Annotated in this window: 55 protein-coding genes and 7 tRNA genes (2 of these 62 only partly in view); 43 read left to right on the plus strand and 19 right to left on the minus strand. The window is 70.5% G+C overall.

Annotation, left to right across the window (positions count from 1 at the left end):
- Positions 1–292, plus strand: the final stretch of a protein-coding gene (cobA, locus tag OG584_RS29325) for a uroporphyrinogen-III C-methyltransferase (RefSeq protein ID WP_405782333.1). It extends 941 nt beyond the left edge of the window; 292 of the gene's 1,233 nt are visible here — the last part of the coding sequence; its start codon lies beyond the left edge, outside the window; the stop codon is at positions 290–292.
- A 54-nt stretch (positions 293–346) separates the two neighbouring features.
- Positions 347–1,165, plus strand: a complete 819-nt coding sequence (locus tag OG584_RS29330; protein WP_405782335.1) for a TrmH family RNA methyltransferase — start codon at positions 347–349, stop codon at positions 1,163–1,165.
- Between the two features lie 54 nt (positions 1,166–1,219).
- Here the strand turns inward: OG584_RS29330 and OG584_RS29335 are convergent, their stop codons facing one another.
- On the minus strand, positions 1,220–2,428 hold the full coding sequence (locus OG584_RS29335; RefSeq protein ID WP_405784337.1) for a serine/threonine-protein kinase: 1,209 nt from the start codon (positions 2,426–2,428) through the stop codon (positions 1,220–1,222).
- A gap of 675 nt (positions 2,429–3,103) precedes the next feature.
- On the opposite strand from OG584_RS29335, the gene OG584_RS29340 reads away from it, so the two are divergent.
- The 3 genes from OG584_RS29340 to OG584_RS29350 all read left to right on the plus strand — a co-directional run bounded on the left by OG584_RS29340 (position 3,104) and on the right by OG584_RS29350 (position 4,823).
- Positions 3,104–3,310 carry a hypothetical protein gene (locus OG584_RS29340; RefSeq protein WP_405782337.1) on the plus strand — a complete coding sequence of 69 codons (207 nt, stop codon included), beginning with the start codon at positions 3,104–3,106 and terminating at the stop codon, positions 3,308–3,310.
- Between the two features lie 221 nt (positions 3,311–3,531).
- Positions 3,532–4,485 carry a phosphotransferase family protein gene (locus OG584_RS29345; protein ID WP_405784339.1) on the plus strand — a complete coding sequence of 318 codons (954 nt, stop codon included), beginning with the start codon at positions 3,532–3,534 and terminating at the stop codon, positions 4,483–4,485.
- A 41-nt stretch (positions 4,486–4,526) separates the two neighbouring features.
- Positions 4,527–4,823 carry a zf-TFIIB domain-containing protein gene (locus OG584_RS29350; RefSeq protein ID WP_405782338.1) on the plus strand — a complete coding sequence of 99 codons (297 nt, stop codon included), beginning with the start codon at positions 4,527–4,529 and terminating at the stop codon, positions 4,821–4,823.
- Positions 4,824–4,895: 72 nt separating this feature from the next.
- Here the strand turns inward: OG584_RS29350 and OG584_RS29355 are convergent.
- The 5 genes from OG584_RS29355 to OG584_RS29375 all read right to left on the minus strand — a co-directional run bounded on the left by OG584_RS29355 (position 4,896) and on the right by OG584_RS29375 (position 5,410).
- A tRNA-Val gene (locus OG584_RS29355) sits at positions 4,896–4,967 on the minus strand.
- A gap of 77 nt (positions 4,968–5,044) precedes the next feature.
- A tRNA-Val gene (locus OG584_RS29360) sits at positions 5,045–5,116 on the minus strand.
- 33 nt (positions 5,117–5,149) lie between these two features.
- Positions 5,150–5,221: transfer RNA gene (locus OG584_RS29365), tRNA-Val, on the minus strand.
- A 1-nt stretch (position 5,222) separates the two neighbouring features.
- Positions 5,223–5,296, minus strand: a tRNA-Cys gene (locus OG584_RS29370).
- A gap of 41 nt (positions 5,297–5,337) precedes the next feature.
- Positions 5,338–5,410, minus strand: a tRNA-Gly gene (locus OG584_RS29375).
- A gap of 146 nt (positions 5,411–5,556) precedes the next feature.
- On the opposite strand from OG584_RS29375, the gene OG584_RS29380 reads away from it, so the two are divergent.
- From OG584_RS29380 to OG584_RS29390, 3 genes are read left to right on the plus strand one after another with little or no spacing between them, the layout of a single operon-like run.
- Positions 5,557–6,615: a chorismate-binding protein gene (locus OG584_RS29380; protein ID WP_405782340.1), complete on the plus strand. Its 1,059-nt coding sequence runs from the start codon at positions 5,557–5,559 to the stop codon at positions 6,613–6,615.
- Entirely contained in the window at positions 6,612–7,433 is an 822-nt protein-coding gene (locus OG584_RS29385) for an aminotransferase class IV (RefSeq protein ID WP_405782341.1), read from the plus strand. The genes OG584_RS29380 and OG584_RS29385 overlap by 4 nt, the downstream gene beginning before the upstream one ends.
- Before the next feature lie 58 nt (positions 7,434–7,491).
- Positions 7,492–8,331: a GNAT family N-acetyltransferase gene (locus OG584_RS29390; protein WP_405782343.1), complete on the plus strand. Its 840-nt coding sequence runs from the start codon at positions 7,492–7,494 to the stop codon at positions 8,329–8,331.
- 39 nt (positions 8,332–8,370) lie between these two features.
- Here the strand turns inward: OG584_RS29390 and OG584_RS29395 are convergent, their stop codons facing one another.
- A complete protein-coding gene (locus OG584_RS29395; RefSeq protein ID WP_405782345.1) occupies positions 8,371–8,886 on the minus strand; it encodes a DsbA family protein in 516 nt (171 codons plus the stop codon).
- Positions 8,887–9,041: 155 nt separating this feature from the next.
- Between OG584_RS29395 and OG584_RS29400 the strand changes: the two genes are divergently transcribed.
- Positions 9,042–9,530 (plus strand): hypothetical protein, encoded by a 489-nt coding sequence (locus OG584_RS29400; RefSeq protein WP_405782346.1) that lies wholly within the window; start codon positions 9,042–9,044, stop codon positions 9,528–9,530.
- 28 nt (positions 9,531–9,558) lie between these two features.
- On the opposite strand, the gene rhaI is transcribed toward OG584_RS29400, so the two are convergent.
- Complete coding sequence (rhaI, locus tag OG584_RS29405; RefSeq protein ID WP_405782348.1) at positions 9,559–10,725, minus strand: L-rhamnose isomerase; 1,167 nt, start codon at positions 10,723–10,725, stop codon at positions 9,559–9,561.
- A 296-nt stretch (positions 10,726–11,021) separates the two neighbouring features.
- Here rhaI and OG584_RS29410 point away from each other — a divergent pair, with 296 nt between their 5' ends.
- Entirely contained in the window at positions 11,022–12,035 is a 1,014-nt protein-coding gene (locus OG584_RS29410; RefSeq protein WP_405782350.1) for a LacI family DNA-binding transcriptional regulator, read from the plus strand.
- Between the two features lie 126 nt (positions 12,036–12,161).
- Positions 12,162–12,320, plus strand: a complete 159-nt coding sequence (locus OG584_RS29415; RefSeq protein ID WP_405782352.1) for a hypothetical protein — start codon at positions 12,162–12,164, stop codon at positions 12,318–12,320.
- Between the two features lie 9 nt (positions 12,321–12,329).
- On the opposite strand, the gene OG584_RS29420 is transcribed toward OG584_RS29415, so the two are convergent.
- Positions 12,330–12,887 carry a CGNR zinc finger domain-containing protein gene (locus OG584_RS29420; protein WP_405782353.1) on the minus strand — a complete coding sequence of 186 codons (558 nt, stop codon included), beginning with the start codon at positions 12,885–12,887 and terminating at the stop codon, positions 12,330–12,332.
- A gap of 194 nt (positions 12,888–13,081) precedes the next feature.
- Entirely contained in the window at positions 13,082–13,495 is a 414-nt protein-coding gene (locus OG584_RS29425) for an SsgA family sporulation/cell division regulator (RefSeq protein ID WP_003959770.1), read from the minus strand.
- Positions 13,496–14,070: 575 nt separating this feature from the next.
- On the opposite strand from OG584_RS29425, the gene OG584_RS29430 reads away from it, so the two are divergent.
- Both OG584_RS29430 and OG584_RS29435 read left to right on the plus strand, forming a co-directional pair.
- Positions 14,071–14,142 (plus strand) — tRNA-Val (locus tag OG584_RS29430).
- Positions 14,143–14,310: 168 nt separating this feature from the next.
- A tRNA-Val gene (locus OG584_RS29435) sits at positions 14,311–14,382 on the plus strand.
- A gap of 51 nt (positions 14,383–14,433) precedes the next feature.
- On the opposite strand, the gene OG584_RS29440 is transcribed toward OG584_RS29435, so the two are convergent.
- Positions 14,434–15,159 (minus strand): 3'-5' exonuclease, encoded by a 726-nt coding sequence (locus tag OG584_RS29440; protein WP_405782355.1) that lies wholly within the window; start codon positions 15,157–15,159, stop codon positions 14,434–14,436.
- Between the two features lie 182 nt (positions 15,160–15,341).
- Here OG584_RS29440 and OG584_RS29445 point away from each other — a divergent pair, with 182 nt between their 5' ends.
- From OG584_RS29445 to thrS, 3 genes are all read left to right on the plus strand, one after another.
- Positions 15,342–15,908: a DUF4365 domain-containing protein gene (locus OG584_RS29445; RefSeq protein ID WP_405782356.1), complete on the plus strand. Its 567-nt coding sequence runs from the start codon at positions 15,342–15,344 to the stop codon at positions 15,906–15,908.
- Positions 15,908–17,179 (plus strand): hypothetical protein, encoded by a 1,272-nt coding sequence (locus OG584_RS29450; RefSeq protein WP_405782358.1) that lies wholly within the window; start codon positions 15,908–15,910, stop codon positions 17,177–17,179. The genes OG584_RS29445 and OG584_RS29450 overlap by 1 nt, the downstream gene beginning before the upstream one ends.
- Before the next feature lie 83 nt (positions 17,180–17,262).
- Positions 17,263–19,239, plus strand: coding sequence for a threonine--tRNA ligase (gene thrS / locus OG584_RS29455; RefSeq protein WP_405782360.1), 1,977 nt, complete (start codon positions 17,263–17,265; stop codon positions 19,237–19,239).
- A 39-nt stretch (positions 19,240–19,278) separates the two neighbouring features.
- Here thrS and OG584_RS29460 read toward each other — a convergent pair whose 3' ends face one another.
- Positions 19,279–19,944 (minus strand): potassium channel family protein, encoded by a 666-nt coding sequence (locus OG584_RS29460; protein WP_405782362.1) that lies wholly within the window; start codon positions 19,942–19,944, stop codon positions 19,279–19,281.
- 67 nt (positions 19,945–20,011) lie between these two features.
- On the opposite strand from OG584_RS29460, the gene OG584_RS29465 reads away from it, so the two are divergent.
- A complete protein-coding gene (locus tag OG584_RS29465; RefSeq protein WP_405782364.1) occupies positions 20,012–20,569 on the plus strand; it encodes an HIT family protein in 558 nt (185 codons plus the stop codon).
- Positions 20,570–20,648: 79 nt separating this feature from the next.
- Here OG584_RS29465 and OG584_RS29470 read toward each other — a convergent pair whose 3' ends face one another.
- Together OG584_RS29470 and OG584_RS29475 are read right to left on the minus strand one after the other, a co-directional pair.
- Positions 20,649–22,304 (minus strand): hypothetical protein, encoded by a 1,656-nt coding sequence (locus tag OG584_RS29470; RefSeq protein WP_405782366.1) that lies wholly within the window; start codon positions 22,302–22,304, stop codon positions 20,649–20,651.
- Positions 22,305–22,673: 369 nt separating this feature from the next.
- Entirely contained in the window at positions 22,674–22,844 is a 171-nt protein-coding gene (locus OG584_RS29475; RefSeq protein ID WP_405782367.1) for a hypothetical protein, read from the minus strand.
- A gap of 249 nt (positions 22,845–23,093) precedes the next feature.
- Here OG584_RS29475 and pgsA point away from each other — a divergent pair, with 249 nt between their 5' ends.
- The 15 genes from pgsA (at position 23,094) to OG584_RS29550 (ending at position 38,362) form a co-directional block, all read left to right on the plus strand.
- Complete coding sequence (pgsA, locus tag OG584_RS29480; RefSeq protein WP_405782369.1) at positions 23,094–23,768, plus strand: phosphatidylinositol phosphate synthase; 675 nt, start codon at positions 23,094–23,096, stop codon at positions 23,766–23,768.
- Positions 23,765–24,667 (plus strand): phosphatidylinositol mannoside acyltransferase, encoded by a 903-nt coding sequence (locus tag OG584_RS29485; protein ID WP_405782370.1) that lies wholly within the window; start codon positions 23,765–23,767, stop codon positions 24,665–24,667. Before pgsA ends, OG584_RS29485 begins: the two co-directional genes overlap by 4 nt.
- On the plus strand, positions 24,664–25,824 hold the full coding sequence (locus OG584_RS29490) for a glycosyltransferase family 4 protein (protein ID WP_405782371.1): 1,161 nt from the start codon (positions 24,664–24,666) through the stop codon (positions 25,822–25,824). Before OG584_RS29485 ends, OG584_RS29490 begins: the two co-directional genes overlap by 4 nt.
- Positions 25,825–26,014: 190 nt before the next feature.
- Positions 26,015–26,563, plus strand: a complete 549-nt coding sequence (locus OG584_RS29495; protein WP_405782373.1) for a hypothetical protein — start codon at positions 26,015–26,017, stop codon at positions 26,561–26,563.
- A gap of 129 nt (positions 26,564–26,692) precedes the next feature.
- On the plus strand, positions 26,693–27,619 hold the full coding sequence (gene pdxS, locus OG584_RS29500) for a pyridoxal 5'-phosphate synthase lyase subunit PdxS (RefSeq protein ID WP_405782375.1): 927 nt from the start codon (positions 26,693–26,695) through the stop codon (positions 27,617–27,619).
- On the plus strand, positions 27,619–28,209 hold the full coding sequence (gene pdxT, locus OG584_RS29505) for a pyridoxal 5'-phosphate synthase glutaminase subunit PdxT (protein ID WP_405782377.1): 591 nt from the start codon (positions 27,619–27,621) through the stop codon (positions 28,207–28,209). Before pdxS ends, pdxT begins: the two co-directional genes overlap by 1 nt.
- 62 nt (positions 28,210–28,271) lie before the next feature.
- Positions 28,272–29,024, plus strand: a complete 753-nt coding sequence (locus tag OG584_RS29510) for a YebC/PmpR family DNA-binding transcriptional regulator (RefSeq protein WP_405782378.1) — start codon at positions 28,272–28,274, stop codon at positions 29,022–29,024.
- Positions 29,025–29,181: 157 nt separating this feature from the next.
- A complete protein-coding gene (ruvC, locus tag OG584_RS29515; protein ID WP_328316472.1) occupies positions 29,182–29,715 on the plus strand; it encodes a crossover junction endodeoxyribonuclease RuvC in 534 nt (177 codons plus the stop codon).
- Positions 29,712–30,332 (plus strand): Holliday junction branch migration protein RuvA, encoded by a 621-nt coding sequence (gene ruvA, locus OG584_RS29520; protein WP_405782380.1) that lies wholly within the window; start codon positions 29,712–29,714, stop codon positions 30,330–30,332. The genes ruvC and ruvA overlap by 4 nt, the downstream gene beginning before the upstream one ends.
- A gap of 14 nt (positions 30,333–30,346) precedes the next feature.
- On the plus strand, positions 30,347–31,429 hold the full coding sequence (ruvB, locus tag OG584_RS29525) for a Holliday junction branch migration DNA helicase RuvB (RefSeq protein WP_405782382.1): 1,083 nt from the start codon (positions 30,347–30,349) through the stop codon (positions 31,427–31,429).
- 167 nt (positions 31,430–31,596) lie between these two features.
- Positions 31,597–32,073, plus strand: a complete 477-nt coding sequence (gene yajC / locus OG584_RS29530; protein WP_405782383.1) for a preprotein translocase subunit YajC — start codon at positions 31,597–31,599, stop codon at positions 32,071–32,073.
- Positions 32,074–32,223: 150 nt separating this feature from the next.
- A complete protein-coding gene (gene secD / locus OG584_RS29535) occupies positions 32,224–33,969 on the plus strand; it encodes a protein translocase subunit SecD (protein WP_405782384.1) in 1,746 nt (581 codons plus the stop codon).
- Position 33,970: 1 nt separating this feature from the next.
- Positions 33,971–35,080 (plus strand): protein translocase subunit SecF, encoded by a 1,110-nt coding sequence (gene secF / locus OG584_RS29540; protein WP_405782386.1) that lies wholly within the window; start codon positions 33,971–33,973, stop codon positions 35,078–35,080.
- Positions 35,077–35,625 carry an adenine phosphoribosyltransferase gene (locus OG584_RS29545; RefSeq protein ID WP_405782387.1) on the plus strand — a complete coding sequence of 183 codons (549 nt, stop codon included), beginning with the start codon at positions 35,077–35,079 and terminating at the stop codon, positions 35,623–35,625. Before secF ends, OG584_RS29545 begins: the two co-directional genes overlap by 4 nt.
- A 184-nt stretch (positions 35,626–35,809) precedes the next feature.
- On the plus strand, positions 35,810–38,362 hold the full coding sequence (locus tag OG584_RS29550; RefSeq protein ID WP_405782389.1) for a RelA/SpoT family protein: 2,553 nt from the start codon (positions 35,810–35,812) through the stop codon (positions 38,360–38,362).
- A gap of 86 nt (positions 38,363–38,448) precedes the next feature.
- Here the strand turns inward: OG584_RS29550 and OG584_RS29555 are convergent, their stop codons facing one another.
- Positions 38,449–39,678, minus strand: coding sequence for a DUF349 domain-containing protein (locus OG584_RS29555; protein WP_405782390.1), 1,230 nt, complete (start codon positions 39,676–39,678; stop codon positions 38,449–38,451).
- A 174-nt stretch (positions 39,679–39,852) separates the two neighbouring features.
- Complete coding sequence (locus OG584_RS29560; RefSeq protein WP_405782392.1) at positions 39,853–40,635, minus strand: peptidylprolyl isomerase; 783 nt, start codon at positions 40,633–40,635, stop codon at positions 39,853–39,855.
- A 157-nt stretch (positions 40,636–40,792) separates the two neighbouring features.
- Between OG584_RS29560 and OG584_RS29565 the strand changes: the two genes are divergently transcribed.
- From OG584_RS29565 to OG584_RS29580, 4 genes are all read left to right on the plus strand, one after another.
- Entirely contained in the window at positions 40,793–41,479 is a 687-nt protein-coding gene (locus OG584_RS29565; protein WP_405782394.1) for an MBL fold metallo-hydrolase, read from the plus strand.
- Positions 41,480–41,489: 10 nt separating this feature from the next.
- Positions 41,490–42,752, plus strand: a complete 1,263-nt coding sequence (hisS, locus tag OG584_RS29570) for a histidine--tRNA ligase (RefSeq protein WP_405782396.1) — start codon at positions 41,490–41,492, stop codon at positions 42,750–42,752.
- A 520-nt stretch (positions 42,753–43,272) separates the two neighbouring features.
- Positions 43,273–43,899: a vitamin K epoxide reductase family protein gene (locus OG584_RS29575; RefSeq protein WP_405784340.1), complete on the plus strand. Its 627-nt coding sequence runs from the start codon at positions 43,273–43,275 to the stop codon at positions 43,897–43,899.
- 86 nt (positions 43,900–43,985) lie between these two features.
- Positions 43,986–45,353 (plus strand): replication-associated recombination protein A, encoded by a 1,368-nt coding sequence (locus OG584_RS29580; RefSeq protein WP_405782397.1) that lies wholly within the window; start codon positions 43,986–43,988, stop codon positions 45,351–45,353.
- 115 nt (positions 45,354–45,468) lie between these two features.
- Here OG584_RS29580 and OG584_RS29585 read toward each other — a convergent pair whose 3' ends face one another.
- Positions 45,469–46,149 (minus strand): DUF2470 domain-containing protein, encoded by a 681-nt coding sequence (locus OG584_RS29585; RefSeq protein WP_405784342.1) that lies wholly within the window; start codon positions 46,147–46,149, stop codon positions 45,469–45,471.
- A gap of 186 nt (positions 46,150–46,335) precedes the next feature.
- On the opposite strand from OG584_RS29585, the gene rpsD reads away from it, so the two are divergent.
- Positions 46,336–46,950 (plus strand): 30S ribosomal protein S4, encoded by a 615-nt coding sequence (gene rpsD / locus OG584_RS29590; RefSeq protein WP_328321682.1) that lies wholly within the window; start codon positions 46,336–46,338, stop codon positions 46,948–46,950.
- On the opposite strand, the gene OG584_RS29595 is transcribed toward rpsD, so the two are convergent.
- Positions 46,938–49,097 (minus strand): ATP-binding protein, encoded by a 2,160-nt coding sequence (locus OG584_RS29595; RefSeq protein ID WP_405782398.1) that lies wholly within the window; start codon positions 49,095–49,097, stop codon positions 46,938–46,940. The two genes, rpsD and OG584_RS29595, sit on opposite strands and share 13 nt — an antisense overlap.
- A gap of 169 nt (positions 49,098–49,266) precedes the next feature.
- Between OG584_RS29595 and OG584_RS29600 the strand changes: the two genes are divergently transcribed.
- The 6 genes from OG584_RS29600 to OG584_RS29625 all read left to right on the plus strand — a co-directional run bounded on the left by OG584_RS29600 (position 49,267) and on the right by OG584_RS29625 (position 55,955).
- Positions 49,267–49,695 (plus strand): DUF948 domain-containing protein, encoded by a 429-nt coding sequence (locus OG584_RS29600; RefSeq protein ID WP_405782399.1) that lies wholly within the window; start codon positions 49,267–49,269, stop codon positions 49,693–49,695.
- Between the two features lie 7 nt (positions 49,696–49,702).
- Positions 49,703–50,017, plus strand: a complete 315-nt coding sequence (locus tag OG584_RS29605; protein ID WP_405782400.1) for a DUF6167 family protein — start codon at positions 49,703–49,705, stop codon at positions 50,015–50,017.
- Positions 50,017–52,686, plus strand: coding sequence for an alanine--tRNA ligase (gene alaS, locus OG584_RS29610; RefSeq protein WP_405782402.1), 2,670 nt, complete (start codon positions 50,017–50,019; stop codon positions 52,684–52,686). The genes OG584_RS29605 and alaS overlap by 1 nt, the downstream gene beginning before the upstream one ends.
- Positions 52,686–53,150: a Holliday junction resolvase RuvX gene (ruvX, locus tag OG584_RS29615; RefSeq protein ID WP_405782403.1), complete on the plus strand. Its 465-nt coding sequence runs from the start codon at positions 52,686–52,688 to the stop codon at positions 53,148–53,150. Before alaS ends, ruvX begins: the two co-directional genes overlap by 1 nt.
- 101 nt (positions 53,151–53,251) lie before the next feature.
- Positions 53,252–55,135, plus strand: coding sequence for an endolytic transglycosylase MltG (mltG, locus tag OG584_RS29620; protein ID WP_405782405.1), 1,884 nt, complete (start codon positions 53,252–53,254; stop codon positions 55,133–55,135).
- Positions 55,113–55,955: a shikimate dehydrogenase gene (locus OG584_RS29625; protein WP_405782407.1), complete on the plus strand. Its 843-nt coding sequence runs from the start codon at positions 55,113–55,115 to the stop codon at positions 55,953–55,955. Before mltG ends, OG584_RS29625 begins: the two co-directional genes overlap by 23 nt.
- Before the next feature lie 47 nt (positions 55,956–56,002).
- On the opposite strand, the gene OG584_RS29630 is transcribed toward OG584_RS29625, so the two are convergent.
- Positions 56,003–56,348 carry the 3' portion of a hypothetical protein gene (locus OG584_RS29630; RefSeq protein ID WP_405782409.1) on the minus strand. 23 nt of this gene lie beyond the right edge of the window, so 346 of the gene's 369 nt are visible here — the last part of the coding sequence; its start codon lies off the right edge, out of view; it ends in the stop codon at positions 56,003–56,005.

Below are 56,348 nucleotides of genomic sequence, written 5' to 3' on the forward strand. Positions count from 1 at the left end.
CGACGAGCGTTCGCTGGTCGACTGGGCCGCCCTCGCCGCGCTGCGCGGCACGCTCGTCGTACTGATGGGTGTCGACAAGATCGGTGCCATCGCCGCAGCGCTGATCGCGCACGGAAAGAGCCAGGAAACGCCCGTGGCGCTCGTCCAGGAAGGCACCACGGCCGCCCAGCGCCGGGTCGACGCGACACTCGCGACCGTCGGCGAGAAGGCCAGGTCCGAAGGGGTGCGCCCGCCCGCTGTCATCGTCATCGGCCCCGTCGTACGGGTCGGCCCGCCGCACGGCCGCCCGTGACCGGTTCCGTGTCCAGCCGTTGGCACCTCATCAAGGACAAGGCAGTATCACCCTGTGGCTGATCTCATCACCGTCGTCGATCCCGACGACCCGCGTCTGCGCGACTACACGGGCCTGACCGATGTGGAGCTCCGGCGCAAGCGCGAGCCCGTGGAGGGCCTGTTCATCGCCGAGGGCGAGAAGGTCATCCGCCGGGCCAGGCTCGCCGGGTACGAGATGCGGTCGATGCTCCTGTCGGCCAAGTGGGTCGACGTCATGCGCGATGTCATCGACGAGGTGCCGGCCCCGGTGTACGCCGTCAGTCCCGAGCTCGCCGAGCAGGTGACCGGCTACCACGTGCACCGCGGCGCCCTCGCCTCCATGCAGCGCAAACCGCTGCCGACCTCCGACGACCTGCTCGGCACGGCCCGCAGGATCGTCGTCATGGAGTCGGTCAACGACCACACCAACATCGGCGCGATCTTCCGCAGCGCCGCGGCGCTCGGGATGGACGCGGTCCTGCTCTCGCCGGACTGCGCCGACCCGCTCTACCGGCGTTCGGTCAAGGTCTCCATGGGTGCGGTGTTCGCCGTGCCCTACGCCCGTCTCGAATCCTGGCCCAAGGGGCTGGAGACCGTACGCGAAGCGGGCTTCAAGCTGCTCGCTCTCACCCCCGACGCGAAGGCCTCCTCCATCGAGGAGGCCGCACCGCACCGTCTCGACCGGGTCGCGCTCATGCTCGGCGCGGAGGGCGAGGGGCTCTCGACGCAGGCCCTCGTCGCCGCCGACGAATGGGTGCGGATCCCGATGGCGCACGGCGTGGACTCGCTGAACGTGGGCGCGGCGGCGGCAGTCGCCTTCTACGCCGTGGCGACAGGCCGCCCGCAGAGCTGACCGGAGCCGCCGCCGGACGGCCGGAGGACAGCCGGTGGCCCGTGCGGCGCCGGATCAGAACTGCTGAGCCGCGGCGATCCCGAGCAGGACGATCAGCGTCACCACGACGAAGACGATCAGACGCTGCCGCATCATCCGCGGACTGGGGCCGGACCGCCGTCCTGACCCGGTGGGGCGCCCGGTGCCCGATCGGGCCCCCGGACGGCCGTTCGTGCGCCCCTGCGAGCGCGTGGTGTCGCGCGCGGGACCCGGCCGGGACCCTCCGTGCGGCGCCGACGGACGAGAGGCCTGCGGCCGGGACGTCTTCGGCCGGGGCGTCTGCGCGCCGTCCGCGCGGCGCGGCGGGGCGTGCCGCTCCGTCTGCGGCGCGGCGAGCCGCCCGGTCGGCCTGTCCGCCTCCTGCTCACGGCGCTGTGCGGGCGTCCGGCCCTCGGAGAGCCCCTGGGCCTCCCGGGCGGCGATCTCCTTGAGCCGCATGGACAGTTGGAGGGTGGAAGGACGGTCCTCGGGGTCCTTCGCGAGGCAGGCCCGCACCAGTGGTGCGAGAGCGTCGTGCACCTCGTAGAGATGGGGCTCCTCGTGCACGACCCGGTAGAGCATCACCTCGGAACTTCCGTGCCCGAAAGGCGAGTCGGCCGTCGCGGCGTACGCGAGCGTGGCCCCCAGCGCGAACACGTCCGTCGCCGGGGTGACCGCCGCGCCGCGCACCTGCTCGGGGGCGAGGAAGCCCGGTGAACCGACCGCCGTACCGACATGGGTGAGGGTGCTCGCACCGGTCGCCCACGCGATACCGAAGTCGATGATCCTGGGGCCTTTCGGCGAAAGCAGGATGTTCGACGGCTTCAGGTCGCGGTGGACGACACCCGCCTCGTGGACCGCGACGAGTCCCTCGGAGAGCGCGGCCCCGATGGAGGCGACCTCGGCGGCCGACAGCGGCCCTTCGTCGGCCACCTTGTCGTGCAGCGAGGGGCCGGGCACGTACTGGGTCGCGAACCACGGGCGGTCCGCCTCCAGGTCGGCCGCGACCAGCCGGGCCGTGCACCCGCCCCTGATGCGCCGTGCAGCCGACACCTCACGGGCGAACCGCGACCGGAACTCCTGGTCCTCGGCCAGATCCGGCCGGATCACCTTGAGTGCCACCCGCTGCCCGCGCCGGTCGGACCCGAGGTAGACGACACCCATACCGCCCGCGCCGAGCCGCCGGTGAAGCCTGAACGAGCCGACGACACGCGGATCCTCGCGCCGGAGCCGCATCATCGTCATGTCCATCCCCGCTGCCCGGTCCGTCTGACGAGGCACAGCTTACGTACCCGCGGGCCGGTGTGCTCATAGGCCGCGCCCTCACGCTCCGATCGATTGCCGGGCCCGGCCGGTCGTGGTGAAGCGCGGTCAGGTCCGTTCGTATCCGGCCGTCTTGGGGCGGGACGGATCTCAAAGGTCCTTCACAGGAAGGGGATTGAGCCCCTGGCAGCCGGTCGGCCGGTACGGGGCACGGGTACGCCCGACACCGTCCGTACGCGTGGTGCGACGGGTGCCGGGGGAGGGCAGGGGGGCGTCAGGGCGTCCCGCGAAGGGGCCCCGGAAGTGAGTGAAGTCACCTGCTCAGGTCGCCGGGGAGCCCGGGGAGAGCGAAATCGACGTCTCCGGACCGCTTTGGCCCCCACGCCGGACCGGTCCGGTGCGCGCAGCCGGGGGCCGGACGGCCACGGCACCCGGGGGGCTCGGGTCAGGGGCGACCCGCAGGCACGGGGGTGGGGTTCTCCACCCAGGGGAGTATGCCGACACGCGGAGGCTCATCCTCCTGGAGGCCCGGGATTAGGTACGCGGGCATGACGACCGGCCCCGTTCCCGCCCCTAGATTTGAGATCAAGCGGCGAGTGAACACTCGTCCCCCGAGTTCGGACACTCGCCGCTTTCCGAACCGACAGGAGAGGGGCCATGGCCGACACCGCAGCGCGGACGATTCTCCGCACGCAGGGACGCAGGGCGCACACCACGCTCGGCGTCCGCAGCTCCGGTACCCGCCACCCGCTGGTGGCGACCGCGATGGTCCTTCCTCTTGCCGCACTGCTGATGTTCGTCTTCGGAGGCTGGCAGGCAGTAGTCACACAGGCGTCGTCCGTGGGCGTGATGCTGGGGCGCTGAGCGGCGCCCCTGGGTCCGGGAGAGCGGTCCGGGCCAGGGACATCCGGCCAACAACCCCGTGGGGACGGGGGTGCGGCGGACGGCAGCGTTTGTCCGGTCAGCTGGGGAGCTGGCCGGACATCGCGCTGTCCGGGGGCGGCACGGACGACGACCGGGAGCACACGGAGGCTCCCGTCCGCAGACACACCCCGACGGAGGAGACCGTGACCGTGTCCGCCCGGCTGCGCGCACTCGGCGCCGCCGCCGAACGCGCCGCCCACCCCAGGAACGGCGCGCTCCCACACGTTCCGTGCGCCGACTGCGGGCGCGACGCCACCGTCCTCACCGACCGCCCGGACGGCGCGGTCGTACGGCACGGCAGCGCCGTGGCCAAGGCGCACGCCGCCGACACGGACACGGCCGCCCTCGCGGTACGGGTGGCGGTCGCCGCGCACCCGCTCCTGGCCGGCATCCTGCTGCCGCCGATCACGCTCCCCGCGGCCGGCGCCGCCGGAGCTGTCACCACGTGGCCCTGCGGTACGCCTGTCGACCCGGAGGCCCCCGCCGCGGCGCCCTGGGAGGAAGCAGCGGCCCTGCTCGCCGGGTTGCACTCGGTCCGGCCCGACGCCCTGCCGGGTCCGCTGCCGCCGATGCGGGGCCCGGCCAAGGCGGCCCTCGCCCTGGCCCGGATGCGGGAAGCACTTCCCGGCCGCGCGGGGGAGCCGGTGCTCGATGCCTGGCGCAGTCTCCCCGGCTGGGCGCGCGCCGAGGCGCCCCCGCCCCGCGCCTCCTTCCTCTGCCACGGCGATCTGCACCTCGGGCAGCTCGTCAGGCACCCCGCGGACGACGGCCCCTGGCAGCTGATCGACGTGGACGACCTCGGACGCGGCGACCCCGCCTGGGACCTGGCCCGCCCCGCCGCCTGGTACGCGGCGGGGCTGCTGGCGCCCGACACCTGGGCCCGGTTCCTGGGTGCCTACCGGGCGGCGGGCGGCCCGGCCGTGTGCCGGGAGGGCGACCCATGGCCCGAACTGGACGTGCCGGCACGGGCGCTGACCGTCCAGACCGCTGCTCTCGCGCTGGTGAAGTCGGCCGCCGGACACAGGCCTCTCGACGAGGCCGAGCAGGTCATGCTCGATTCCTGTGCCCGAATCGCGGATCTCCCTGCGGAGTTGGCGCACGGGGCGTCATCGTAAGGTGAGCCGACCTGATCCAACGGCGAGGAGTTGAACCGAGCATGCAGTGTCCCAAGTGCCATGCCCCGATGCACACCTACAACCGCAACGGTGTCCAGATCGAACAGTGCAGTGGCTGCCGGGGGATATTCCTCGACTACGGGGAGCTCGAGTCGCTGACCCAGCTCGAATCCCAGTGGGGCCAGCAGCCCCCGCCGCAGGCCTACCCGGCCCCGCAGGCGCCGGTGTGGGGCGCCCCGCAGCACTACGGCGGTGGTGGCGGCCACCACGGAGGTCATCACGGCGGCCACCACGGTCATCACAACAGGGGCTTCGGCCACATGCTCTTCTCCTCCTGAACGGAGGGGGAGGAGAAGACCGCAGACGGAAGAACCCCCGGCCGTGAAAACGGCCGGGGGTTCCTGTTCCGGTGCGCGATACTGGGATTGAACCAGTGACCTCTTCCGTGTCAGGGAAGCGCTCTCCCGCTGAGCTAATCGCGCGGGGCTGACGGTGCTGCTCGTACGAATACTGCTGCTCGTACGGCGAATGATCTCGCGTACGTTCCGAGATTACTGCGTGCGCGATACTGGGATTGAACCAGTGACCTCTTCCGTGTCAGGGAAGCGCTCTCCCGCTGAGCTAATCGCGCGGGACGGAAACCCTGCCGGAGCGGGGAATCCAGTGGACGATACTGGGATTGAACCAGTGACCTCTTCCGTGTCAGGGAAGCGCTCTCCCGCTGAGCTAATCGTCCTTGGAGGTGGAGACGGGATTTGAACCCGTGTAGACGGCTTTGCAGGCCGTTGCCTCGCCTCTCGGCCACTCCACCAGGAGTGCGGGGGTTCTTCGGGAAGATCCCCCGGTCCTGCGAGCGGACGACCAGGTTCGAACTGGCGACCTCAACCTTGGCAAGGTTGCGCTCTACCAACTGAGCTACGTCCGCTTGTCATTCCCGCAGCGCTTGCGCGCCCCGGCGACATGTTGAACTCTAGCGGATTCCCGGTCCAGCACAAAAACGCGTTTCCGCAGCGTGCTGCGGTGCGTTCGCTCCGGAGCGGCTTTCCGGCGGCCGGTCCTAGACTCGCCGGTGTGCACCGCCTTCCTCCCCTCGCCCGCTTCGGCGGCCGTGTCGCCTGTGACCTGCGCGATGTCACCAGTGACCCCTCCGCCCTGGACTCCAGCGGCTTCTGGGCCGTGGCCGCGGATTTCGAGGGCGGGCTCGTCTGCGCCCGCTTCGGGGACGTGCGTACGGAGCCGGTGCCCGCGGTGGTCCCCGGGCAGTGGCGTGGACCTTCGCCCGGTGACTGGACGTCCTCGCTCGACCACGACGCGTACACCGCGGGGGTCCGGCGCATCCGCGCGGAGATCGCCGCCGGTGAGGTGTACCAGGCCAACCTCTGCCGGGTGCTCACCGCGCGCCTGCCCGCTCCCGGCACCGCGGACATCGACGCGCTGACCGCTCTGCTCGCCCTGGGCAACCCCGCGCCGTACGCCGGGACGATCCGGCTCCCCGCCCACGGAGTGGAGATAGCGACCGCTTCCCCCGAGCTCTATCTGAGCCGCTCGGGACGGACCGTCGAGTCCGGCCCGATCAAGGGGACCGGGCGCACCGCCGCTGACCTGCTGGAGAAGGACCACGCGGAGAACGTGATGATCGTGGACCTCGTCCGCAACGATCTCGGACGGGTCTGTGCCACCGGCTCCGTCGGTGTGCCACGCCTCTGCGAGGTGGAGCCGCATCCCGGTCTGGTCCATCTCGTCTCCACGGTCCGGGGCGAACTCGCCGAGGGAGTCGGCTGGGGCGGGCTGCTGGCGGACACCTTCCCGCCCGGATCGGTGACCGGCGCGCCCAAGTCGAGCGCGCTGCGCATCATCCAGGCGCTGGAGACCGCGCCCCGCGGGCCGTACTGCGGAGCCGTCGGCTGGGTCGACGCCGACCGGGGGACGGCCGCGCTGGCCGTCGGTATCCGGACGTTCTGGATCGACCGAACCGGTGACAGCGGCCCGGTCCTGCGCTTCGGCACGGGCGCCGGCATCACCTGGGGCTCGGATCCGGAGCGCGAGTGGGACGAGACCGAACTCAAAGCGGGCCGGCTGCTCGCGATAGCGTCCGGTACGGACGCGACGACCGGAAGGACCACTCCATGAAGATCTGGGTCAACGGCGGGCTGCGGGACGCGGATACCGCCCTGGTATCGGTCCTCGACCACGGCCTGACCGTGGGTGACGGCATCTTCGAGACGGTCAAGGCGACCGGGGGGCGTACGTTCGCGCTCACCCGGCACCTCGGCCGGCTGACCCGCTCGGCCCGTGGGCTCGGTCTGCCCGACCCCGATCTCGACGAGGTGCGCCGCGCCTGTACGGCGGTGCTGGACGCCAACCCCATGGAGCTGGGCCGGCTGAGGATCACGTACACCGGCGGGCTCTCCCCGCTCGGCTCCGACCGCGGAGATGCGGGCCCCACTCTGGTCGTCGCGCTCGGCGAGACGGCCCGCCGCCCCGACACCACCGCGGCGGTCACCGTCCCCTGGACGCGCAACGAGCGAAGCGCGGTGGCCGGGCTGAAGACCACCTCCTACGCGGAGAACGTCGTGGCGCTCGCACGGGCCCACGAACAGGGCGCCACCGAGGCGCTGTTCGCCAACACCACGGGAGCTCTGTGCGAGGGCACAGGATCCAACGTCTTTGTCGTGGTCGACGGCGAACTGCACACCCCGCCGCTCTCCTCCGGCTGTCTGGCGGGCATCACGCGGGCGCTGGCGGTCGAATGGACCGGGGCCCGGGAGAGCGAGCTGCCGCTGGACGTCCTGGAGCGGGCCGACGAGATCTTCCTGACCTCGACGCTCCGCGATGTCCAGGCCGTCCACCGGATCGACGGCCGCCAACTGGCCGACGCACCAGGCCCGGTGACCGCGAAGGCCATGCGGATCTGGGACGAGCGTGCTGGCGAGCGGCTCGATCCCTGAGCCGCGGATTGGCCCGCGCGGATGACGTGAGGGCCGCAGGACGGGTACAACTCCCCTGATGACCACCACACTGCGGCCGACGGCGCCGCTTCAGCAGGGCGCCGACGGCGCCAGGGCACGCTCCTACCAGGTCTGCGTGAACAGCCGGCCGGTGGGCGAGGTCGATCTCCGCACGAGCGAGGACTTCGGGCCCTCCTGCGGGGTGATCCGCGGACTGCGGATCGACGAGCCCGACCGGGGGCGCGGCCGGGCCACCGTCGCCGCCCTCGCTGCCGAGGAAGTGCTGCGCGGCTGGGGCTGTGACCAGGCGCGGATCGCCATACCCGCCGATGCGGCCGCCGCGCTGCGGATGGCCGACGGGCTGGGGTACGCCCTGATCAGCAGCCATATGCTGAAGGAACTGCCCGCTCAGCCGCCGGCGCTCCCCTCCGGTGTCGAGGCGCGCCGCATGGGCGAGGACGAGTTCCGGGCGTGGCAGGCGGGGGCCGTCGACGCCTACGCCCAGGCCTGGATCGACAGGGGCGTACCCGAGGCGCAGGCCCGGACGAGGGCCGACGCCGACCACCACGCGCATCTCCCCGACGGCCTCGCGACCCCCGGTACTGTCATCGGCGTACTGGTCGACGGAGGCGACGTGGTGGGTCACGTCTGGATCGCGGAACGCGAGACGGCTCCCGGCCGGACCGGCGCCTACGTCTTCGACATCGAGGTCGGCGAGAGGTACCGGGGCCGGGGCCACGGCCGTTCGCTGATGCTGCTCGCCGAGCGCGAGGGGATCGCCGCCGGGCTGCGGCTCATCAAGCTGCACGTGTTCAGCGACAACACACCGGCGGTCCGGCTCTACGAATCACTCGGCTACCGCACGACCGAGCGCCATTACGCCAAGCAGCTGCTCTGAAGGCCCCTCCTCGGCCGGGGCCCCGGCCGAGAGGGCTCTTCAGGCGCCGGTGGCGAGCAGCCGGTCGGCGATCTCCTCGATCCGCTCGCGCAGCCCTTCCTGGCTCTTGCCACCGTCCAGCAGTTCTCCGCCGATGACATAGCTGGGGGTGCCGGTGACACCGATGGCCTTGCCCTCCGCCTGGTCGGCGTCGACGGTCAGCATGTGGCGGCCGTCGATCAGTACGGTGTCGAACTCGTCGGTGTCCAGGCCCAGTCCACCGGCCGTCTCCAGCAGGAACGGCTCCCCGCGGGACGCCAGCTCCTCGGTACCGGCGAGTACGGCCTCCGTGTACGGCCAGCCCTGCCCCTGCTCGAAGGCCTCCTCGGCCGCCTGGGCCGCCGCATAGGCGTGCCGGTGCTTCTCCAGCGGGAAGTGGCGCAGCCGCAGGTCGAGACGGTCGCCGTAGCGGGCGCGCAGCGCGTGTACGTCTTCCAGGGCGCTGCGGCAGTCGGGGCACTGGAGCTCGCACCAGACGTCGAGGACGACGGGGCGGGGGGTGGAGGAGTCACTCATGCTGGCCAGTCTCCCAGCCGTACGCGGCACGTCCGAACCGGGACCTGAGGAGGACCCGCCCCGGATATGACCCTGAGGTCGGTGCCGGGCGTGGCCTGCGCACCCCACTCCGGTGCAGGATGGAGGGAAACGAACCCATGGCTGGAGGAGACCGGATGATTGCCGAGACCGTCTGTTCCGCGGTGTCCGCGGCAGGGCTGGGCATCGCCGCGATCACGGCGTACCGCAAGCGCTTCCTGTCGGCGACCCGCATTTTCGCCTACTCGCTGGTCCCGGTGGGACTGGTACTGACCGGTGTCGTGGGCTGGGTGTCCGACATGGTGTTCAAGCCGTCGGTCTGGCTGGGCTTCGGGATGCTCGCGGTCGCCTGGCTGCTCTTCATCACCACCAGGGCGGTCGAGCGCCGCTCCGGTGGCACCCGCAAGGAGCGGAAGGCGGCCGCCAGGGCCGCAGGGGCCGAGGCGGTCGATCCCGCGGCGCCGGCTCCCTCGCTGCCGGGCCGCACCGGTGCGCAGCCGCAGGCCACCACGGAGCCCCGGCCCCAGGCGTCCGCGCCCGCCCCCGGGGCCGCGGCTCCCAGGGCCTCCGTACCCAAGGAGGACTTCTCCGACATCGAGGAGATCCTCAAGAAGCACGGCATCTGACGAGCGCGGGGGCGGGGAGCGGGAAGGGTCAGGCCCCCCAACCGGCCTGGGTGCCGCCCACACGCTCCGCGGCGACGCGCTCCTGCCTGCCGGACGCCAGGTAGCCGGCGACCGGGTCGGGGTGCAGCCCGCCCTCCTCACGGATCGCGGCGAGCAGCGGCCGGACGTCCGTGTTGTACGCGTCCATCAGCACGGCGTTCGCACCGAGCACATCCCCCGAGCGCTGCGCCGCGCCGAGCGCGTCCGCGTCGACGCTGAGCGCCTTGGCCGTGGCCTCCTGGACATTCATCACCGACCGGATGACGGCCGGGACCTTGGCCTCGATGTTGTGGCACTGGTCCAGCATGAAGTTGACCTGGGCGTCCGGCTCCAGGCCGCCGTTGCGCACCACCTCGTGCATGATCCGGAACAGCTGGAAGGGGTCCGCTGCTCCCGCCATCAGGTCGTCGTCGGCGTAGAAGCGGGAATTGAAGTCGAAGGCCCCCAGCTTCCGTTCACGCAGCAGCACGGCGACGATGAACTCGATGTTGGTGCCGGGCGCGTGGTGGCCGGTGTCGACGACGACCTTGGCCTTGGTGCCGAGCTTCAGGCAGTGGGCGTACGCCGTCCCCCAGTCGGGGACGTCCGTGGCGTAGAAGGCGGGCTCGAAGAGCTTGTACTCCAGGAGCATCCGCTGCTCGTCGCCGAGCCGTTCGTACACCGTCGCCAGCGCCTCGGCGAGCCGGTCCTGGCGGGCCACGACGTCGTCCTGTCCCGGGTAGTTGGTGCCGTCGGAGAACCACAGCTTGAGGTCCGACGAGCCCGTCGCGTCCATGATGTCGACGCACTCCAGCAGATGCGCCACCGCCTTGCGCCGGACCGCGGCATCGGGGTGGGTGACGGACCCCAGCTTGAAATCGTCGTCCTGGAAGACATTGGAGTTGACCGCGCCGAGTGCCAGCCCGCGCTCCTTCGCGTACGCGGCAAGCGCCGCGTAGTCCTCGACCCGGTCCCAGGGGATGTGCAGGGACACGCGGGGCGCCACCCCGGTGAAGGCATGAACCTGTGCGGCGTCGTCCAGCTTCTCGAACGGGTCGCGGGGTACACCCGGCTGCGCGAAGACCTTGAACCGGGTGCCGGAGTTCCCGTAGCCCCAGGACGGGGTCTCGATTGCCTGCGACACCAGCGCGGCCTTCACGGCCGAGAGTTCAGACATGCCCAACCCCTTTAATGAATCGATTCATTGTGCGGTGAAGCTAGTAGGGGTGCACAGTCGCGTCAACCCTTGACGCAACACGGGGTGACAGCTAGTTTCCAGCTGGTTTGAATCAATTCACCGATCCGGTCGAACCAGCTCCCGGAAGCAGGCGCGGGCGGGCCCGTGCGACCTCCTGGGCTCCGCCGGTCCCGGCCGGCCGGGGCGCGACCGTACGATGAGTTCACTCCATGCGGGCAGCCGGACATCACCCGGGTTCAGCCCCGGCACAGTCAGGTACAGCAGGCGGGACAGACGTGGCAGGCATCAAGGACGTGGCCAGGCGCGCGGGCGTTTCGGTCGGCACTGTGTCCAACGTCATCAACAGGCCGGCCTCCGTCTCACCGGAGACCCGTTCCCGTGTGCAGGCGGCCATCGACGAACTCGGCTATGTGCGCAGTGAGTCGGCCCGGCAGCTGAGGGCCGGCAGCAGCAGGATCGTGGCGCTGCTCGTGCTCGACATGGGCAACCCCTTCTTCGTCGACATCGCCCGCGGAGCCGAACGTGCCGCCCGCAGGGCCGGGCTCGGCGTCATGGTCTGCAACAGCGACCAGAGCGCGGCGGAGGAAGCCGCCTATCTCTCGCTCTTCGCCGAACAGCGCGTCCTGGGGGTACTGGTCACCCCCGCCGACCCCACCGGGAAGAGCCTGGAGGACTTCGGCCGGCACGGCATCCCCTCCGTGCTCGTCGACCGGGTGGCCTCCGGTGCCACCTCCTGCGCGGTCTCGGTCGACGACGTGCACGGCGGCACGCTGGCCGTACGCCACCTCGTCGCGGCGGGGCACCGCTCGATCGCCTTCGTCACAGGGCCGCCCGAGCTGCGTCAGATCCAGGACCGCAGAAAGGGTGCGCTGGCCGCGCTCCACGAGGCGGGGCTGCCGCCCGAGGCGCTGGTCGAGATCTCCACGGGCCGGCTCGATGTGGCGGCGGGCCGGGACGCGGGCGCCCGGCTGGTCGGCCTGGTGCCGCGCCCGACGGCCGTCTTCTGTGTGAACGACCTGCTGGCGCTCGGTGTGCTCCAGTCGCTGTACGCGGCGGGCGTCAAGGTCCCGCAGGACATGGCGATCGTCGGCTACGACGACATCGAGTTCGCGGCCGCGGCCGCGGTACCGCTGACGTCGGTGCGCCAGCCCGCGGTGCTGATGGGGCGGATGGCTGCCGAACTGCTGCTGGAGGAGGCCGGATACGGCGGCGAGGGCGAGCATCTGCACCGCGGTGTCATGCTCCAGCCCGAGCTCGTCGTCCGGGCATCCAGCATCCTGCCGCACTGAATCCCGCCGCACTGGTGTCCGGTTGGGGAACGTGTGGCCGCGCAGTCACGAATTCCGGCGAACTGCCCATCGACATATGCGTGTTGGCCAGCGAATACGGCTTCGCTGCGTCATCATCGGCCCGAGATGCTGGATACCTCCCGGGACGATGTCGCTGTCCCCACCCCTGCCCCCGAGGCGCGTGGCTGTCTGTTCGCGCTCTCCCAGCCGCCCCTGATCATCTTCCTCGGGGTGATCGGCTCCCTGCTGCTCATGGCGGCCGTGCACGATCTGTTCCTGCTGTGAGGGCGGACGTCAGCCCGCGGCCGCCTTCCGCCGGGCGCGGTAGGCGGCGACGTGCAGCCGGTTGCCGCAGGTGCGGCTGTCGCAGTACCTGCGGGAGCGGTTGCGGGAGAGATCGACGAAGGCGTGTCCGCAGTCCGGCGCCTCGCAGCGGCGGAGCCGTTCGTGTTCGCCCGCGACCACGATGAAGGCGAGCGCCATGCCGCCGTCGGCCGCCAGGTGATCGGCGACCGATGCGCCCGGGGCGAAGTAGTGCACATGCCAGTCGTAACCGTCGTGGTCGGTGAGCTGGGGAGTGGTGCCCGCGGATGCGACGAGCCGGTTGACGAGTGCCGCCGCAGCTCGGGGCCCGGGGGCGGCGAACACCTCGGCGAACTGCCGGCGTACACCGATCACGGCCGTCCGGTCGTCCTCGCTGAGCTGCCCCACGCCGCTCACGTCGTAGTCCTGTACGAACGTGTACAGCCCGGCGATGCCGGAGAGCGGGTCGGAGCCCGCGCCCTCGGGCGTGGTGTTCACGAGACCGACCACCAGGTCGAGGGCGATCCGGGTGTCGTGGGGGATCAGCACGATGCACTCCCTGGCCTGCGGCGGGCCGGCGCCCGTCGATGCTGGCCGACTCTAGCCGCTCGGGCCTGGAGCGCACCGGGGCGCCGTGCACGCGGTGGATTCCGCGAACACGGCGCCCGGCTTCTGCCGTATGACGTTGTCTGCGCGGTGCCGTCGCCCCGAGTCGGACGGCACCGGGCTTCTCGCAGCCTGGCTCAGCTTTCGGCCAGAATGTGCGAGAGCTCAGTGTCGAGGTCGAAGTGGCGGTGTTCCGTACCGGGTGGCACGGCGGCGTCGGTCCGCTTGAGGAACGACTCCAGGGCCCTCGCGGGGGCTTCGAGCAGGGCTTCTCCTTCCGGGGAGCTCAGGGCGATACAAACCACGCCCTGACCGTGACTGCGCGACGGCCATACTCGGACGTCGCCGGTGCCAGTGGGCCTGTGGAGACCCTCTGCGAGGAGATCGCGGGCGAAGACCCACTCCACGGTCTCTTCGGCTCCGGTATGGAAGGTGGCATGCACGGCATACGGATCGGCCGTGTCATACCGCAGGCCCGCGGGTACAGGCAGTGATGACTCGCTCGACACAACGAGGCGCAGGTGCAGCTCGCAGCTGACCGTGGTGTTCATAAGCGCCAGGGCCTTTCGCTCAGTGTGCGCTCGGGGATTCGCACGTCGGCGAAATCGACATGCCACCTACGGTGCCGTTGTAAACCCCTCTGACCGATTTGTGGCTCTTAAGGTCGCCTGTACGGCGGAGTGTGGGTTTGTCCGATTACGGCAAACGGGTGACGGCTCGCATGACGCCTCCGGCTCCGCCCGGTTACGCGGGGGAAGCCTTTTGAGTGCGGAGAGTGACGATCTCGACCGCTGTGCGGCGTTGAGCTCCGGGCTCGACGGTGCCGTCGCGGGTGGCCGCCGGTGGCGCGGCGCCCCGGACGCCCCGCCCCGAGGCTCCGTGGAGGGGCGTCCGGGGCGCGACGGGGTCTCGGGGGCGCCGGTGGGGCCGCGGTGCCCCCCGGGGGCTGTGGTGCCGCCTCCGGGTGTGGCGTGCGGATGTCTGCCCGGCTGGGCCGCCTCTGATCGCCGCGGGCTCGTCGGGCTGCCGCTGCCGAGGGCCGGCCAGGGTGTGGTGGAAGATCCACGAGCGACTCCGGGGTGGTCCGGAACGGTCCGGGCCATGCGGTAATGTTTTCCCTGCACCCGGGCGATTAGCTCAGTGGGAGAGCGCTTCGTTCACACCGAAGAGGTCACTGGTTCGAACCCAGTATCGCCCACCGCCCGGATCCGATGGCCCGGAGGCTTCCCGCCTCCGGGCCATCGGCGTTCGCCGTGGTCCGGAGGGCCGCGTTCCCGAAACGACTGACCTCCGTTCGCCCCCGTGCGGGAACCGCCCAGGAGTTTGAACCGGGACCGGCGGGCCCTGTATGGTTCAGTCCGTTCCCGGGCGATTAGCTCAGTGGGAGAGCGCTTCGTTCACACCGAAGAGGTCACTGGTTCGAACCCAGTATCGCCCACCGGGAAAGGCCGGTCCGTCACCGCGGACCGGCCTTTTGCATGCCGTACGGTCAGGCCACCGCGGAGAGTTCGGGCCGCAGCGGCCATGACGGGTCGACGGCCTCGGGGGTGCCCTGGCGGGTGAACCAGGCCTGCAGCCCGCGCGCCTGCGCCGCGTGCCACGTCGTCTGCAGGGTGTGCAGCTCACCGGGCGTCAGCCGCTCGAGCCGGCCGGCGAACCGGCGTCCTATCGCCCGGATCAGCTCCAGTGAGGCCAGTGCGTCCGCCGCCGCGTCATGGGCGCCCTCCAGCCGTACTTCGTACTGCCCGCAGAGATCCGTCAGGGTGCGGTGGCCCTTGCGGTAGCGGTCCAGATGCTTGTCCAGGACGCGCGGGTCCAGGACGCGCAGCGGCGATTCCCCGAGGTACTGGCCGAGCGACGAGGCGCGGTGACGCCTCAACTCGCGGTCGAGCAGCGTCAGATCGAAGGGCGCGTTCATCACGACCAGCGGCCGGCCGGCCGCACACTGTTCGGCCAGCGCCTTGGCTATCTCCGCGACCACGGGAGCGGGCCAGCGGCCGTTGTGCTGGAGGTGGAGATCGGTCAGACCGTGGATCTCGGTGGCGCCCGCGGGAACCGGGATGCCCGGATTCACCAGCCAGCGGGTGGTGCGCGGCCGCCCTCCGGCGGCGTCCTGCACCACCAGCGCGGCGGAGACGATGCGGTCACCCTCGACGTCCACGCCGGTCGTCTCGGTGTCAAAAGCGGCCAGGGGTCCTTCGAACCAGCACGGCATGTCCCAACTCCTCGCACTCACTTGTCAGATGGCGTGCGACATCTGCCCGATTCGGTGATACCCGACTGTTTGCGACATACGCCGACCGGAGACAACACAGGTGACGGGCGCGGACATTGACGGCCCGCCGCCGGGATCCGACCGGCACGGTGTCGGCACAGTCCGGAAGGCACACCACAGTCATGGCGCTCACGCAGCCCGAACCGGGCCCCCTGATGCCCGAGCGGCTCGCGCTGCTGCGCGGTTCGCTCGCCACCACCGCCTGTATGGAGACCTTTCAGGTGGGATACCTGCACGCGGTGGCCGCAGCTTCCGGATGTTCGCTGTCCCAGCCCTTCCCGGACAACGGCATCGACTGGCATGTCAGCCACGGCGCTCCGGACCACACGGTGGACGACGAAGTGACGATCAAGGTGCAGCTGAAATGCACCTACCAGACAGCCCCGGACCCGCCGGGTGCGTCCTTCTCCTTCACGCTGGACAACGCCCATCTCGTGAAGCTCGCCCGGACACCCGTCTCGGTGCACAGGATCCTCGTCGTGATGCTGGTGCCGCGGACCCAGGACGACTGGCTGCGGGCCGGGCCCGACCGGCTCGACCTGCGGCACTGCTGCTACTGGACGAACCTGGCCGGCCACCCGGTGACGGGCCGGCACAAAACCACCGTGCGGATCCCGACCTCGCGGATATTCGACGACCGGGCACTGTGCGGGATCATGGCCCGTGTCGGGGCCGGAGGGAGACCCTGATGCAGCATCGCCCGCTCGACGAACCCGTACGTCCCCACCCGGTCGATGCCCCGGGGGTCCGGGACGCCGGGGAGGGGCCGGATCCCGCGCGGGTCGACCCCGCGGTGCTCGGCGCGCTTCTCGGGCGGCACGGCTGGCGCCGTCGCGGCGGAGCGGCCGGGCGCTATGCCCGCTGGACGCCTCCCGGGCCCGCCGGGCGTGGCACCAGCCTGCTCGTCCCGGAGAGCCGCGCCTTCCCCGACAGTGAGGACCTGCTGGCCGAGGCGCTCACCGCCCTCGCGCGGTGCGCGGTGCCGTCGGCCCGCGAGGTGCTCGTCGCGCTGGCCGTGCCGAGTGACGAGATCCGCTGGTCACGGGAGACAGCCGGTGACCTCTCGGGTGTCGCGCCCTGGACCGTTCAGGAGCAACTGCGCTCGGCCGCGCGCCAGATGCTCACAGCGGGCGCACTGGCGGCGGCCCGCAGCGCGGGCTACCACGGTGCCCGCCACCGCAGGCAGGCCGGTGCCGCGCTGGACGGGGTACTGGTGGGGCCCGCCCCTGACGGGCATGGGCTCACCGCCTTCGTCCCGGTGGAGCCGGGCAGGTCCGCCGTGGTCCGGCTGCACCACGCGCTCCACGCCACCCGGGAGGCCGTGGACTACCAGCGGGCGACCGGCGGGACGGAGGCCTTCGACGCCGCTGTCCGAGCAGGGGTCAGCCGCGAGCTGACCGAGGCGGTCGTCGCCCTCGTACGGGGGACGGAAGGCGTCTCGGTGACGCTGGCCTGGGCACCGGCGGCCGGGGTGCCAGAGGCATGCACGGCCGTGCCCGAACCGGTCTGCTTCTCACCCGGGGACCTGCCGGCGCTGCGTGCCGCCGGCGCGCGCTATCTGCGGGCGGAGCCCTCCCTGCCGGTCCGGGTGACGGGCGCGGTGGTACGGATGCGCCGCTCGGCACCGGGCGGTTCCGGCACGGTGCGGCTGCGGGTGCTCGCCGGCGCGGAGGTCCCGTACATCCGCATGGTTCTCGACGAGGAGGCGTACCGCATCGCGGGCCACGCGCACCTGGTCGGGCTGCCGGTCAGAGTCGACGGCCGACTGGAGAGCCGCAGCGGGTTCCGCCGGCTGACCGGCGCCGATGGAGTGGTGCCCGTCCAGGTGGACGAGGCGGAGCGGGACCGGCTGATGAAGGCGCTCCAGGAGAACCTCGACTTCTTCGAGGAGGCCTGCGCGGGGGAGCGGGGCGACGGCGGGGAAGGCGCCGGAGCGGCCGCCGGGGGAGCGGGCTCGTAACCGTTTCGCAAACCACACCCCGGTCTCGGTACGATTCAGGCGCGCGGCGCTCCGCCTGCGCACCCCTGAGTCAGGAGAGACCGGTGTCAGACGTCCGTGTGGTCATCCATCGCGATTCCGAGCGGGAAGAGCGCGTGGTGACGACGGGCACTACGGCAGCCGAGCTCTTCCCCGGCGAGCGCACTGTCGTCGCGGCGCGGATCGCGGGTGAGCTGAAGGACCTGGCCCACGCCCTGGCCGACGGCGACGAGGTCGAGCCCGTCGAGATCTCCTCCAAGGACGGCCTCGACATCCTGCGCCACTCCACCGCACACGTGATGGCGCAGGCCGTGCAGGAGCTCTTCCCCGACGCGAAGCTCGGCATCGGCCCGCCGGTCAAGGACGGCTTCTACTACGACTTCGATGTCGAGCGGCCCTTCACCCCGGAGGACCTCAAGGCCATCGAGAAGAAGATGCAGGAGATCCAGAAGCGCGGGCAGCGCTTCTCGCGCCGTGTGGTGACCGACGACGACGCGCGCGCCGAGCTGGCGTCCGAGCCGTACAAGCTGGAGCTCATCGGGATCAAGGGCTCCGCTTCGGCGGACGACGGGGCGGACGTCGAGGTGGGCGGCAGCGAGCTGACCATTTACGACAACCTCGACCCGAAGACCGGTGACCTCTGCTGGAAGGACCTCTGCCGAGGCCCCCACCTGCCCACCACCCGGTTCATCCCCGCCTTCAAGCTGATGCGGAACGCCGCGGCGTACTGGCGCGGCAGCGAGAAGAACCCGATGCTCCAGCGCATCTACGGCACCGCCTGGCCCACCAAGGACGAGCTCAAGGCGCACCTGGAGTTCCTTGAGGAGGCCGCCAAGCGCGACCACCGCAAGCTCGGCAACGAGCTGGACCTCTTCTCCTTCCCGGACGAGATCGGCCCCGGCCTCGCGGTCTTCCACCCCAAGGGCGGCGTCATCCGCCGGGCCATGGAGGACTACTCGCGCAAGCGCCACGAGGAGGAGGGCTACGAGTTCGTCTACTCGCCGCACGCCACCAAGGGCAAGCTCTTCGAGAAGTCCGGCCACCTGGACTGGTACGCGGACGGCATGTACCCGCCCATGCAGCTCGACGACGGGGTGGACTACTACCTCAAGCCGATGAACTGCCCGATGCACAACCTGATCTTCGACGCACGCGGCCGTTCCTACCGTGAACTGCCGCTGCGGCTCTTCGAGTTCGGCACCGTGTACCGGTACGAGAAGTCGGGCGTCGTGCACGGGCTTACCCGCTCGCGCGGCTTCACCCAGGACGACGCGCACATCTACTGCACCAAGGAGCAGATGGCGGACGAGCTGGACCGGACGCTCACCTTCGTCCTGAACCTGCTGCGCGACTACGGCCTGACCGACTTCTACCTGGAGCTGTCCACCAAGGACCCGGAGAAGTTCGTCGGCGCGGACGAAGTCTGGGAAGAGGCCACCGAGACGCTCCGCCAGGTCGCCGAGAAGCAGGGCCTGCCGCTGGTCCCGGACCCGGGCGGCGCCGCGTTCTACGGGCCGAAGATCTCCGTCCAGTGCAAGGACGCCATCGGGCGCACCTGGCAGATGTCGACCGTCCAGCTCGACTTCAACCTGCCGGAGCGCTTCGACCTGGAGTACACCGGCCCGGACGGCTCCAAGCAGCGCCCCGTCATGATCCACCGCGCCCTGTTCGGTTCCATCGAGCGCTTCTTCGCGGTGCTCCTGGAGCACTACGCGGGTGCGTTCCCGGTCTGGCTCGCGCCCGTCCAGGCGGTCGGCATCCCGATCGGTGACGCGCACATCCCGTACCTCCAGGAGTTCGCCGCCACGGCACGCAAGCAGGGGCTGCGCGTCGAGGTGGACGCCTCATCGGACCGTATGCAGAAGAAGATCCGCAACCAGCAGCGCGCCAAGGTGCCCTTCATGATCATCGCGGGCGACGAGGACATGGCCAACGGCGCCGTCTCCTTCCGGTACCGCGACGGTTCCCAGGAGAACGGCATCCCGGTGGCCGACGCCATCGCCAAGATCGCGAAGGCCGTCGCGGACCGCGTACAGGTCTGATCCGCCGCCGTACGACGAGGAGAGGCCCCCGGACAGCAGTCAGCTGTCCGGGGGCCTCTCCTCGTCGTCCCGCCGGAAGGTCTGCAGCAGCCAGGACGAGAAGGATCCCGTCACGGCGCCCAGCAGGGCGATGCCGCACGCCATCATGGCCACCGCGATCACCCGTCCCAGCGGCGTCACGGGGGTCACGTCGCCGTAGCCGACCGTCGAGAGCGTCGCGGCGGCCCACCACACGGCGTCGCCGAAGGTACGGATGGTGGCGCCCGGCGCCGAGCGCTCACAGCTGTAGACGGCGAGCGACCCGGCGAAAGCGAGCAGCACGGCCGAGAGTCCCGCGTACGCGATCACCCGGGCCTGCAGATTCAGCCGCGGCTGCTCCCTCCTCTGCTGCACCGCGTTGTAGAGCGGCACGATCCTCAGCAGCCGCAGCAGCGGCAGGATGACCGCCAGCGTGTCCATCCGGTGCCTGTGCGGGAAGCGCAGCCGCTCGCCGCTGAGGACGAGCCGTACCGCGTAGTCCAGTACGAAGACCAGCCAGACCGCCAGCGCCACGGCGAGTGCGGTGTCCCGCAGCAGGGGATCGGCGCCCTGGGCCAGCACCCGGACCGCATAGCAGGCGAGGAAGAGCAGCGCGGCCGCGAAGAGCGGAATCTCCGTGCGCTCCTCCCAGCGGCGCAGCCGCTCGCCGGGAATCAGGACGTCCATCCGCCCAGCATCCCCGCGACTGCCGTCGCCCGCGCCCCGGCGACACGTCGCGAACGGGGGAAGTCATATGCTGCACAGCATGACGAGTGAGCCGGAGCAGCAGATCGGAGTGGGGACGCAGGACGCGTTCCAGCGCCTGTGGACCCCCCACCGGATGGCGTACATCCAGGGGGAGAACAAGCCCAGCGGGCCGGGCTCGGGGGACGACTGCCCGTTCTGCTCGATCCCGTCGAAGTCCGACCAGGACGGTCTCGTCGTCGCACGCGGCGAGCATGTGTACGCGGTGCTCAACCTGTACCCGTACAACGGCGGTCACCTCATGGTCGTCCCGTTCCGCCACGTCGCCGACTACACGGAGCTGGACGCGGCCGAGACGGCCGAGCTGGCCGAGCTGACCAAGCGGGCGATGACGGCGCTGCGCACGGCGTCCGGCGCGCACGGCTTCAACATCGGGATGAACCAGGGCGCGTCGGCTGGGGCGGGCATCGCCGCGCACCTGCACCAGCACGTGGTGCCGCGCTGGGGCGGCGACACCAACTTCATGCCCGTCGTCGGCCATACCAAGGTGCTTCCGCAGCTGCTGGCCGACACCCGGACGATGCTGGCCGCGGCCTGGCCGGTGTGAGCCCCGGCCGCTCCCGCACGGAGGCGCGGCCGGGACGCGGCGGGAGCACGCCCCGGCCGGCGCCGGGGAACCGCAGGTGTCAGGCGTCGTAGACGTCGGCCTGGCGCGGCGTCGGATCCTGCACCAGTCCGCTGAGGACCATCGAGCGGTTGGTGAAGGAATCGGTGTTGACGCCGTGTTCGTCGAGTACGCGCATGGCCGCCGTGTGGACCGCGCGCAGCACCGGAGTCGCCGCGCGCATGGCGTCGTCCGCCATGAACCGGTGCCGCCAGGGCTTGTCGGCCCAGGCGTGCCGCATCCCGAACGGCTCGGGCAGCGTGATCTTCCCGCCGCAGTAGTCGAGGACGGGCGGGAACCAGGTCAGTGGGGCGCGAGCGGCCAGGCGTACCACCTCCGTTGTCTCCACCAGCGGCAGATTCACCTCCCGCGTCTCCCAGAACTTGACCGCCTTGTTGACTTCCTTCGTCTTGGCCGCGGGCTTGGTGGTGAACAGCGAGTGCACGGGGCCGAGGGCATGTCCGGTGACCTCGATCCGCAGCGTCTCGTGGAGCACCGTCACGGTGATCATCATGGTGATCACCAGCTGGCCGTCCCAGAGGGTGAACTGCACGCCCAGATAGTGGCGGTTGCCGCTGCCGAACTGCTGCTCGTTGCAGATCCGCTGTATCTCGTGGCCCTTGATCTGGAAGGCTTCCACGTCCTCGCCGTCGGGCCGGCTCACTTCGCCCGCGTTCTCGCCGACGGGCGCCACGATCCAGTGTTTGACGGAGGGCGTGGGGAAACCGCCCGTGTGCAGCGGGCCGCGCTCCAGCATCCGCAGCCGGTCGTGGATGGCCCGGATGACGTCCCAGCTGCGGAAGCCGTGGATCTCGGTGCCCGCCTCGCGGGGGACCAGCTCCTCGGCGAGCTGCCAGCTGCCCCAGCGGGTGCCCATGCCGAGTATTCCCTTGGGGCCCGCGTAGAAGACCGAGTTGGACTGCTGTTCGGCGGTGAGCCTGGCCAGCGACTGGCGCAGCTGCTCGGCGGCGGTCTCGGTGGGGTTGCGCGGTACGGCCTCGGGGATCTTCGCCCCGACGGCGGTGCCGGACAGCAGATTCTCCCAGCGGGCCCGCAGGTCCCTGGCCGTCCTCTCGCAGATCTGCTTGGCCCACACCCAGCCGATGACGGGCGCGACCAGCATGACCCGCAGATACATCGCGCCGATACCACCGAACGGCAGCTTGACGAGGAAGAGCACCACGAGACCCCCGACGGCCACGAGGAGCGCCGTACCCAGGGCCCCCGCACTGCGGTTCCGGGCCCCGGCGAGAGTACGCCGCAGCTGGAAGACGCCGAGCCAGAGCAGCAGCCCCGGCAGGAACGCGAGACCGAACACGGCCATCACGAGAGTCAGCCGGGTGTCGCGCTCCTTGCGGATCCGGGTGGCCGCCAGACAGTGTTCGACCACCGTCTGGGGTTCCGTCCCGAACGACTGGATGAGTGCCTTCCGGGTCCCCCCGAGCATCCGGACCTGGACGGCACGGGAGAAGGACTCGCCCAGATTCGGCTCGAAGAGGGAGAACTTGCCCTTCTTCACGACCGTCTTGTGCCAGTCGCTGTTGGCTTTGAGTATCTCCTCGACCGGACTGTCCCGGTAGGCCGCCGATGCGAGGGCGTGAGTCGCGGCGGTCTGACCCGCTGATCCCTGGAGCGGGATCTGTGCCCCGGGAATGAAATCGAACCCGTCGTTCGCCACCGCTGCCCCCATCGACGCACCCAACCGCTGCTGCGGCTGTTCCCAACTACCGCGCCCCGCACACCTGCTGCGCCGGACCCGGGCAACCCTGGCCCTTCGTCCGGCCGGGGCCTCAGCGTATCGGTGGCGCTCCCCGCACGTCACGGAGCGGCGGAATGCCGTACGGCGCAAGGCGCCCGTGCGACTGCCACCGGCAACTACGCGCCATTCCCCGGCTGTTCCGGCTGTGCGCGCACCCGGCCGCGGCTGCCTCGGCTCATGGCGCACACCGGAACGGGTGAAGGGGCCGGTGGCGTGCGGGAGCGGCCGCAGGGCCGACGGCGTACCGGCCGGTCCGGTCTCCGGCGACCCGTCCCGTGACAGGGTGCGTCACGGCTCCATCCGCTCGGCGTCCACCACTCGGCCGCGCCGCCCGCCGACGGTGACGCCGTATCCGGGGTCCACGCAACGGTCACCGCTGTCCCGTGGAGTGAGACGGATGCCGGCGAGCGGGTGCCAGGCGGCGACGCCGCTCTGCCCGGCAGCAGTCGAATCAGCCACCTGGTGAGCAGTCCGCCCGGACCCGTCACGGGGGTGTGCCCGCCGTGTCCGGGTGACCGGTGCGGCGGGTGACGCAGGGGGAGCACCGCCCTGGCGCCGTTGCCGCACGCGCGGCCCACGCGGGCCGTCCCGCCACCGCCCGGCCACACGCGGAGACAGGGCCCGGCGGTGGAGGCCCGCTGTCCTGGCTACGATGGGCCCGCCGGTGGCCAACGGGGCCGCGCGGCCCACCGACCCCTCGGGAAGGCCATGCTGAACAAGTACGCGCGTGCATTCTTTACGCGTGTCCTCACGCCGTTCGCCTCGTTCCTCCTCCGGATCGGGGTCAGCCCCGACGCGGTGACGCTGATCGGTACGGCCGGGGTGATGGCGGGTGCGCTGGTCTTCTTCCCCAGGGGCGAGTTCTTCTGGGGCACGATCGTCATCACGCTCTTCGTCTTCTCCGACCTCATCGACGGCAACATGGCGCGCCAGGCCGGGGTTTCGAGTCGCTGGGGGGCTTTCCTCGACTCGACACTCGACCGGGTGGCGGACGGGGCGATCTTCTCCGGATTCGCCCTCTGGTACGCGGGCACCGGCGACAACAACCTGATGTGCGCGGTCGCGCTCTTCTGCCTCGCGAGCGGCCAGGTGGTCTCGTACACCAAGGCCCGCGGCGAGTCGATCGGGCTCCCGGTCGCGGTGAACGGCCTGATCGAGCGGGCCGAGAGGCTCGTCATCTCGCTCGTCGCCGCCGGACTCGCCGGACTGCACACGTTCGGGGTGCCCGGCATCCAGATCCTGCTGCCGATCGCGCTGTGGATCGTGGCGGTGGGCAGCCTGATCACCCTGGTGCAGCGGGTCGTCACGGTGCGCAGGGAGTCCGCGGAGGCCGACGCCGCCGCGGCCGCCGAAGCCTCCGCCCCCGGGAGCGGGACGGTATGAGGGAGCGCCTGACGGACGCCCTGTACGGACTCGGCTGGGGCGCGGTCAAGAAGCTGCCCGAACCGGTCGCCGCGGGGCTCGGCCGGCGTATCGCGGACACGGTGTGGAAGCGGCGCGGCAAGAGCGTGCTGCGCCTCGAGTCCAACCTGGCGCGGGTCCTGCCCGAAGCGTGCCCCGAGCGGCTCGCCGCGCTCTCCAGGGCCGGTATGCGCTCGTACATGCGGTACTGGATGGAGTCCTTCCGGCTGCCCGCGTGGAGCGCCGACCGGGTCCGCGACGGCTTCGACGTCGACGACCTCCACCATCTGACGGACGGGCTGGCAGCCGGGAAGGGCGTCGTTCTGGCCCTGCCTCACATGGGCAACTACGACCTCGCGGGTGCCTGGGTCACCACGAAACTGGGTGTGCCCTTCACCACGGTTGCCGAGCGGCTCAAGCCCGAGACGCTCTACGACCGGTTCGTCGCCTACCGCGAGGGCCTGGGCATGGAGGTCCTGCCGCACACCGGCGGATCGGCCTTCGGCACGCTGGCCAGGCGGCTGCGCGACGGCGGCCTGGTCTGTCTCGTCGCCGACCGTGATCTCTCCGCTTCGGGCGTCGAGGTCGAGTTCTTCGGCGAGGCGACCCGGATGCCGGCGGGACCGGCGCTGCTCGCCCAGCAGACCGGAGCGCTGCTGCTGCCCGTCACGCTCTGGTACGACGGTTCGCCGGTGATGCGAGGCCGTGTCCATCCGCCCGTGGCCGTACCCGCCGCGGGTACCCGCACCGAGAAGACGTCGGTGATGGCGCAGGCGCTCGCCGACGCCTTCGCCACCGGGATCGCCGAGCACCCGGAGGACTGGCACATGCTCCAGCGCCTCTGGCTCGCCGACCTGGAGAGCCGACAGGAGCCCTCGTGAAGATCGGCATCGTCTGCCCGTACTCCTGGGACGTCCCCGGCGGGGTCCAGTTCCACATCAGGGACCTCGCCGAACACCTGAACGGTCTGGGCCATCAGGTGTCCGTACTCGCCCCGTCCGACGACGAGACGCCGCTGCCGCCGTACGTGGTCTCCGCCGGCCGGGCCGTCCCTGTCCCGTACAACGGCTCCGTCGCCCGGCTGAACTTCGGCTTCCTGTCCGCGGCCCGGGTGCGGCGCTGGCTGCACGACGGCACCTTCGACGTGATCCACATCCACGAGCCCACGTCACCGTCGCTGGGCCTGCTCACCTGCTGGGCCGCGCAGGGGCCGATCGTGGCGACCTTCCACACCTCCAACCCGCGCTCCCGGGCGATGATCGCCGCGTACCCGATCCTGCAGCCCGCCCTGGAGAAGATCTCGGCGCGGATCGCGGTCAGCGAGTACGCGCGCAGGACCCTCGTAGAGCACCTGGGCGGCGACGCGGTCGTCATCCCCAACGGTGTCGACGTCGCCTTCTTCGAACGCGCCGAACCCCGGTCCGAGTGGCAGGGCGGCACCATCGGCTTCATCGGGCGGATCGACGAACCCCGCAAGGGGCTGCCCGTGCTGATGCGGGCGCTGCCGAAGATCCTCGCCGAGTGCCCCGACACACGGCTGCTGGTCGCCGGGCGCGGGGACGAGAAGGAGGCGGTCGCCTCGCTGCCGAAGGAGATGCGGCAGCGGGTCGAGTTCCTCGGCATGGTCACCGACGAGGACAAGGCCCGGCTGCTGCGCAGCGTCGACGTCTACGTCGCGCCGAACACCGGCGGGGAGAGTTTCGGGATCATCCTCGTCGAGGCGATGTCGGCCGGTGCGCCGGTCCTGGCGAGCGACCTCGACGCGTTCGCCCAGGTCCTCGACCAGGGTGCCGCCGGTGAACTCTTCGCCAACGAGGACGCGGAGGCGCTGGCGGCGTCCGCCGTGCGACTGCTGGGCGACAGCGAACGCAGGGACGGGCTGCGCCGCCGGGGCAGCGCGCACGTGCGCCGCTTCGACTGGTCCACGGTCGGTGCGGACATCCTGGCGGTCTACGAGACGGTGGCCGACGGCGCCGCTTCGGTCGACACCGACGAACGGGTCAGCCTGCGGGCGCGGTTCGGCCTGGCCAGGGACTGATACCGCGGGGTGACGGGCCGCGTCGCCGCCGCCCGCGCCGTGCGGCGTCCGCGGCCCGCTCCCGTACCCCGGGCCGACGCCCTTCCGGCAGCCGCGCGGCCGTGCGCCACGGCAGCGCGCCGTGCCGCCCGTCCGCTGCCCCCGCTGTCACGGACGTCCGCCCGCCGCGGAGCCGGTAGCCTTTCGGCCCGTGACCGTATCGCTGATCATCTGGATCGTCCTCGCGTTCGTCGCGGTCGGCCTGTACCTGAGCTGGACGGCAGGGCGGCTCGACCGGCTGCACGCGCGGATCGACGCCGCACGTGCGGCCCTGGACGCCCAGCTGCTGCGGCGTGCGTCGGTCGCCCAGGAGCTGGCCACGTCCGGCGTCCTCGACCCGGCGGCCTCGATCGTCCTCTACGAGGCGGCACACGCGGCCCGGCAGTCCGAGGAGGAGCACCGCGAGGTGGCCGAGAGCGAGCTCAGCCAGGCGCTGCGGGCGGTCTTCGGTGAGACGGCGCAGGTCGGCGCCGTGCGGTCGGCGCCCGGCGGGGAGGAGGCGGCCGACGAGCTGGGAGCGGCCGTACGGCGGGTGCCGATGGCCAGACGCTTCCACAACGACGCCGTCCGGGCCGCCCGCGCCCTGCGCACCCACCGCAAGGTCCGCTGGTTCCGGCTCGCGGGGCACGCGCCGTTCCCGCTGGCGTTCGAGATGGACGACGAACCTCCGATCGCGCTCGCCGACCGGCCCGGGACGTAGGGATTCCGCCCGGATCACCCGGGGCCGGCGGCAGAACGATCCACCGGCTGTTCATTGGCCCTTGCAGTGGACTGGTCCGCAGGGGTTATCTCGTGGGGCAACAACTCTCTTCCCCGAGCGAGGTAGCCCGTGTCCACGAGTACGCACTCCACCACTTCCCCCTCCGCCGAGACCCCGGCGACCGGCACCGCGCGCGTCAAGCGGGGCATGGCCGAGCAGCTCAAGGGCGGCGTGATCATGGATGTGGTCGACGCCGCGCAGGCGAAGATCGCCGAGGACGCCGGCGCGGTCGCCGTCATGGCGCTGGAGCGGGTGCCCGCCGATATCCGCAAGGACGGCGGAGTGGCCCGGATGTCCGACCCGAACATGATCGAAGAGATCATCGCGGCCGTCTCCATCCCCGTCATGGCCAAGTCGCGCATCGGCCACTTCGTCGAGGCCCAGGTGCTGCAGTCGCTCGGCGTCGACTACATCGACGAGTCCGAGGTGCTGACCCCGGCCGACGAGGTCAACCACAGCGACAAGTTCGCCTTCACGACACCGTTCGTCTGCGGCGCCACCAATCTGGGCGAGGCCCTGCGCCGCATCGCCGAGGGCGCGGCCATGATCCGCTCCAAGGGCGAGGCCGGCACCGGCAACGTCGTCGAGGCGGTCCGGCACCTGCGCCAGATCAAGAACGAGATCGCGCGGCTGCGCGGCTACGACAACAACGAGCTGTACGCGGCGGCCAAGGACCTGCGCGCCCCTTACGAGCTCGTCAAGGAGGTCGCCGGGCTCGGCAGGCTGCCCGTCGTCCTCTTCTCGGCAGGCGGCGTCGCCACCCCCGCCGACGCGGCGCTGATGCGCCAGCTCGGTGCCGAGGGCGTCTTCGTCGGCTCCGGCATCTTCAAGTCCGGTGACCCTGCCAAGCGCGCCGCCGCCATCGTCAGGGCCACCACCTTCTTCGACGACCCGAAGGTCATCGCGGACGCCTCCCGCAACCTGGGCGAGGCCATGGTCGGCATCAACTGCGACACCCTCCCCGAGAACGAGCGTTACGCGAACCGGGGCTGGTGATGGACACTCCCGTCATCGGCGTCCTCGCTCTCCAGGGCGATGTACGGGAGCACCTGACCGCGCTGGCCGCCGCGGGCGCGGCGGCCAGGCCGGTCCGGCGTCCCGATGAGCTGGACGAGCTGGACGGCCTGGTCGTACCGGGCGGCGAGTCCACCACCATGTCCAAGCTGGCAGGCCTGTTCGGGATGCTGGAGCCGTTGCGCGAGCGCATCGCATCAGGCCTTCCGGTGTTCGGGACCTGCGCCGGAATGATCATGCTCGCCGACAAGATCCTCGACCCCAGGTCGGGGCAGGAGACCTTCGGCGGGATCGAGATGATCGTCCGGCGCAACGCCTTCGGGCGGCAGAACGAGTCCTTCGAGGCGGCCGTCGAGATCCCCGACATCCCGGGCGGCCCGGTGGAGGGCGTCTTCATCCGGGCGCCCTGGGTCGAGTCGGTGGGCGCCGGTGTCCAGGTCCTCGCGGAGCACGGCGGCCACATCGTCGCGGTGCGCCAGGGCCACCTCCTGGCGACGTCCTTCCACCCCGAGCTGACCGGGGACCACCGTCTGCACCAGTACTTCACGGACATGGTGCGCGACGCCCGGTGACCGCAGCCCGGTAGGATCTCTGGCGTTCGTCCAGGAAATGGTTACGCGAAGGAGACAGGCAGATGTCCGGCCACTCTAAATGGGCTACGACGAAGCACAAGAAGGCCGTGGTTGACGCCAAGCGCGGCAAGCTCTTCGCGAAGATGATCAAGAACATCGAGGTCGCGGCCCGCACGGGCGGCGCCGACGTGTCCGGCAACCCGACTCTCTTCGACGCCATCCAGAAGGCCAAGAAGAGCTCGGTGCCGAACAAGAACATCGACTCCGCGGTCAAGCGCGGTGCCGGTCTCGAAGCCGGTGGCGCCGACTACGAGACGATCATGTACGAGGGCTACGGACCGAACGGTGTCGCGGTGCTCATCGAGTGCCTCACCGACAACCGCAACCGTGCCGCGTCCGACGTGCGCGTCGCGATGACCCGCAACGGCGGCAACATGGCCGACCCGGGCTCCGTGTCGTACCTGTTCAACCGCAAGGGCGTCGTGGTCGTCCCCAAAGCCGGGCTCACCGAGGACGACGTCCTGGGCGCGGTGCTCGACGCCGGCGCCGAAGAGGTCAACGACCTGGGCGAGGCCTTCGAAGTGCTCTCCGAGGCCACAGACATGGTCGCGGTCCGCACCGCGCTCCAGGACGCGGGCATCGACTACGACTCGGCCGAGGCCAACTTCATGCCGACCATGCAGGTCGAGCTGGACGAAGAGGGCGCGCGCAAGATCTTCAAGCTGATCGACGCGCTGGAGGACAGCGACGACGTGCAGAACGTCTTCGCCAACTTCGACGTCTCGGACGAGGTCATGGAGAAGATCGACGCCTGACGGGCGCTCAGCGCCACGCGTACGCAGGTACGGACGGGCCGGCGGGGGACACACCCCGCCGGCCCGTCCGCGTTGTCAGTGCCACCCGATAGCCTGCGACAACGCAGGAACACACGGTCGAACGGCATCAGGACACAGGCATCAGGGAGGGGGCACCGTGCGGGTACTCGGCGTGGACCCGGGGCTGACCCGCTGCGGCGTCGGCGTCGTCGAGGGCGTGGCGGGCCGCCCGCTCGCCATGCTCGGGGTGGGGGTGGTCCGGACACCCGCCGACGCGGAGCTGGGTCTGCGGCTGGTCGCCATCGAGCGTGGCATCGAGGCCTGGCTGGACGAGCACCGGCCCGAAGTCGTCGCCGTGGAGCGGGTGTTCAGCCAGCACAACGTCAGTACGGTGATGGGCACCGCACAGGCGAGCGCGGTCGCGATGCTCTGCGCGTCACGCCGGGGCATCCCCGTCGCCCTGCACACCCCCAGCGAGGTCAAGGCCGCTGTCTCAGGCAGCGGCAGGGCCGACAAGGCCCAGGTCGGGGCGATGGTGACCCGCCTGCTGCGGCTGGACGCACCCCCGAAACCGGCCGACGCCGCCGACGCCCTGGCACTCGCCATCTGCCACATCTGGCGGGCCCCCGCCCAGAACAGGCTCCAGCAGGCTGTCGCCGCCCACCGCACGCTGAAAGGCCGTACCGCATGATCGCCTTCGTTTCCGGACCGGTGGCCGCGCTGGCCCCGGCCACCGCTGTCATCGAGGTCGGCGGGATCGGCATGGCCGTCCAGTGCGCGCCGAACACGCTGTCCACCCTGCGCATCGGCCAGGAGGCGAAGCTCGCCACCTCCCTCGTCGTCCGGGAGGACTCCCTCACGCTCTACGGATTCGCCGACGACGACGAACGCCAGACCTTCGAACTCCTCCAGACCGCGAGCGGCGTCGGCCCCAGGCTCGCCCAGGCCATGCTCGCCGTGCACTCCCCGGACGCGCTGCGCCTCGCCGTCTCCACCGGCGACGAGAAGTCGCTGACCGCCGTCCCCGGCATCGGCAAGAAGGGCGCCCAGAAGCTCCTCCTGGAGCTCAAGGACCGCCTCGGAGCCCCGCTCGGCACCGGCGGAGCCCGTCTCGCCGCTCAGCGCACCGCATCCGGCCCCGCGCCCTGGAGCGAGCAGCTGCACGCCGCGCTGGTCGGGCTGGGTTACGCGCCGCGTGACGCGGAGGAGGCGGTGGCCGCCGTCACCCCGCAGGCCGAGGCCGCCGCCGACCCCCAGGTCGGTGCGCTGCTCAAGGCCGCACTCCAGACCCTCAACCGCGCCCGCTGACCCGGAGACCCGCCATGCTGCCTCCTCAGAACGAGTGGGACGACACCGCCCCCGAAACCGAAGAGCGCCTGGTGGGAGCCGACGCCGACGGCGAGGACCAGGCCGTCGAAGCCGCGCTGCGCCCCAAGGACCTGGATGAGTTCGTGGGGCAGGAGAAGGTCCGGCTCCAGCTCGACCTGGTCCTGCGAGCGGCCAGGCAGCGCGGCGCCACCGCCGACCACGTGCTGCTCTCCGGTGCTCCTGGCCTGGGGAAGACCACCCTTTCGATGATCATCGCGGCCGAGATGGGCGCTCCGATCCGGATCACGTCCGGCCCCGCGATCCAGCACGCCGGCGACCTGGCCGCGATCCTCTCCTCGCTCCAGGACGGTGAGGTTCTCTTCCTCGACGAGATCCACCGGATGTCCAGGCCCGCCGAGGAAATGCTCTACATGGCGATGGAGGACTTCCGGGTCGACGTCATCGTCGGCAAGGGCCCCGGCGCCACCGCCATCCCGCTTGAGCTGCCGCCCTTCACGCTGGTCGGCGCCACCACCAGGGCCGGGCTGCTGCCGCCGCCGCTGCGCGACCGCTTCGGGTTCACCGGCCACATGGAGTTCTACGAACCGGCCGAGCTGGAGCGCGTCATCCACCGCTCGGCGCGGCTGCTGGACGTCGAGATCGGTGATGACGGCGCGGCGGAGATCGCAGGACGCTCCCGCGGCACCCCCCGGATCGCCAACCGGCTGCTGCGCCGGGTCCGTGACTACGCGCAGGTCGAGGCCGACGGGGTGATCACCAGAGAGATCGCGCGTACGGCGCTCGCGGTGTACGAGGTTGACGCCCGCGGACTCGACCGGCTGGACCGCGCGGTCCTCCAGGCCCTGCTCAAGCTGTTCGGCGGCGGGCCGGTCGGACTCTCGACGCTCGCTGTCGCCGTGGGGGAGGAGCGCGAGACGGTCGAGGAGGTCGCCGAGCCGTTCCTGGTGCGCGAGGGGCTGCTGGCGCGCACCCCGCGCGGCCGGGTTGCCACACCGGCCGCCTGGGCACATCTCGGGCTCGTGCCTCCGCAGGGAGGCGCTGCGGGAAAGGGACAAGCGGGTCTGTTCGGGGCGTGAGGGCGCGCGGGGGTGCCCGCTGCGGAACCCCGGTGCCATGCTGGGCGTTGTTCCATTGATGCGGACTCGCCTAGACTCCGCCGGTGCCGCCCTTCCCAGGGCGGCATGCCCCGCCCCCGAAGATCAGGCCGCGATCCAGCGCGGTCGTGCGAAGGAAGTTCCCTCCCGTGAGTCTCGTGACCCTCCTCCCCTTCATCGTGCTCATCGGGGCCATGTTCCTGATGACCCGGTCCGCCAAGCGGAAGCAGCAGGCGGCCGCATCGATGCGCAATGAGATGCAGCCCGGCACCGGCGTCCGGACGATCGGGGGCATGTACGCCACCGTCAAGGAGATCAACGAAGACTCGGTCCTCCTGGAGATCGCGCCCGGCGTCCACGCTGTCTACGGCAAGAACGCGATCGGCGCGGTCCTGGACGACGCGGAGTACAACCGCATCGTCCACGGCGACACCGCCATCGTTCCCGACGACGCCTCCTCGCTGACCGAGCTCGACGAGGAGCCCAAGGTCGACCTGGGCAAGCACGACACCCCGGAGACCGACGCCGACGCCGCTTCCGGCGAGGCCGCGGCCACGTCCGAGGACAAGGCCGACAAGGCTGACAAGGCCGACAAGAAGAACGACGGCGAGGGCGAAGCGAAGTAGCACATCCGGGGACCGCCGGTGCTGCCCGATGGCGGCACCGGCGGTCCCCGAGACCGTGCACTGCTTCAGCGGAGCAGGTCCCCCACATCACTTCGTGGCCGCTCACAGCGCATACCCGGCGCGGGCGGTAGGACAGGGAGAATCGACAAGGTGGCAGCACCGAACAAGGGCCGAAGGCAGACGGGAGCCCAGGGCAAGCCCGGGCGGTCCCTGGCCCTGATCCTGATCGCCATGGTTGCGCTCGTCGGCGGGATGTTCTGGGCGAAGCAGGTCACGCCGCGTCTCGGCATCGACCTCGCGGGCGGTACGAGCATCACGCTCCAGGCGAAGCCCCAGCCGGGCAAGCCCAACGCGATCAACCAGAAGAACATGGACACAGCGGTCAGCATCATCGAGCGCCGTGTCAACGGCCTCGGTGTTTCCGAGGCCGAGGTCCAGACCCAGGGCAAGGACCAGATCCTCGTCAACATCCCCAAGGGGACGAACGAGAAGCAGGCCAGGCAGCAGGTGGGTACCACCGCCCAGCTGTACTTCCGCCCCGTGGTGACGGTCGCGGCCGGGAAGCCGACTCCGGCCGGCAAGCCCTCCGCCCCGCCCTCGCCGAGCGCCTCGTCGAAGGCCAAGGGCAAGTCGTCCTCGTCGGCGTCGCCGAAGAACACCGCTTCGCCCACCTCGTCCCCGCAGGGCCGCGCGGTCACCGACGCGTTGAAGGCAGGCCCCACGCCTTCCCCGTCGGCCCCTTCCCAGTCCACCCCCACCCCGTCGCCCGCCGAGACGGCGGCCGTCGCCAAGCTGCAGAAGAAGTTCGCGGCGCTCGACTGCTCGACCAAGGCCGGACGTGCCAAGGCCGGCGGCGACAACGTCAAGCCCAGCGACCCGACCGTGGCGTGCAGCCAGTCCGGTGACGCGAAGTACATCCTCGACGCCGCCGCCGTCGACGGCACCGACGTCTCCAGTGCCAAGGCCGTCATCGACCAGCAGCAGGGCCAGTGGATCGTCCAGATGGACTTCACGGGCAAGGGCTCGAAGAAGTTCCAGGCGGTCACCGGCAAGCTCTCGAAGCAGCAGTCCCCGCAGAACCAGTTCGCCATCGCGCTGGACGGCGCCGTCGTCTCGGCCCCCAGCGTCAGCCAGACGCTCAGCGGCAGCGCCCAGATCTCCGGCAGCTTCACCCAGCAGTCGGCCGAGGACCTCGGCAACGTGCTGTCGTACGGCGCCCTCCCGCTCTCCTTCAAGGAGGAGACCGTCACCACGGTGACCGCGGCGCTCGGCGGGGAGCAGCTCCAGGCGGGCATCATCGCCGGTGCGATCGGCCTCGCGCTGGTCATCATCTACCTGGTGGCCTACTACCGCGGCCTGTCGTTCATCGCCATCCTGAGCCTTCTGGTCTCCGCGATCCTCACGTACACACTGATGTCGCTGCTGGGCAAGGGCATCGGCTTCGCACTCAACCTGCCCGCGGTGTGTGGTGCGATCGTTGCGATCGGTATCACCGCGGACTCGTTCATCGTCTACTTCGAACGCATCCGTGACGAGATCCGTGAGGGCCGCACGCTGCGGCCCGCCGTCGAGCGCGCCTGGCCGCGTGCCCGGCGCACCATCCTGGTCTCGGACTTCGTGTCCTTCCTCGCCGCGGCCGTGCTGTACATCGTGACGGTCGGCAAGGTGCAGGGCTTCGCGTTCACGCTGGGCCTGACCACGCTGCTGGACGTCGTCGTGGTCTTCCTCTTCACCAAGCCGGTGATGACCTTGCTGGCCCGCAAGAAGTTCTTCTACAGCGGGCACCCGTGGTCCGGCCTCGACCCGAAGCGGCTCGGTGCCAAACCCCCGCTCCGCCGCTCGCGCGGTGGCGCCACCGCCGCCTCCTCCGTCCCCACCGACCCGAAGGAGGCGTGAGATGTCGCGACTCGGCAGCATGGGCGCCCGGCTGTACCGCGGCGAGGTCGGCTACGACTTCGTGGCCAAGCGCAAGATCTGGTACGGCATCTCGATCCTGATCACCATCACGGCCATCGTCGGCCTGGCGGTGCGCGGTCTGAACCTGGGCATCGAGTTCCAGGGCGGTGCGGTCTTCACCACCACCAAGAGCAGCAGCGTCTCCGTGACGCACGCCCAGGACGTGGCGCAGCGGCTCTCCGGGCATGACGCGTCCGTCCAGAAGCTGGGCAACGGCGGCATGCGGATCCAGGTCTCCGGGATCGACACCGATACGGCCGACAAGATCCACGGCTCGCTCGCCAAGGACCTGAACCTCCCGGTCGACAAGATCGCCGCCGACGTGGTCGGTCCCAGCTGGGGAGAGACGATCGCCAACAAGGCCTGGGAGGGCCTGGCGATCTTCATGATCCTGGTGGTGGTCTATCTGGGCATCGCCTTCGAGTGGCGAATGGCCCTCGCCGCTCTGGTGGCCCTGATCCACGACCTCACGATCACGGTCGGGATCTACGCGCTCGTCGGGTTCGAGGTCACCGAGGGCACTGTGATCGGTCTGCTGACCATCCTCGGTTACTCCCTCTACGACACCGTGGTCGTCTTCGACGGCCTCAAGGAAGCGTCGAAGGACCTCAAGAAGCAGACCCGCTTCACCTACAGCGAGATCGCCAACCGCAGCCTCAACGGAACCCTGGTCCGTTCCATCAACACCACGGTCGTCGCTCTGCTTCCGGTGGCCGGCCTGCTCTTCATCGGCGGCGGCTTCCTCGGCGCCGGCATGCTGAACGACATCTCGCTCGCGCTGTTCGTCGGTCTCGCGGCCGGTGCGTACTCCTCGATCTTCATCGCCACCCCGCTCGTCGCCGACCTCAAGGAACGCGACCCCGCGATGAAGGCCCTCAAGAAGCGGGTGCTCGCCAAGCGGGCAGCCGCCGCGGCCAAGGGCGAGTCGGCCGACGACTATGTGGAGCCGCAGGACGAGGTCTCCGGGGCGACGGCGGCGGCCGGCGCCGCGGCAGGCCGGCGCGCGCCCGCCCCGCGGGGCCGCGGACGCACCCAGGGGAAGCGCCGATGACCAGCACCAGGAGCACACAGGACCTGCTGCTCAGCAGGATCCGGGATGTGCCGGACTATCCGGTGCCGGGCGTGGTGTTCAAGGACATCACCCCGCTGCTCGCAGACCCGGAAGCCTTCACGGCGCTGACCGACGCTCTCGTGGAGCTGTGCGTGCGGAACGGTGCCACGAAGATCGTCGGTCTGGAGGCGCGCGGCTTCATCCTGGCCGCACCGGTCGCGGTGCGCGCCGGAATCGGCTTCATCCCGGTCCGCAAGGCCGGGAAGCTGCCGGGCGCGACGCTCTCCCAGACGTACGACCTGGAGTACGGCAGTGCCGAGATCGAGGTGCACGCCGAGGACCTGTGCGCCGACGACCGCGTCATCGTCATCGACGACGTGCTCGCCACCGGCGGGACCGCCGGAGCGTCCCTGGAGCTGATCCGGCGGGCCGGTGCGCGGGTCGTCGGGGTGGCCGTCCTGATGGAGCTGGGCTTCCTGGACGGGCGTGCCCGGCTGGAGCCCGCGCTGCACGGCGCCCCGCTCGACGCGCTGATCACGGTCTGACCCGACGCCGTACCGCTGAGGCGGGCCCCCGGAACTCCGGGCGGCCCGCCTCTCGCGTACGGTGCCGGCACCGGCCCGGGGCGAGCCGATCGCCGTGGATCGTTACCATGGGCTTCCGGACCTGACACGGGGACCCGGACCCTCCCCCCAGGCTCCGTCCGGGGGGACCCCCAGAGGAGTGCCCTTGCCAGACGAGGACCGGCCCGCAGCCGCCGCAGAGCCCGAGAAGCAGGACCAGAAGGCCGCGGCGGCCCCAGCGACGCCCGAGAAGCCGCCCGCCGGGCAGCAGCCGAAGCCCTCGGCTCCCGTGGTGCGCCCCGGCGGCGCAGCCCCCCTCTCGGCGCCCAAGCCCGCCGCACAGGCACCGGCTTCCGAACCGGCCGGGCAGGGTGCCACCACCCGTCCGGCCGCCCAGAGCCCCGCGGTGCGCTCCGGCGGATCGTCGAACCGGGTCAGGGCCAGGCTCGCCCGGCTCGGCGTGCAGCGTTCCTCGCCGTACAACCCGGTGCTCGAACCGCTGCTGCGGGCCGTGCGCGGCAACGACCCGAAGATCGAGTCCGCGACCCTTCGGCAGATCGAGCGCGCGTACCAGGTGGCCGAGCGCTGGCACCGTGGGCAGAAGCGCAAGAGCGGCGACCCGTACATCACGCACCCGCTCGCCGTCACCACGATCCTCGCCGAGCTGGGCATGGACCCGGCCACCCTGATGGCGGGCCTGCTGCACGACACCGTCGAGGACACCGAGTACGGCCTGGACACCCTGCGCCGTGACTTCGGCGACCAGGTGGCCCTCCTCGTCGACGGTGTCACCAAGCTCGACAAGGTCAAGTTCGGCGAGGCCGCGCAGGCCGAGACCGTACGCAAGATGGTCGTCGCCATGGCCAAGGACCCGCGGGTCCTGGTCATCAAGCTCGCCGACCGGCTGCACAACATGCGCACCATGCGGTACCTCAAGCGGGAGAAGCAGGAGAAGAAGGCCCGCGAGACGCTGGAGATCTACGCCCCGCTCGCCCACCGCCTGGGCATGAACACCATCAAGTGGGAGCTGGAGGACCTCGCCTTCGCGATCCTCTACCCCAAGATGTACGACGAGATCGTGCGGCTGGTCGCCGAGCGTGCGCCCAAGCGCGACGAGTACCTCGCCATAGTGACCGACGAGGTCCAGTCCGACCTGCGTGCCGCCCGCATCAAGGCCACGGTCACCGGGCGCCCCAAGCACTACTACAGCGTCTACCAGAAGATGATCGTGCGCGGCCGCGACTTCGCGGAGATCTACGACCTGGTGGGCATCCGAATCCTCGTCGACACCGTCCGCGACTGCTATGCGGCGCTCGGCACCGTCCACGCCCGGTGGAATCCGGTCCCCGGGCGGTTCAAGGACTACATCGCGATGCCCAAGTTCAACATGTACCAGTCGCTGCACACCACGGTGATCGGTCCGAGCGGCAAGCCCGTCGAGCTCCAGATCCGTACGTTCGACATGCACCGCCGCGCCGAGTACGGCATCGCCGCCCACTGGAAGTACAAGCAGGAGGCGATGGCCGGCGCCTCCAAGGTGCGCACCGACGCGCCGAAGAGTCCCGGCAGAGGCTCCCGCCAGGACACCGTCAACGACATGGCCTGGCTGCGGCAGCTGCTCGACTGGCAGAAGGAGACCGAGGACCCCAGCGAGTTCCTGGAGTCGCTGCGCTTCGACCTGTCGCGCAACGAGGTCTTCGTGTTCACGCCCAAGGGCGACGTCATCGCGCTGCCCGCCGGCGCCACCCCGGTCGACTTCGCCTACGCGGTGCACACCGAGGTCGGCCACCGGACGATAGGAGCACGGGTCAACGGGCGGCTGGTCCCGCTCGAATCCACCCTCGACAACGGTGACCTGGTGGAGGTCTTCACCTCCAAGGCCTCGGGTGCCGGGCCGTCGAGGGACTGGCTGGGCTTCGTCAAGTCGCCGCGGGCGCGCAACAAGATCCGGGCCTGGTTCTCCAAGGAGCGCCGGGACGAGGCGATCGAGCAGGGCAAGGACTCCATCGCGCGGGCCATGCGCAAGCAGAACCTGCCGATCCAGCGCATCCTCACCGGCGACTCCCTGGTCACGCTGGCGCACGAGATGCGCTACCCGGACATCTCCTCGCTGTACGCGGCGATCGGTGAGGGCCATGTGGCCGCCCAGGGCGTCGTGCAGAAGCTGGTGCAGGCGCTCGGTGGCGAGGAGGCCGCCAACGAGGACATCGCAGAGAGCACACCGCCGTCGCACGGCCGCAGCAAGCGGCGCGCCAACGCGGACCCCGGTGTGGTCGTCAAGGGTGTCGACGACGTCTGGGTGAAGCTTGCCCGGTGCTGCACGCCCGTCCCCGGCGACCCCATCATCGGGTTCGTCACACGGGGGAGCGGGGTCTCCGTGCACCGGGCGGACTGCGTCAACGTGGACTCGCTGTCGCAGCAGCCCGAACGGATCCTCGAAGTCGAGTGGGCCCCCACTCAGTCCTCGGTCTTCCTCGTCGCCATCCAGGTCGAGGCACTGGACCGTTCCCGGCTGCTGTCGGACGTCACCCGTGTCCTCTCCGACCAGCACGTCAACATCCTGTCGGCGGCCGTCCAGACCTCCCGCGACCGGGTGGCCACCTCACGCTTCACCTTCGAGATGGGCGATCCGAAGCACCTCGGCCACGTCCTGAAGGCGGTACGCGGGGTCGAGGGTGTCTACGACGTCTACCGGGTGACATCGGCGCGCAGGCCCTGACACCTGACAGCCGGACATGACGAGGGGAGGGGCCCTCCGCCTGAGCGGAGGGCCCCTCCCCATGTCCTTGACGGCTGATTCAGGCTTCAGCCGCCGAACTCCTCCAGGCCCTTCAGCGCCTGGTCGAGCAGCGCCTGCCTGCCTTCGAGCTCACGGGCGAGCTTGTCGGCCTTGGAGTTGTTGCCCGTCGCACGGGCCGTGTCGATCTGCTTGCGCAGCTTGTCGACCGCGTCCTGCAGCTGGCCCGTCAGCCCCGCGGCACGCGCACGCGCCTCCGGGTTGGTACGCCGCCACTCGGTCTCCTCGGCCTCCTGGAGGGCGCGCTCCACAGTCTGCATCCTGCCCTCGACCTTCGGACGGGCGTCACGCGGTACGTGGCCGATGGCCTCCCAGCGCTCGTTCAGCGCCCGGAAAGCGGCCCTGGCCGGCTTGAGGTCCCGTACCGGAAGCAGCTTCTCGGCCTCGACCGCGAGCTCCTCCTTCAGCTTGAGGTTCTCGGACTGCTCCGCGTCACGCTCGGCGAAGACCTCGCCGCGGGCGGCGAAGAAAACGTCCTGGGCGCCGCGGAAGCGGTTCCACAGGTCGTCCTCGGACTCGCGCTGGGCGCGGCCCGCCGCCTTCCACTCGGTCATCAGATCGCGGTAACGGGCCGCCGTGGCACCCCAGTCGGTCGAGCCGGAGAGCGACTCCGCCTCTGTGACCAGCTTCTCCTTGGCCTTGCGGGCGTCCTCGCGCTGGGCGTCCAGCGACGCGAAGTGCGCCTTGCGGCGCTTCGAGAACGCCGACCTGGCGTGCGAGAAGCGGTGCCACAGCTCGTCGTCGGACTTCCGGTCGAGCCGGGGAAGACCCTTCCAGGTGTCCACCAGCGCCCGCAGCCGCTCACCGGCCGAACGCCACTGGTCGCTCTGTGCGAGCTCCTCGGCCTCGACGACCAGGGCCTCCTTGGCGTGCTTCGCCTCGTCGGTCTGCCTGGCCTTCTGGACCTTGCGCTCCTCGCGGCGCGCCTCGACCGTCGAGATCAGCCCGTCCAGGCGCACCCGCAGGGCGTCGAGGTCGCCGACCGCGTTGTGCTCATCGACCTGCCCGCGCAGATGGTCGATGGCGGCCTGCGCGTCCTTGGCCGACAAATCGGTGGTTTTCACTCGGCGTTCGAGGAGGCCGATCTCCACGACCAGGCCCTCGTACTTGCGCTCGAAGTAGGCCAGGGCCTCCTCGGGAGAGCCTGCCTGCCAGGAGCCGACGACCTTCTCGCCATCGGCCGTACGCACGTATACGGTTCCGGTCTCGTCGACACGGCCCCACGGGTCGCTGCTCACAGCGCCTCCATCCACATGATGCCTGCGGAGACTTGTGGGCCCCCGGACATCGTCCACAGTTTCTTCGGCCGGGCTGCTCGCGCCCCGCACACCGCCAACATAGGCGAACGGCGGGGCGGCTGTCCGCATCCGGCCCATCCGAATATCCCTGGCCCCCGGTAACTCGCCGGAGGGTCAGTCCTTGGTGACGGTCGCCTTCGAGACGGTCACGGCCTTCTTGGGCGCACCGTCCTTGCTTCCGCCGGTCACTCCCGCCTTGGCCACACCCTTCACCGTCTTCAGGCCGGCGGCGTCCATCGTCCCGAACGGCGTGTACGTCGGGGGGAGTTTGCTGTCCTTGTACACGAGGAAGAACTGGCTGCCGCCGGTGTGCGGCTGGCCGGTGTTGGCCATCGCCACCGTGCCCGCCGGGTAGGTCACCGTGCCGTCGCTGCCCGCCTTGCCGAGCGCGGTCAGGTTCTCGTCCGGGATCGTGTAGCCGGGGCCGCCCGAGCCGTCACCCTTGGGGTCGCCGCACTGGAGGACGTAGATACCGCTGGTGGTGAGGCGGTGGCACTTCGTCTTGTCGAAGAAGCCCTTGTCCGCGAGCGACTTGAATGAGTTCACGGTGTGCGGGGTCTTCGCGGCGTCCATGACGAGGGAGACGGCGCCCTGGTTCGTCTTGAGCGCGAAGGTGTATTTCGCCTTCTTGTCGATCTTCATCGCTGGCTCGGGGGGAGCGGTGCTGCTCGCCGAGGGCGAGGCGGCCGGGGCCTTGGCCGCACCGGACTTGCCGTCGTCCCCCTTGAACGCTCCGGCGCCCCAGGCGATACCGCCCGCGACGACCACCACGGCGACCGCCGACGCGATCACCGTGTTGCGGCGGCGGGCGTTGCGCCGGGCCGTGATGCGGCGCTGCTGCTGCCGCTCGAACTTTTCCCTGGCGAGCTGCCGCCGCCGCTGATCGCTGTTGACCACCGGGTGTTCTCCCTCGTCCGTATGCGTGCGTGATTCGCGCGTGTCGTATACCTGTCCGGGCTAGGCCGTACCGTATATGGGTTCGCTGTGGGATGAGCGTCGCCGGTAGGCTCTGAACTGCTGCATTCTCCCGCTGGACCGACATTTAAGGACGATCGTGCTCATTGCCGGGTTCCCCGCCGGGGCCTGGGGGACCAACTGTTATCTGGTCGCCCCCGCCGCCGGTGAGGAGTGCGTGATCATCGACCCGGGCCACCAGGCTGCCCAGGGCGTCGAGGACGCGCTCAGGAAGCATCGGCTCAAGCCCGTGGCGGTTGTTCTCACTCATGGCCACATCGACCATGTGGCATCGGTCGTCCCGGTGTGCGGAGCGCACGACGTCCCGGCGTGGATCCACCCCGCCGACCGCTTCATGATGAGCGATCCGGAGAAGGGGATCGGGCGTTCCATCGGTATGCCGCTGATGGGCGAACTGACCATCGGGGAACCGGACGACGTCAAGGAGCTGGCGGACGGGAGCGAGCTGACCCTCGCCGGCCTGGATTTCGCCGTTTCGCATGCCCCCGGCCATACCAAGGGGTCGGTGACGTTCAGGATGCCCGAGGCCGCGGACATTCCGCAGATCCTCTTCTCGGGCGACCTGCTCTTCGCCGGCTCCATCGGCCGGACCGACATGCCCGGCGGCGACCACACCGAGATCCTGGAGTCGCTGGCCCGAGTGTGCCTGCCGCTCGACGACTCGACCGTGGTGCTGCCCGGTCACAACGAGCAGACGACCATCGGCCGCGAGCGCGCCACCAACCCGTATCTGCGGGACCTGGCCGCTCCCCGACGAGGAATGTGACGACTTTTCCGTGAGTACTTTCCAGGCCCCCAAGGGCACGTACGACCTGCTGCCGCCTTCATCCGCGAAGTTCCTCGCGGTGCGCGCGGCCCTCGCGGCCCCGCTGCGCGACTCCGGTTACGAGTACATCGAGACCCCCGGCTTCGAGAACGTCGAGCTCTTCTCCCGCGGGGTCGGCGAATCCACCGACATCGTCTCCAAGGAGATGTACGTCTTCGAGACCCGCGGCGGCGACAAGCTCGCCCTGCGCCCCGAGGGCACCGCGTCCGTGCTGCGCGCCGCGCTGGAGGCCAACCTCCACAAGGCCGGCAATCTGCCGGTCAAACTCTGGTACTCCGGCTCGTACTACCGCTACGAGCGTCCGCAGAAGGGCCGCTACCGCCACTTCTCACAGGTCGGCGCCGAGGCGATCGGCACCGAGGACCCGGCCCTCGACGCCGAGATGATCATCCTCGCCGACCAGGCCTACCGCGCGCTCGGACTCCGGCAGTTCCGCATCCTGCTGAACTCGCTCGGTGACAGGGAGTGCCGTCCTGTGTACCGCGACGCCCTCCAGGGCTTCCTTCGCGGTCTCGACCTGGACGAGGAGACCCGGCGGCGGGCCGAGATCAACCCGCTGCGGGTGCTCGACGACAAGCGGGCCGACGTGCAGAAGCAGCTGACCGGCGCGCCGGTGCTGCGGGACTTCCTGTGCGAGGCGTGCAAGGCGTACCACGAGGAGGTCCGCGCCCTGCTGAGCGCCGCGGGCGTCGCGTACGAGGACGATGTGAAGCTGGTCCGCGGCCTCGACTACTACACCCGCACCACCTTCGAGTTCGTCCACGACGGACTGGGCTCGCAGTCCGCGGTGGGCGGCGGCGGCCGCTACGACGGTCTGTCCGAGATGATCGGCGGCCCGGCGCTCCCCTCGGTGGGCTGGGCGCTCGGCGTGGACCGCACGGTGCTGGCACTGGAGGCGGAGGGCGTCGAGCTCGAACTGCCCGCCACGACCAGTGTGTTCGCGGTGCCGCTCGGCGAGGAGGCCCGGCGGGTGCTCTTCGGTGTGGTCACCGAGCTGCGCAGGGCGGGCGTCGCGACCGACTTCGCGTTCGGCGGGCGCGGTCTCAAGGGCGCGATGAAGAGCGCCAACCGCAGCGGGGCCCGGTTCACCGTCGTCGCGGGTGAGCGGGATCTCACCGAGGGCGTCGTCCAGCTCAAGGACATGGAGTCCGGCGAGCAGAGCGCCGTACCGCTGGACGGCCTCGTCGACGAGGTCCGTACACGGCTCGGCTGAACCCGGCGCATCCGACGGACCCGGTGCACCGGGCGGCCCGGACGGGGAATCCGTCCGGGCCGCCCGCGCAGGACGTGAGCCGGTGGCCGGACAGACCGTGACCGTCAACCCGGCGGGTGGCGTTTCGCCCCGCCGGGCAATTGCGACACATGATCGCCGGGTACGGTTCCCGGTGGCCGCAAGGGCCCCGGAGGAGGGCTCCGCCCGTTTCCCGGGACCGGCGCCCCCTTGGGCCTCCACCCGTGGAGGACTGCATCCGGGCCTCTCGTCGCCTCGGATACCGGGGGCGCTCTCCGGAGCGAACGCGCAGGTCGCGGAGGGTCGGCACCGTCGCCTTCGGTATATCTCCGTTGCCTTGTGCGCCCTCACGGCACCTGCCCTGCCGCACCGGGCAGCCGTCCGGCGGACGGGCAGCCGGAGGGCGGTGGGCGTGTTTCCTTATGTTCACCGAACGGTGCGGACCCCGCGAGGTGCGGCACAATGAGCTGCCCACAGGCCACAGGAGCGATGGATCGGCATGATGACGACGACAGTGGTTGACGACGTGTCCGCGCAGCAGGACGGGAAGACCGGCGCGAGCCGTGCCTTCGGCTGGCTTCTGGTGATCACCGGCGCCGCCGGGCTACTCGCGGCGTGGGTCATCACGCTCGACGAGTTCAAGCTCCTGAAGAACCCGAACTTCACCCCCGGCTGCAGTCTCAACCCGGTGGTGTCCTGCGGCAACGTGATGAAGAGCGCGCAGGCCTCGGTCTTCGGCTTCCCCAATCCGATGCTGGGGCTGGCCACTTACGCGGTCGTGATCGGTGTCGGGATGAGTCTGATCGCGGGCGGGCGCTACAGCCGCTGGTACTGGCTCACGTTCAACGCGGGCTGCCTCTTCGGTGTCGGCTTCGTCACCTGGCTCCAGTACCAGTCCCTTTACAACATCAACTCCCTCTGCCTCTGGTGCTGCCTCGCCTGGGTCGGCACGATCACCCTGTTCTGGTACGTCACCTCGCACAACATCCGGCACGGGCTGCTGGCTGCGCCCGGCTGGCTGCGCGGCTTCTTCGGCGAGTTCACCTGGGTCCTGCCCGTCGTGCACATCGGGATCATCGGCATGCTCATCCTCACCCGCTGGTGGGACTTCTGGACCGGAGCGCACTGAGCCCGCGGACCGGGCGGCCGCGCGGCCGGCGGCATCGGCCCGTCCGCGTTGTCAGTGGCGTGACGGGGCTGGCATAGGGTTTGCACGTGGAACCCGATCTGTTCACCGCCGCGGCCGAAGAGCGCCAGGAGAAGGACCCGTCCAGCAGCCCCCTCGCTGTGCGCATGCGTCCGCGCACCCTGGACGAGGTCGTGGGCCAGCAGCATCTGCTGAAGCAGGGCTCCCCGCTGCGCCGCCTCGTCGGCGAGTCCGGCGGCGGACCCGCGGGCCCCTCGTCGGTGCTGCTGTGGGGGCCGCCGGGCACCGGCAAGACGACCCTCGCCTACGTCGTGAGCCAGGCCACCCGGAAGCGGTTCGTCGAGCTCTCCGCCATCACGGCCGGGGTCAAGGAAGTACGCGCCGTGATCGACGGCGCGCGCCGGGCCTCGGGCGGATACGGCAAGGAAACCGTCCTCTTCCTCGACGAGATCCACCGTTTCAGCAAGGCCCAGCAGGACTCGCTGCTCCCCGCGGTGGAGAACCGCTGGGTCACCCTGATCGCGGCGACCACCGAGAATCCCTACTTCTCGATCATCTCGCCGCTGCTCTCCCGGTCCCTGCTGCTCACGCTGGAACCGCTCACCGACGACGACCTGCGGTCGCTGCTGCACCGGGCACTCACGGAGGAGCGCGGGCTCGGCGGCGCAGTCACGCTGCAGCAGGAGGCGCAGACGCATCTGCTGCGGATCGCCGGCGGCGATGCCCGCCGCGCTCTCACCGCGCTGGAAGCGGCGGCCGGCGCCGCCTTGGCCAAGTCCGAGCCGGAGATCACGCTCGGCACGCTGGAGGAGACCGTCGACCGTGCCGCGGTGGCGTACGACCGCGACGGCGACCAGCACTACGACGTGGCGAGCGCCCTCATCAAGTCGATCCGCGGCTCGGACGTTGACGCGGCACTGCACTACCTGGCCCGGATGATCGAGGCGGGCGAGGACCCGAGATTCATCGCGAGGCGGCTGATGATCTCCGCCAGTGAGGACATCGGCCTCGCCGATCCCACCGCACTGCCGACCGCGGTCGCCGCAGCCCAGGCGGTCGCGCTGATCGGCTTCCCCGAGGCCGCGCTCACCCTCAGCCATGCCACGATCGCGCTGGCGCTCGCCCCCAAGTCGAACGCCGCCACGACGGCGATCTCCGCCGCCCGCGCCGATGTGCGGGCCGGGCTGGTCGGGCCGGTACCGGCCCACCTGCGTGACGGGCACTACAAGGGCGCGGCGAAACTCGGCCATGCCCAGGGGTACGTCTATCCGCACGACGTCCCCGGCGCCATCGCCGCCCAGCAGTACGCCCCGGACGCCGTGCAGGGCAAGCGTTACTACGAGCCCACCCGGTACGGCGCCGAGGCGCGCTACGCGGACGTGGTCGAGAAGGTGCGGGAGCGCCTTTCCGGCGAGAGCGCGGACGGCCGCCCGTGACGGGCGGTCCGGTTGCCGGGCCGCGGTTCCGGCTGTGCTTCTGACAGCGCAGCCGGCACCGTCCCGCGGCGGTCCCGCCCCGGCCCGGTGCCGCCGGTTCCGGGCAGCGCCGAGTTCACCCGGCCGTCGCGTCGAACAGCGTGTGCATGGCGTGGCGCAGGCCGGTCACATCGCTCACCGGTTCGGGAAAGTCGAAGCGCGCGTCGAGGCACCGCGCGCCGGTGAACCGCACCCGCAGTCCGAACCGGTCGAGCGCCAGCGGCACGGCCTCGGTCCCGTCCGGGACGTGGTCGCCGAGCAGCGCGGCCAGTCCCCGCACCTGGCTGCCGTGGGCCGAGTGCAGATGCTGGAGCAGCTCGGCCTCATGCGCGACCAGCGGATCGGCCACGGCCTCCGCGAACTCCTCGGGCTCGGCGCTGCCGTGCCCCCAGAGGTCGTCCACGTACACCTCCCCGACCTCCAGGCGCAGCATCATGTGGCCCGGGGCCGCCATGCCGGGCACGGAGGTGAGCCAGCCGGAGACCCAGGCCCGGCCCCGGATCCGGTGGGGCACGGAGACCGGAGCGACATCTGTGATCTCCAGCACCGCGGCCAGCTCGTCGTCCTGCGCGTGCGTCGCAGCCCGGACGGCCGGGGACGCGGCGGGGAAGACCAGGTACAGCTCCCCGTCCGGGCCGGTACTGCGGGAGAGCGGGGCCAGCTGTTCAGTGAGGGCCCGCTCGACCCCGGTCACCAGCAGTACCGCGGAGCAGGTACTCTGTACGAGAGTTCGTGTGCGCTCGGCTGCTGACGGCATCCGGGCGGTTTCAAGTCCGCTGGGACGCGGCTGACCACGATCTGATCGGACCTCCGTCGCGTCGACGCCCAGAGCGTCGGCCTTCTTTGTGCTGTCCGTGATGTGACTGGTGTTCCCCGGACGAGACATGCGATCTCCTTGAGTAAGGTGAGCCTAACCTAACCCAACCATGGAGGTTTGGAGAACGTGCCTAACCAGTCGCGTCCCAAGGTCAAGAAGTCACGCGCGCTCGGTATCGCGCTGACGCCGAAGGCTGTCAAGTACTTCGAGGCCCGTCCGTACCCGCCGGGCGAGCACGGCCGTGGCCGCAAGCAGAACTCGGACTACAAGGTCCGTCTGCTCGAGAAGCAGCGTCTGCGCGCCCAGTACGACATCAGCGAGCGCCAGATGGCCCGCGCCTACGACCGCGCCAAGAAGGCCGAAGGCAAGACGGGCGAGGCGCTCGTCGTCGAGCTCGAGCGCCGTCTCGACGCGCTGGTCCTGCGTTCGGGCATCGCCCGGACCATCTACCAGGCCCGCCAGATGGTCGTCCACGGCCACATCCAGGTCAACGGTGGCAAGGTCGACAAGCCGTCGTTCCGTGTCCGTCCCGACGACGTCGTTTCGGTCCGTGACCGCAGCCGCGACAAGGTCCCCTTCCAGGTCGCCCGTGAGGGTGGCTACGACACGGACGGCGAGACCCCGCGCTACCTCCAGGTGAACCTGAAGGCCCTGGCCTTCCGCCTGGACCGCGACCCGAACCGCAAGGAAATCCCGGTCATCTGCGACGAGCAGCTGGTCGTCGAGTACTACGCCCGCTGATCCGGACGTACCTCGCGCTTCACCGCTTCGGCCCGTCGTCCCCTCGCTCCTCCCGGAGCGGGGGGCGGCGGGTCTTCGCGTGCCGCGGGTCCGCGCAGGGCGCGCGCGACCGCCGCGTCCCGGTCCAGCCGACTGCCGCGGGCCAGGCAGCCCTCATAGGCCTCGGCCCCCAGCTTTTCGCGGGCCCCTTCCGCGCACCGCAGATGCGGCGCGTTGTAGTACGCCGAGCCGAAGAGCGGCAGCCCCACCGATGTCCAGAGCCGCCCGGCCGCGCCCTGCAGCAGCGCGGCCTCCCCTGCCTCGCCCTCCTCCAGGGTGAGCAGCGCCATCATCTCCAGGGCGAGCACCGTGCCCAGCTGGTCGTGGAAGCCGTGGCTGGTGGTGAGGCATTCGGCCAGCAGTTCACGCGCACGCGGGGTCCGGCCGTCGGACCAGGCCTCGAAAGCCAGCACATACAGCGCGTACGCCCGCGCCCAGCGCTCCCCGTGGTCCTCGCAGACCGCCACGACGTCCTGGCAGATCGCGGCCGCCTCGGCGAGCCGGCCGCGGAAGCAGACGGCCATCGCCAGCTCGACCTGCCCCATCAGTACGTTGCTGTTGAGCTCGCCGATCTCGCGGTACTGTCCGATCGCCTCGCGCAGCAGCTCCTCCGCGCGCGGCATGTCGTCGGTGACCAGTGCCAGACACCCCGTCCTGTGCAGCGCGTACGCGGCCGCCACGGTGTCACCGGTGTGCTGCGCCGCCTCGTGGCACTCCTGGAGCGCCGCCACCGCGGCGACCGCGTCCCCCTGCAGCACCGCCACGTACCCCAGCACCCACAGCGCCTTCAGCCGTGCGCTGTCGTGCCCGCTCTCCGCCTCCAGCGCGTGGTCCAGCCAGTGCCGCCCCTCGGCGAGACGGCCGCAGCCCGCCCAGTAGAACCAGAGCGTCCCGGCCAGGTACTGCGCGAGATGCACGTCCTCCGGGTGGGCCATCGAGAACTCCAGGGCGCCCCGCAGATTGGGCAGTTCACTGTCCACCCGCGCCGCGATCCCGGCCTGCCGCGGGCTGAACCAGTCCAGCTCGCACCAGGTGGCGAGTCCCAGGTACCAGTCGCGGTGGCGCCGCCCGAGCCGCTCACTGTCGCCGGTCGCGTCGAGCCACTGCGCCCCGTACTCCCGGATCGTGTCCAGCATCCGGAAGCGGACGCCCGCCGGGGTGTCCTCCCGTACCAGTACCGACTGCGCCAGCAGCTCGTCCAGTACCTCCAGGATGCCGTCGGACGGCAGATCGGGACTGCCGCAGATGTACTCGGCCGCCTCCAGGTCGAACTGCCCCGGGAACACGGAGAGCCGCGCCCAGAGCAACCGCTGTTCCGGGGCGCACAGTTCATGGCTCCAGCCGATCGCCGTGCGCAGCGTCCGGTGGCGCGGCGGCGTGCCCCTGCCGCCACCGGCCAGCAGCCGGAACCGGTCGTCGAGCCTGGCCAGCAACTGCTCGACCGAGAGGGCCCGTGTCCGCCCCGCGGCCAGTTCGAGCGCGAGCGGGATTCCGTCCAGCCGCCGGCACAACTCCGTGACCTGCGCCTCGTCGCCCGGCGCGAGCCGGAACCCGGGCCGGGCCGCTGAAGCACGGTCGGTGAAGAGCCGGACTGCGTCGCGGTCCCGCATCGGGGCGAGCGCCAGAGTCAGCTCACCCTCGATCTCCAGCGGCCGCCTGCCCGCCGCGATCACCCGCAGCCCCGGGGCGCCGCGCAGCAGAGCGAGGAGCAGTCCCGCGCACGCATCGACGAGGAACTCGAAACCGTCGACCACGAGCAGCAGTTCCCGCTCGGCGAGATGCCGGGTGAGCGCCTCGCGCGGCGGCCTGCTGGTGTGGTCCGTCAGTCCCAGCGACTCGACCAGGGCGTGCTCCACCAGCTCCGGATCGCGCAACGCCGACAGGTCGGCCAGCCACACCCCGCCGCAGAACCGTTCCTGCAGTGTTCCGGCAACGTGCGTCGCCAGGCGGGTCTTGCCCACCCCGCCGGGCCCCACCACGGTGACCAGCCTGGACGATCCGAGAAGCCTCTCCAGCTCGGCCCGTTCGGCCTTGCGTCCCACGAACCGGTTGAGTTCCGCGGGGAGGCTGCCGGGGACGGTCCGATGGCCGGTCGAGTCGTGTCGCATAGAACACGGAGAGTACGCGGAGGTGAGCAGTACGTACAATCCGATGCCGGAACTCCCGGCGCGCACAGCGGTTATCCGGTACAGGGGCCGAGTCCCGGCGCGATAGGCTCGGGAACCACAATCGACGTGACCAACGACGTGACTTCCGACGACCAGAGAGCGGTGCAACGTGTCCGGTGGAGAGGTGGCCGGCATCCTGGTGGCGGTCTTCTGGGCGATCCTGGTCTCCTTCCTCGCCGTGGTGCTGGTGAGACTGGCCCAGACGCTCAGGACGACCACCAAGCTCGTGGCGGATGTGACGGACCAGGCCGTGCCACTGCTCGCCGACGCCTCGACGGCCGTCCGGTCGGCGCAGACCCAGCTGGAGCGGGTGGACGCCATCGCGACCGACGTCCAGGAGGTCACCTCCAACGCGTCGGCGCTCTCCACGACTGTCGCATCGACGTTCGGCGGACCGCTGGTGAAGGTCGCGGCCTTCGGCTACGGCGTACGCCAGGCTCTCGGCCGCAAGGCGGACGCCGGGCCGGAGAGCCCGCGCCGCCCGGTGATCGTCGGACGTACGGTGCCTGCCGCACGGCGTAGGAAGCGGAAGGGCTGAGGCTGCAATGTTCCGCCGTACATTCTGGTTCGCCACGGGCGCCGCAGCCGGTGTGTGGGCCACCACCAAGGTCAATCGCAAGATCAAGCAGCTGAGCCCCGAGAGCCTCGCGGCGCAGGCGGCGAACAAGGCCGTCGACGCGGGCCACCGGCTGAAGGACTTCGCAGTCGACGTCCGGGCCGGCATGGTCCAGCGCGAGTCGGAGCTGGGGGAGGCGCTGGGGATCCAGACCGCGCCCGACCCGGCAGGGCTCCCCGCGCGGCGGCGTCCCGCTGCCATCGAATACACCAAGCATTCGCACAACCGGAATGAGGACCACTGATGGAGTCGGCTGAAATTCGCCGCCGCTGGCTGAGCTTCTTCGAGGAGCGCGGGCACACCGTCGTCCCTTCGGCGTCGCTCATCGCGGACGACCCGACTCTGCTGCTTGTGCCCGCGGGCATGGTCCCGTTCAAGCCGTACTTTCTCGGCGAGGCCAAGCCCCCCGCCCCGCGCGCCACCAGCGTGCAGAAGTGCGTGCGCACACCGGACATCGAAGAGGTCGGCAAGACCACCCGGCACGGCACGTTCTTCCAGATGTGCGGGAACTTCTCCTTCGGTGACTACTTCAAGGAAGGCGCCATCATGTACGCCTGGGAGCTGCTCACCAGCTCCGCGGCGGACGGCGGCTACGGCCTGGAGCCCGAGAAGCTCTGGATCACCGTCTACCTCGACGACGACGAGGCCGAGCAGATCTGGCGCGAGAAGGTCGGCGTGCCCGCCGAGCGCATCCAGCGGCTGGGCAAGAAGGACAACTTCTGGTCCATGGGCGTCCCAGGGCCCTGCGGCCCGTGTTCCGAGATCAACTATGACCGGGGTCCCGCCTTCGGCGTCGAAGGCGGCCCCGCCGTCAACGACGAGCGGTACGTGGAGATCTGGAACCTGGTCTTCATGCAGTTCGAGCGTGGCGCCGGAGACGGGAAGGAGGACTTCCCGATCCTCGGCGACCTGCCGTCGAAGAACATCGACACCGGACTCGGCCTGGAGCGCCTGGCGATGATCCTCCAGGACGTGCCGAACCTCTACGAGATCGACACCTCCCAGATCGTCATCGACAAGGCCACCGAGCTGACCGGCGTCAGTTACGGCCGGGCCGAGGGCTCGGACGTCTCGCTGCGGGTCGTCACCGACCACATGCGCACGTCCGTGATGCTCATCGGCGACGGCGTGACCCCGGGCAACGAGGGCCGCGGTTACGTCCTGCGCCGCATCATGCGCCGGGCCATCCGCAACATGCGGCTCCTGGGCGCCACCGGACCGGTCGTCGCCGAGCTGGTGGACGTGGTGATCAACACCATGGGCCGCCAGTACCCGGAGCTCATCACCGACCGCAAGCGCATCGAGACCGTCGCCCTCGCCGAGGAGGCCGCCTTCGTCAAGACGCTGAAGGCCGGTACGAACATCCTCGACACCGCCGTCAGCGAGACGAAGTCCGCCGGCGGCCGGGTCCTCGCCGGCGAGAAGGCCTTCCTGCTCCACGACACGTGGGGCTTCCCGATCGACCTCACCCTGGAGATGGCCGCCGAGCAGGGCGTCTCGGTGGACGAGGACGGCTTCCGGCGGTTGATGAAGGAGCAGCGCGAGCGCGCCAAGGCCGACGCCAGGTCCAAGAAGACCGGGCACGCCGACCTCTCCGCCTACCGGGCGGTCGCCGACGCCTCGGGCGCCACCGAGTTCACCGGATACACCACCACCGAGGGCGAGTCGACCATCGTCGGCCTGCTCGTCGACGGGGTGCCCTCGCCCGCCGCCACCGAGGGGGACGAGGTCGAGATCGTCCTCGACCGGACCCCGTTCTACGCCGAGGGCGGCGGCCAGCTCGCCGACACCGGCCGGATCAGGCTCGCCTCGGGTGCCGTCGTGGAAGTCCGGGACGTCCAGCAGCCGGTCCCCGGTGTCTCCGTGCACAAGGGCTCGGTCCAGGTCGGGGAAGTGACGGTCGGCGCCGCCGCGTACGCCGCCATCGACCAGCGCCGCCGCCGGGCCATCGCCCGCGCCCACAGCGCCACCCACCTGACCCACCAGGCGCTGCGCGACGCTCTCGGCCCGACGGCCGCCCAGGCCGGTTCGGAGAACTCGCCCGGCCGCTTCCGCTTCGACTTCGGTTCGCCCAACGCCGTACCCGGCACGGTCCTCACCGACGTCGAGCAGAAGATCAACGACGTTCTCTCCCATGAACTCGACGTCCACGCCGAGGTCATGTCCATCGACGACGCCAAGAAGCAGGGCGCCATCGCGGAGTTCGGCGAGAAGTACGGCGAGCGCGTCCGTGTCGTCACCATCGGCGACTTCTCCAAGGAGCTGTGCGGCGGAACACATGTCCGCAACACCGCCCAGCTGGGGCTGGTGAAGCTGCTCGGCGAGTCGTCGATCGGCTCCGGTGTGCGCCGGATCGAGGCTCTGGTCGGCGTCGACGCGTACAACTTCCTGGCCAGGGAGCACACGGTCGTCGCCCAGCTCCAGGAGCTGGTCAAGGGCCGCTCCGACGAGCTCCCGGAGAAGATCTCGGGCATGCTCTCCAAGCTCAGGGACGCCGAGAAGGAAATCGACAAGTTCCGCGCGGAGAAGGTTCTCCAGGCCGCCGCCGGCCTCGCCTCCGGGGCCAAGGACGTACGAGGTGTCGCCGTGGTGACCGGCCAGGTTCCCGACGGTACGGGCGCCGACGACCTGCGCAGGCTCGTGCTCGACGTGCGCGGCCGCATCCCGGGTGACCGTCCCGCCGTGGTGGCTCTCTTCACCACGGCCAACGGCCGCCCGCTGACGGTCATCGCCACCAACGAGGCCGCCCGCGGACGCGGGCTCAAGGCCGGCGAGCTGGTCAGGGCCGCGGCCAAGACGCTCGGCGGTGGCGGTGGCGGCAAGCCGGACGTCGCGCAGGGCGGCGGTCAGAACCCGGACGCCATCGGTGACGCCGTGGCCGCTGTCGAGCGCCTGGTGGGAGAGACCGCCTGATGCGACGCGGCCGTCGGCTGGCGATCGATGTCGGGGACGCCCGGATCGGGGTCGCCTCGTGCGACCCCGACGGGGTCCTCGCCACACCGGTGGAGACCGTGCCCGGACGTGATGTCCCGGCCGCCCACCGGAGGTTGGGGCAGTTGGTCGCCGAGTACGAACCGATTGAGGTCGTGGTGGGGCTTCCCCGGTCCCTCAATGGCGGAGAGGGGCCGGCGGCCGTCAAGGTCCGCGGATTCACTCAGGAACTCGCTCGTGGTATCGCACCCATTCCGGTGCGATTGCTCGACGAGAGGATGACCACAGTGACGGCGGGCCAGAGTTTGCGGGCCTCCGGCGTAAAGTCCAAAAAGGGTCGTTCTGTCATCGACCAGGCGGCGGCTGTCGTCATCCTGCAGAATGCACTGGAGTCCGAACGGGCGTCAGGCGTTGCTCCAGGTGAGAGCGTCGAAGTGGTTGTCTGACCGCGATACGGTAGCGTTCCGCGCCATGCGGCGGTTTTCGAACAGCTGCCGCACAGCACAAGAGGCGGACCGTCCGGAGGCCTCGCGGCTCTAGGGGACCGATGACTGAGTATGGCCGGGGCGAGGGCTCCGAACCGTGGCATCCCGAGGACCCGTTGTACGGGGACCAGGGGCGGGGAGGTCAGCAGGACGCCTCCGGTCAGACGCCGTACGACGGCCGGGCGCAGCAGTATGCCGAGGGGCAGCAGTACGACCAGTACGGCAACCCGGTGTACACCCGGCCGCAGGACCCGTACCAGCATCAGTACTCGCAGCAGCAGGGGCAGTACCCCCAGGACCCGCAGCAGTACGGCGGGATCCAGAACCAGGCCGGCCCGCAGCAGGCCCCGTACGGCCAGGGCCAGTACGACCAGCCCCAGTACGACCAGCCCCTGTACGACCAGTACGGCCGTCATCAGCAGCCGTACCAGCAGGACCCGCACCAGCAGCAGTACCCGCAGAACGGGAACGCCCGGTTCGAGCAGGACCAGTACCAGCAGCCCTACGGGCACACCACGTATCCGCAGCAGACCCAGCCGCAGCAGAACACCGGCTGGGAGAGCGGGCCGCAGCCCTCCGTGGCGTACGGGGCGGACCCGCATACGCCGTACGGCGGACAGCCGGTGTCCCCCAACGGGGAGAACCCGGACTTCTACCGGACACCCGACGCCTATCCGCCGCCCCAGCCCCCCGGCAGGCGGGACGACTGGCGTCAGGAGGCGCCCGCGGAGGCCGAGCCCGAACCGGAGACGCATCCTTTCTTCATTGGTGGCGACGGCCCGGCCGGCGGCGACGAGGACGGCTACGACGACGACCCGGGTGAGACGGGCGAGGGTGCGCGCGACCGGCGGGGCAAGTCCAGAAAGCCCAAGCGGCGCAACGGCTGCGCGTGTTTCGCGGTCTCCCTGGTCATGGTCGCGGGCCTTGCCGGTGTGGGCTATGTGGGTTACGGCTTCTACCAGTCCCGTTACGCGCCGCCGCCCGACTTCACGGGGACGGGCACCTCGCCCGTCGAGGTGGAGGTCCCCCAGGGCACCGGGCTCGGAGGGATCGGCCGTCTGCTGAAGGAGAAGGGCGTCGTCAAGAGCGTCCAGGCCTTCGTCACGGCAGCGGGCAAGAACCCGAAGGGCAAGTCGCTCCAGGCCGGGGTCTACAGCCTCAACCAGGAGATGTCCGCGGCGAACGCGGTCACCGCGATGGTGGACCCGAACAGCCTCAACTTCCTCATGGTCCCGCCGGGCTGGCGGAACGCCACCGTGTACACGGCCATCGACAAGCGGCTCGAACTGAAGGCCGGTACGACCGCCGGTATCGCCAAGTCGGAGTCCGGCAAGCTGGGGCTGCCGGACTGGGCCAAGGGGCACAAGAACGTCAAGGACCCGCTGGAGGGCTTCCTGGCCCCGGCGAGCTACCCCATCGCCAAGGGGATGAAGCCGGAGGACCTCCTCAAGAAGATGGTCGGTCAGGCGGACAAGGCGTACGGCGACGAGGATCTCGCCGCGGCGGCGAGGCGCCTGGGGCTCAAGAGTCCTTTCCAGGTGGTCACCGTCGCGAGCCTCGTCCAGGCCGAGGGGAAGACCCACGATGACTTCCGTCGAATGGCGGAAGTCATCTACAACCGGCTGAAGGCCGGCAATACGCAGACCAATCAGTTGCTCCAGTTCGACTCGACCTACAATTATCTCAAGGGTCAGAGCAAGATCAATATCGGTGAGGCGGAGATCCACAAGAATACGGATCCGTACAACACCTATACGCAGAAGGGCCTTCCGCCGGGTCCTATCGGAACTCCGGGCAATGACGCTCTCGCCGCGGCCCTGAATCCGACGAAGGACGGTTATCTCTACTTCGTCTCGGTCGACGGGCACAAGACCGGATTCACCAAGACGTATGCGGAGTTCATGAAGTTGAAGAAGCAGTTCGATGACAACCAGAACAGTGACTGAGGCCCGCAGGGCGGCCGTTCTCGGTTCGCCCATCGCGCACTCGCTCTCCCCGGTGCTGCACCGTGCCGCGTACCGGGAGCTCGGTCTCGACAACTGGTCGTACGACCGTTTCGAGGTGGACGAGGCGGCTCTCCCCGGTTTCGTCGACGGGCTGGGCGCATCGTGGGCCGGCCTCTCACTGACCATGCCGCTCAAACGGGCGGTCATCCCGCTGCTCGACGAGGTGAGTGCGACGGCGGCCGCGGTCGAGGCCGTCAACACGGTGGTGTTCACCGCCGACGGCCGCCGGGTGGGAGACAACACCGACATCCCCGGGATGGCCTCCGCCCTGCGTGAACGCGGGGTGGAGAAGGTCGGGTCCGCCGCTGTGCTGGGTGCCGGCGCCACTGCGTCGTCCGCGCTCGCGGCCCTCTCCCTCATCTGTACGGGGCCGGTCACCGCCTACGTACGAAGCGCCGCCCGTGCCGAGGAGATGCGGGGCTGGGGCGAGCGGCTGGGCGTCGACGTACGCATCGCCGGCTGGGAGGACGCGGCGCGAGGATTCGACGCGCCGCTGGTCATCGCGACCACTCCGGCCGGCGCCACCGACGCGCTCGCGGAGGCCGTGCCCGGGAATCCGGGAACTCTCTTCGACGTGCTGTACGAGCCGTGGCCGACCCCCCTCGCCACCGCCTGGCAGGGCCGCGGCGGAGCTGTGGTCGGAGGCCTCGACCTGCTGGTGCACCAGGCCGTGCTCCAGGTCGAGCAGATGACGGGCCGCACACCGGCGCCGCTGCCGGCCATGCGGGAAGCGGGGGAGCGGGCGCTCGCGGCGCGCTGAACACAGGTGCCGGGGCGGCGGGGATTCCGGGCCCGCGGCGCCACGGGTCAGGCGCGGTGCCGGAGGCCGATGCCGGCACCGGCCGCGTAGTCCTGGGTCCAGCTGCGGCCCGTTCCGGACACCCAGGTGACCTGGACGCTGTCGCCCTGGGCCCTCACGCGTTCCACCGTCATGGAGCGGTCGCTGTCCCTGACGTCGCCGCGGCGCAGATCCCGTGCCTCCACCGTGACGAGCTCCGCGGGCTGGGCGTGCTCCGCCTCGCCGGCCGCCCGCACCAGGGCCGCCGCCAGCGCTCTGGCCTGCGCGGGGGAGAGGCGCAGCACGGTCTCCGCAGCCGGCGGCCGTGCGGTGAGCCGTACTCCATCGGGGCCCGCCGCCAGGTCCACACCGGCG

Source organism: Streptomyces sp. NBC_00859 (genome assembly GCF_045161865.1).
In the GTDB taxonomy this organism is placed as follows: domain Bacteria; phylum Actinomycetota; class Actinomycetes; order Streptomycetales; family Streptomycetaceae; genus Streptomyces.

Coding starts and splice junctions, on each gene's coding strand:
- OG584_RS29335 (WP_405784337.1), bottom strand. CDS start 2,428: ATGACGATGATGCGGCTCCGGCGCGAGGATCCGCGTGTCGTCGGCTCG.
- OG584_RS29340 (WP_405782337.1), top strand. CDS start 3,104: ATGGCCGACACCGCAGCGCGGACGATTCTCCGCACGCAGGGACGCAGG.
- OG584_RS29350 (WP_405782338.1), top strand. CDS start 4,527: ATGCAGTGTCCCAAGTGCCATGCCCCGATGCACACCTACAACCGCAAC.
- OG584_RS29385 (WP_405782341.1), top strand. CDS start 6,612: ATGAAGATCTGGGTCAACGGCGGGCTGCGGGACGCGGATACCGCCCTG.
- OG584_RS29390 (WP_405782343.1), top strand. CDS start 7,492: ATGACCACCACACTGCGGCCGACGGCGCCGCTTCAGCAGGGCGCCGAC.
- OG584_RS29395 (WP_405782345.1), bottom strand. CDS start 8,886: ATGAGTGACTCCTCCACCCCCCGCCCCGTCGTCCTCGACGTCTGGTGC.
- OG584_RS29400 (WP_405782346.1), top strand. CDS start 9,042: ATGATTGCCGAGACCGTCTGTTCCGCGGTGTCCGCGGCAGGGCTGGGC.
- rhaI (WP_405782348.1), bottom strand. CDS start 10,725: ATGTCTGAACTCTCGGCCGTGAAGGCCGCGCTGGTGTCGCAGGCAATC.
- OG584_RS29415 (WP_405782352.1), top strand. CDS start 12,162: ATGCTGGATACCTCCCGGGACGATGTCGCTGTCCCCACCCCTGCCCCC.
- OG584_RS29425 (WP_003959770.1), bottom strand. CDS start 13,495: ATGAACACCACGGTCAGCTGCGAGCTGCACCTGCGCCTCGTTGTGTCG.
- OG584_RS29440 (WP_405782355.1), bottom strand. CDS start 15,159: ATGCCGTGCTGGTTCGAAGGACCCCTGGCCGCTTTTGACACCGAGACG.
- OG584_RS29445 (WP_405782356.1), top strand. CDS start 15,342: ATGGCGCTCACGCAGCCCGAACCGGGCCCCCTGATGCCCGAGCGGCTC.
- OG584_RS29450 (WP_405782358.1), top strand. CDS start 15,908: ATGCAGCATCGCCCGCTCGACGAACCCGTACGTCCCCACCCGGTCGAT.
- OG584_RS29460 (WP_405782362.1), bottom strand. CDS start 19,944: ATGGACGTCCTGATTCCCGGCGAGCGGCTGCGCCGCTGGGAGGAGCGC.
- OG584_RS29465 (WP_405782364.1), top strand. CDS start 20,012: ATGCTGCACAGCATGACGAGTGAGCCGGAGCAGCAGATCGGAGTGGGG.
- pgsA (WP_405782369.1), top strand. CDS start 23,094: ATGCTGAACAAGTACGCGCGTGCATTCTTTACGCGTGTCCTCACGCCG.
- OG584_RS29485 (WP_405782370.1), top strand. CDS start 23,765: ATGAGGGAGCGCCTGACGGACGCCCTGTACGGACTCGGCTGGGGCGCG.
- pdxT (WP_405782377.1), top strand. CDS start 27,619: ATGGACACTCCCGTCATCGGCGTCCTCGCTCTCCAGGGCGATGTACGG.
- OG584_RS29510 (WP_405782378.1), top strand. CDS start 28,272: ATGTCCGGCCACTCTAAATGGGCTACGACGAAGCACAAGAAGGCCGTG.
- ruvA (WP_405782380.1), top strand. CDS start 29,712: ATGATCGCCTTCGTTTCCGGACCGGTGGCCGCGCTGGCCCCGGCCACC.
- ruvB (WP_405782382.1), top strand. CDS start 30,347: ATGCTGCCTCCTCAGAACGAGTGGGACGACACCGCCCCCGAAACCGAA.
- secF (WP_405782386.1), top strand. CDS start 33,971: ATGTCGCGACTCGGCAGCATGGGCGCCCGGCTGTACCGCGGCGAGGTC.
- OG584_RS29545 (WP_405782387.1), top strand. CDS start 35,077: ATGACCAGCACCAGGAGCACACAGGACCTGCTGCTCAGCAGGATCCGG.
- OG584_RS29575 (WP_405784340.1), top strand. CDS start 43,273: ATGACGACGACAGTGGTTGACGACGTGTCCGCGCAGCAGGACGGGAAG.
- OG584_RS29585 (WP_405784342.1), bottom strand. CDS start 46,149: ATGCCGTCAGCAGCCGAGCGCACACGAACTCTCGTACAGAGTACCTGC.
- OG584_RS29595 (WP_405782398.1), bottom strand. CDS start 49,097: ATGCGACACGACTCGACCGGCCATCGGACCGTCCCCGGCAGCCTCCCC.
- OG584_RS29605 (WP_405782400.1), top strand. CDS start 49,703: ATGTTCCGCCGTACATTCTGGTTCGCCACGGGCGCCGCAGCCGGTGTG.
- alaS (WP_405782402.1), top strand. CDS start 50,017: ATGGAGTCGGCTGAAATTCGCCGCCGCTGGCTGAGCTTCTTCGAGGAG.
- ruvX (WP_405782403.1), top strand. CDS start 52,686: ATGCGACGCGGCCGTCGGCTGGCGATCGATGTCGGGGACGCCCGGATC.
- mltG (WP_405782405.1), top strand. CDS start 53,252: ATGACTGAGTATGGCCGGGGCGAGGGCTCCGAACCGTGGCATCCCGAG.
- OG584_RS29625 (WP_405782407.1), top strand. CDS start 55,113: ATGACAACCAGAACAGTGACTGAGGCCCGCAGGGCGGCCGTTCTCGGT.